The sequence below is a fragment of the Micromonospora sp. WMMD1102 genome (genome assembly GCF_029626265.1).
Lineage (GTDB): Bacteria > Actinomycetota > Actinomycetes > Mycobacteriales > Micromonosporaceae > Plantactinospora.
Genome location: NZ_JARUBN010000001.1, coordinates 4,133,633 through 4,190,771, shown reverse-complemented (window position 1 = coordinate 4,190,771; position 57,139 = coordinate 4,133,633). Strand labels below are relative to the sequence as shown.

The 57,139-nt window shown below is 71.6% G+C and carries 54 protein-coding genes (2 of these 54 cut by a window edge); 26 read left to right on the top strand and 28 right to left on the bottom strand.

The annotated features are described in order from the left end of the window. Positions 1-399, bottom strand: partial view of a carbohydrate ABC transporter permease gene (locus O7626_RS18625; RefSeq protein ID WP_278062435.1) — the 5' portion only. Its footprint begins 444 nt before the window's first position; the window shows 399 of its 843 coding nt (coding positions 1-399); the start codon lies at positions 397-399; its stop codon lies beyond the left edge, outside the window. Positions 400-476: 77 nt separating this feature from the next. Here O7626_RS18625 and O7626_RS18620 point away from each other — a divergent pair, with 77 nt between their 5' ends. Both O7626_RS18620 and O7626_RS18615 read left to right on the top strand, forming a co-directional pair. Continuing rightward, complete coding sequence (locus tag O7626_RS18620) at positions 477-650, top strand: hypothetical protein (protein ID WP_278062434.1); 174 nt, start codon at positions 477-479, stop codon at positions 648-650. 71 nt (positions 651-721) lie between these two features. Further along, positions 722-1,714 (top strand): hypothetical protein, encoded by a 993-nt coding sequence (locus tag O7626_RS18615; RefSeq protein ID WP_278062433.1) that lies wholly within the window; start codon positions 722-724, stop codon positions 1,712-1,714. 70 nt (positions 1,715-1,784) lie between these two features. Here the strand turns inward: O7626_RS18615 and O7626_RS18610 are convergent, their stop codons facing one another. Further along, positions 1,785-2,513 (bottom strand): class I SAM-dependent methyltransferase, encoded by a 729-nt coding sequence (locus O7626_RS18610; protein ID WP_278062432.1) that lies wholly within the window; start codon positions 2,511-2,513, stop codon positions 1,785-1,787. 118 nt (positions 2,514-2,631) lie between these two features. After that, a complete protein-coding gene (locus O7626_RS18605; RefSeq protein WP_278062431.1) occupies positions 2,632-3,213 on the bottom strand; it encodes a GNAT family N-acetyltransferase in 582 nt (193 codons plus the stop codon). A gap of 222 nt (positions 3,214-3,435) precedes the next feature. Between O7626_RS18605 and O7626_RS18600 the strand changes: the two genes are divergently transcribed. After that, entirely contained in the window at positions 3,436-4,197 is a 762-nt protein-coding gene (locus tag O7626_RS18600) for a TOPRIM nucleotidyl transferase/hydrolase domain-containing protein (protein ID WP_278062430.1), read from the top strand. Positions 4,198-4,210: 13 nt separating this feature from the next. Here the strand turns inward: O7626_RS18600 and O7626_RS18595 are convergent, their stop codons facing one another. Then, positions 4,211-4,663, bottom strand: a complete 453-nt coding sequence (locus O7626_RS18595) for a GNAT family N-acetyltransferase (RefSeq protein WP_278062429.1) — start codon at positions 4,661-4,663, stop codon at positions 4,211-4,213. A 264-nt stretch (positions 4,664-4,927) separates the two neighbouring features. Here O7626_RS18595 and O7626_RS18590 point away from each other — a divergent pair, with 264 nt between their 5' ends. Beyond that, positions 4,928-5,185: a hypothetical protein gene (locus tag O7626_RS18590; protein ID WP_278062428.1), complete on the top strand. Its 258-nt coding sequence runs from the start codon at positions 4,928-4,930 to the stop codon at positions 5,183-5,185. A 63-nt stretch (positions 5,186-5,248) separates the two neighbouring features. Here the strand turns inward: O7626_RS18590 and O7626_RS18585 are convergent, their stop codons facing one another. Further along, entirely contained in the window at positions 5,249-5,623 is a 375-nt protein-coding gene (locus O7626_RS18585; RefSeq protein WP_278062427.1) for a nuclear transport factor 2 family protein, read from the bottom strand. Between the two features lie 70 nt (positions 5,624-5,693). On the opposite strand from O7626_RS18585, the gene O7626_RS18580 reads away from it, so the two are divergent. Further along, positions 5,694-6,290, top strand: coding sequence for a TetR/AcrR family transcriptional regulator (locus tag O7626_RS18580; RefSeq protein ID WP_278062426.1), 597 nt, complete (start codon positions 5,694-5,696; stop codon positions 6,288-6,290). 91 nt (positions 6,291-6,381) lie between these two features. After that, positions 6,382-6,735 carry a DoxX family protein gene (locus O7626_RS18575; protein WP_278062425.1) on the top strand — a complete coding sequence of 118 codons (354 nt, stop codon included), beginning with the start codon at positions 6,382-6,384 and terminating at the stop codon, positions 6,733-6,735. Between the two features lie 12 nt (positions 6,736-6,747). On the opposite strand, the gene O7626_RS18570 is transcribed toward O7626_RS18575, so the two are convergent. Then, positions 6,748-6,945 (bottom strand): hypothetical protein, encoded by a 198-nt coding sequence (locus O7626_RS18570; protein ID WP_278062424.1) that lies wholly within the window; start codon positions 6,943-6,945, stop codon positions 6,748-6,750. Beyond that, complete coding sequence (locus O7626_RS18565) at positions 6,939-7,439, bottom strand: NAD(P)H-binding protein (protein ID WP_278062423.1); 501 nt, start codon at positions 7,437-7,439, stop codon at positions 6,939-6,941. The genes O7626_RS18570 and O7626_RS18565 overlap by 7 nt, the downstream gene beginning before the upstream one ends. 100 nt (positions 7,440-7,539) lie before the next feature. Between O7626_RS18565 and O7626_RS18560 the strand changes: the two genes are divergently transcribed. Further along, positions 7,540-7,986: a helix-turn-helix domain-containing protein gene (locus tag O7626_RS18560; RefSeq protein WP_278062422.1), complete on the top strand. Its 447-nt coding sequence runs from the start codon at positions 7,540-7,542 to the stop codon at positions 7,984-7,986. A gap of 21 nt (positions 7,987-8,007) precedes the next feature. On the opposite strand, the gene O7626_RS18555 is transcribed toward O7626_RS18560, so the two are convergent. The 7 genes from O7626_RS18555 to O7626_RS18525 form a co-directional block, all read right to left on the bottom strand. After that, on the bottom strand, positions 8,008-9,006 hold the full coding sequence (locus O7626_RS18555) for a mechanosensitive ion channel domain-containing protein (protein WP_278062421.1): 999 nt from the start codon (positions 9,004-9,006) through the stop codon (positions 8,008-8,010). 78 nt (positions 9,007-9,084) lie between these two features. Next, positions 9,085-9,816 carry a DUF1345 domain-containing protein gene (locus O7626_RS18550; protein WP_278062420.1) on the bottom strand — a complete coding sequence of 244 codons (732 nt, stop codon included), beginning with the start codon at positions 9,814-9,816 and terminating at the stop codon, positions 9,085-9,087. Then, positions 9,783-10,958, bottom strand: a complete 1,176-nt coding sequence (locus tag O7626_RS18545) for a zinc-dependent alcohol dehydrogenase (protein ID WP_278062419.1) — start codon at positions 10,956-10,958, stop codon at positions 9,783-9,785. Before O7626_RS18545 ends, O7626_RS18550 begins: the two co-directional genes overlap by 34 nt. Next, complete coding sequence (locus O7626_RS18540) at positions 10,955-11,302, bottom strand: hypothetical protein (RefSeq protein WP_278062418.1); 348 nt, start codon at positions 11,300-11,302, stop codon at positions 10,955-10,957. The genes O7626_RS18545 and O7626_RS18540 overlap by 4 nt, the downstream gene beginning before the upstream one ends. A 354-nt stretch (positions 11,303-11,656) precedes the next feature. Next, on the bottom strand, positions 11,657-11,875 hold the full coding sequence (locus O7626_RS18535) for a hypothetical protein (RefSeq protein ID WP_278062417.1): 219 nt from the start codon (positions 11,873-11,875) through the stop codon (positions 11,657-11,659). A gap of 15 nt (positions 11,876-11,890) precedes the next feature. Beyond that, entirely contained in the window at positions 11,891-13,363 is a 1,473-nt protein-coding gene (locus O7626_RS18530; RefSeq protein WP_347404847.1) for an NF041680 family putative transposase, read from the bottom strand. Positions 13,364-13,600: 237 nt separating this feature from the next. Then, on the bottom strand, positions 13,601-14,251 hold the full coding sequence (locus tag O7626_RS18525; protein WP_278062416.1) for an alcohol dehydrogenase catalytic domain-containing protein: 651 nt from the start codon (positions 14,249-14,251) through the stop codon (positions 13,601-13,603). Positions 14,252-14,462: 211 nt separating this feature from the next. Between O7626_RS18525 and O7626_RS18520 the strand changes: the two genes are divergently transcribed. Further along, positions 14,463-15,098 (top strand): TMEM175 family protein, encoded by a 636-nt coding sequence (locus O7626_RS18520; RefSeq protein ID WP_278062415.1) that lies wholly within the window; start codon positions 14,463-14,465, stop codon positions 15,096-15,098. 53 nt (positions 15,099-15,151) lie between these two features. On the opposite strand, the gene O7626_RS18515 is transcribed toward O7626_RS18520, so the two are convergent. Then, a complete protein-coding gene (locus tag O7626_RS18515; protein WP_278062414.1) occupies positions 15,152-15,418 on the bottom strand; it encodes an aldo/keto reductase in 267 nt (88 codons plus the stop codon). Positions 15,419-15,620: 202 nt separating this feature from the next. On the opposite strand from O7626_RS18515, the gene O7626_RS18510 reads away from it, so the two are divergent. Next, the gene (locus O7626_RS18510; protein ID WP_278066209.1) at positions 15,621-16,202 is read left to right on the top strand and encodes a type 1 glutamine amidotransferase domain-containing protein; all 582 of its coding nucleotides are present in this window, start codon (positions 15,621-15,623) and stop codon (positions 16,200-16,202) included. Between the two features lie 132 nt (positions 16,203-16,334). On the opposite strand, the gene O7626_RS18505 is transcribed toward O7626_RS18510, so the two are convergent. Continuing rightward, a complete protein-coding gene (locus O7626_RS18505) occupies positions 16,335-17,087 on the bottom strand; it encodes a TetR/AcrR family transcriptional regulator C-terminal domain-containing protein (protein ID WP_278062413.1) in 753 nt (250 codons plus the stop codon). A 116-nt stretch (positions 17,088-17,203) separates the two neighbouring features. Between O7626_RS18505 and O7626_RS18500 the strand changes: the two genes are divergently transcribed. Next, the gene (locus O7626_RS18500) at positions 17,204-18,190 is read left to right on the top strand and encodes an NAD(P)-dependent alcohol dehydrogenase (RefSeq protein WP_278062412.1); all 987 of its coding nucleotides are present in this window, start codon (positions 17,204-17,206) and stop codon (positions 18,188-18,190) included. A 90-nt stretch (positions 18,191-18,280) separates the two neighbouring features. On the opposite strand, the gene O7626_RS18495 is transcribed toward O7626_RS18500, so the two are convergent. Continuing rightward, entirely contained in the window at positions 18,281-20,632 is a 2,352-nt protein-coding gene (locus tag O7626_RS18495) for a glycoside hydrolase family 95 protein (protein ID WP_278062411.1), read from the bottom strand. Positions 20,633-20,884: 252 nt separating this feature from the next. On the opposite strand from O7626_RS18495, the gene O7626_RS18490 reads away from it, so the two are divergent. The 6 genes from O7626_RS18490 to O7626_RS18465 all read left to right on the top strand — a co-directional run bounded on the left by O7626_RS18490 (position 20,885) and on the right by O7626_RS18465 (position 24,770). Further along, on the top strand, positions 20,885-21,730 hold the full coding sequence (locus tag O7626_RS18490) for a fumarylacetoacetate hydrolase family protein (protein ID WP_347404798.1): 846 nt from the start codon (positions 20,885-20,887) through the stop codon (positions 21,728-21,730). After that, entirely contained in the window at positions 21,727-22,017 is a 291-nt protein-coding gene (locus tag O7626_RS41550) for a hypothetical protein (protein ID WP_347404797.1), read from the top strand. Before O7626_RS18490 ends, O7626_RS41550 begins: the two co-directional genes overlap by 4 nt. Positions 22,018-22,097: 80 nt before the next feature. Next, a complete protein-coding gene (locus O7626_RS18480) occupies positions 22,098-22,841 on the top strand; it encodes an SDR family oxidoreductase (protein WP_278066208.1) in 744 nt (247 codons plus the stop codon). Positions 22,842-23,002: 161 nt separating this feature from the next. Further along, on the top strand, positions 23,003-23,206 hold the full coding sequence (locus O7626_RS18475; RefSeq protein ID WP_278062409.1) for a hypothetical protein: 204 nt from the start codon (positions 23,003-23,005) through the stop codon (positions 23,204-23,206). Continuing rightward, positions 23,203-24,054, top strand: a complete 852-nt coding sequence (locus O7626_RS18470; protein WP_278062408.1) for an amidohydrolase family protein — start codon at positions 23,203-23,205, stop codon at positions 24,052-24,054. Before O7626_RS18475 ends, O7626_RS18470 begins: the two co-directional genes overlap by 4 nt. A gap of 44 nt (positions 24,055-24,098) precedes the next feature. Further along, a complete protein-coding gene (locus tag O7626_RS18465; protein WP_278062407.1) occupies positions 24,099-24,770 on the top strand; it encodes a FadR/GntR family transcriptional regulator in 672 nt (223 codons plus the stop codon). 61 nt (positions 24,771-24,831) lie between these two features. Here O7626_RS18465 and O7626_RS18460 read toward each other — a convergent pair whose 3' ends face one another. After that, a complete protein-coding gene (locus tag O7626_RS18460; RefSeq protein WP_278062406.1) occupies positions 24,832-25,725 on the bottom strand; it encodes a sulfotransferase domain-containing protein in 894 nt (297 codons plus the stop codon). Positions 25,726-25,851: 126 nt separating this feature from the next. Next, positions 25,852-26,874, bottom strand: a complete 1,023-nt coding sequence (locus O7626_RS18455) for an alcohol dehydrogenase catalytic domain-containing protein (RefSeq protein ID WP_278062405.1) — start codon at positions 26,872-26,874, stop codon at positions 25,852-25,854. 104 nt (positions 26,875-26,978) lie between these two features. Here O7626_RS18455 and O7626_RS18450 point away from each other — a divergent pair, with 104 nt between their 5' ends. Together O7626_RS18450 and O7626_RS18445 are read left to right on the top strand one after the other, a co-directional pair. Beyond that, a complete protein-coding gene (locus O7626_RS18450; protein WP_278062404.1) occupies positions 26,979-28,694 on the top strand; it encodes a dihydroxy-acid dehydratase in 1,716 nt (571 codons plus the stop codon). 300 nt (positions 28,695-28,994) lie between these two features. Continuing rightward, positions 28,995-31,793, top strand: a complete 2,799-nt coding sequence (locus O7626_RS18445) for an immune inhibitor A domain-containing protein (RefSeq protein ID WP_278062403.1) — start codon at positions 28,995-28,997, stop codon at positions 31,791-31,793. Positions 31,794-31,953: 160 nt separating this feature from the next. Here the strand turns inward: O7626_RS18445 and O7626_RS18440 are convergent, their stop codons facing one another. Then, positions 31,954-33,333, bottom strand: coding sequence for a condensation domain-containing protein (locus tag O7626_RS18440; protein ID WP_278062402.1), 1,380 nt, complete (start codon positions 33,331-33,333; stop codon positions 31,954-31,956). 267 nt (positions 33,334-33,600) lie between these two features. Here O7626_RS18440 and O7626_RS18435 point away from each other — a divergent pair, with 267 nt between their 5' ends. Further along, positions 33,601-35,766: a glycogen debranching N-terminal domain-containing protein gene (locus tag O7626_RS18435; RefSeq protein WP_278062401.1), complete on the top strand. Its 2,166-nt coding sequence runs from the start codon at positions 33,601-33,603 to the stop codon at positions 35,764-35,766. A gap of 116 nt (positions 35,767-35,882) precedes the next feature. Next, positions 35,883-37,088, top strand: coding sequence for an FUSC family protein (locus O7626_RS18430; protein WP_278062400.1), 1,206 nt, complete (start codon positions 35,883-35,885; stop codon positions 37,086-37,088). Positions 37,089-37,124: 36 nt separating this feature from the next. On the opposite strand, the gene O7626_RS18425 is transcribed toward O7626_RS18430, so the two are convergent. Continuing rightward, positions 37,125-38,582 carry a PLP-dependent aminotransferase family protein gene (locus tag O7626_RS18425; protein WP_278062399.1) on the bottom strand — a complete coding sequence of 486 codons (1,458 nt, stop codon included), beginning with the start codon at positions 38,580-38,582 and terminating at the stop codon, positions 37,125-37,127. A 48-nt stretch (positions 38,583-38,630) separates the two neighbouring features. Between O7626_RS18425 and O7626_RS18420 the strand changes: the two genes are divergently transcribed. Then, positions 38,631-39,572, top strand: coding sequence for an aldo/keto reductase (locus O7626_RS18420; protein ID WP_278062398.1), 942 nt, complete (start codon positions 38,631-38,633; stop codon positions 39,570-39,572). Here O7626_RS18420 and O7626_RS18415 read toward each other — a convergent pair. The 4 genes from O7626_RS18415 to O7626_RS18400 all read right to left on the bottom strand — a co-directional run bounded on the left by O7626_RS18415 (position 39,565) and on the right by O7626_RS18400 (position 45,403). Continuing rightward, positions 39,565-41,859 carry an LLM class flavin-dependent oxidoreductase gene (locus O7626_RS18415; RefSeq protein ID WP_278062397.1) on the bottom strand — a complete coding sequence of 765 codons (2,295 nt, stop codon included), beginning with the start codon at positions 41,857-41,859 and terminating at the stop codon, positions 39,565-39,567. The two genes, O7626_RS18420 and O7626_RS18415, sit on opposite strands and share 8 nt — an antisense overlap. Positions 41,860-41,987: 128 nt before the next feature. Beyond that, a complete protein-coding gene (locus tag O7626_RS18410) occupies positions 41,988-43,676 on the bottom strand; it encodes a hypothetical protein (protein WP_278062396.1) in 1,689 nt (562 codons plus the stop codon). A 147-nt stretch (positions 43,677-43,823) separates the two neighbouring features. Further along, positions 43,824-44,480, bottom strand: a complete 657-nt coding sequence (locus O7626_RS18405; protein ID WP_278062395.1) for a M23 family metallopeptidase — start codon at positions 44,478-44,480, stop codon at positions 43,824-43,826. A gap of 59 nt (positions 44,481-44,539) precedes the next feature. Next, positions 44,540-45,403 (bottom strand): AraC family transcriptional regulator, encoded by an 864-nt coding sequence (locus O7626_RS18400; RefSeq protein ID WP_278062394.1) that lies wholly within the window; start codon positions 45,401-45,403, stop codon positions 44,540-44,542. A gap of 1,906 nt (positions 45,404-47,309) precedes the next feature. Between O7626_RS18400 and O7626_RS18395 the strand changes: the two genes are divergently transcribed. From O7626_RS18395 to O7626_RS18385, 3 genes are all read left to right on the top strand, one after another. Beyond that, a complete protein-coding gene (locus tag O7626_RS18395; protein ID WP_278062393.1) occupies positions 47,310-48,734 on the top strand; it encodes a pyridoxal-dependent decarboxylase in 1,425 nt (474 codons plus the stop codon). 228 nt (positions 48,735-48,962) lie between these two features. Continuing rightward, a complete protein-coding gene (locus O7626_RS18390; RefSeq protein WP_278062392.1) occupies positions 48,963-49,418 on the top strand; it encodes an NUDIX hydrolase in 456 nt (151 codons plus the stop codon). Between the two features lie 216 nt (positions 49,419-49,634). Next, positions 49,635-50,837: a fumarylacetoacetate hydrolase family protein gene (locus O7626_RS18385; protein ID WP_278062391.1), complete on the top strand. Its 1,203-nt coding sequence runs from the start codon at positions 49,635-49,637 to the stop codon at positions 50,835-50,837. 114 nt (positions 50,838-50,951) lie between these two features. On the opposite strand, the gene O7626_RS18380 is transcribed toward O7626_RS18385, so the two are convergent. From O7626_RS18380 to O7626_RS18370, 3 genes are all read right to left on the bottom strand, one after another. Further along, entirely contained in the window at positions 50,952-52,562 is a 1,611-nt protein-coding gene (locus tag O7626_RS18380) for a cellulose binding domain-containing protein (protein ID WP_278062390.1), read from the bottom strand. 433 nt (positions 52,563-52,995) lie between these two features. Then, the gene (locus O7626_RS18375; RefSeq protein ID WP_278062389.1) at positions 52,996-53,232 is read right to left on the bottom strand and encodes a preprotein translocase YidC; all 237 of its coding nucleotides are present in this window, start codon (positions 53,230-53,232) and stop codon (positions 52,996-52,998) included. A gap of 319 nt (positions 53,233-53,551) precedes the next feature. After that, positions 53,552-54,265 carry a hypothetical protein gene (locus O7626_RS18370; protein WP_278062388.1) on the bottom strand — a complete coding sequence of 238 codons (714 nt, stop codon included), beginning with the start codon at positions 54,263-54,265 and terminating at the stop codon, positions 53,552-53,554. Between the two features lie 785 nt (positions 54,266-55,050). On the opposite strand from O7626_RS18370, the gene O7626_RS18365 reads away from it, so the two are divergent. Next, positions 55,051-55,359, top strand: coding sequence for a hypothetical protein (locus tag O7626_RS18365; protein ID WP_278062387.1), 309 nt, complete (start codon positions 55,051-55,053; stop codon positions 55,357-55,359). A gap of 183 nt (positions 55,360-55,542) precedes the next feature. Then, positions 55,543-57,139, top strand: the 5' portion of a protein-coding gene (locus O7626_RS18360) for a M14 family metallopeptidase (protein WP_278062386.1). Its footprint extends 896 nt past the window's final position; only the first 1,597 of its 2,493 coding nucleotides appear in the window; the start codon lies at positions 55,543-55,545; the stop codon falls past the right edge of the window.

The window sequence follows — 57,139 nt, the reverse complement described above, 5'->3', positions numbered from 1 at the left end:
CGCGTTGAACATCCGGAAGAGCGGGACGATCGTCACCTCGCTCGGGATCAGCAGGCCGAGCAGCACCACCAGGAAGAGAGCGTTCTGCCCCCGGAAGCGGATCCGGGCGAAGGCGTACCCGGCCAGCGAGGAGACCGCCAGGGTGCCGACGGTGACCACCAGCGCGATGTACGCCGAGTTGAAATACTGCCGGGCGAAGGGCTGCGTGCCGAACGCGTCGCGGTAGCCGTCGAAGCTCACCGAGCCGGGCAGCAGGGCGGGCGGAAACGCGAAGATCTCCGCGACCGGCTTGACCGACGAGGTGACCATCCACCAGGTCGGGAAGACGAACGGGACGGCCAGCACGCAGAGCACGCCGTAGAGGAGCACCTTCGTGCGCGGCGAGAGCCTACTGCTCATGGAAGACCCACCTCTTGCGCATCTGCCACTGCACCACGGTCAGCGCCAGGACGACGAGGAACAGGAGTACGGAGACCGTGGCGCCCAACTTCGACCGCGAGGTGCACCTCGGCGTCTTCCACCGCCCGATCGCCTCCGACAACGGGCGGACCGCGTCGCCCGCGTTCGGCACCGACGGCGGCGTGCAGTACATGCTCTACGAGGCCGGCCCCCGGCTGGACGCCCGGATCTGCATAGCCCGCGCCGTCTGACCTGTCGGTTCGGGGCCCACCGTGCCGCCCCGGCCGGGTGCGCTGTCGGTGGCAACCGCTACCCTGCGCAAATGGTTGCCGGCACGCTCGACGACTGGCTGCTCGACTCCGACCCCGCTCTGCGCTGGCAGGTCGAGCGGGATCTTCTCCACCTGCCGACGCAGGTGTGGGCCGCCACCAGGGCGCGGGTCGCGACCGACGGGTTCGGGGCGCGGCTGCTCGCGCTCCAGGATCCTGACGGGCAGTGGGCGGGCGGGGCGTTCTTTCCGGTCGGCTTCGACTTCGACGATGCCGGGGCGTGGGAACGGGACGGTCAGCCCTGGACGGCGACCACCTGGACGCTGAACACGCTACGGGAGTGGGGGCTCGACCCGGACGTTCTCGCCGGGACGGCGGAACGGCTCGCGGCGCACTGTCGTTGGGAGTACGACAACCTGCCGTACTGGGGCGGCGAGGTGGACTGCTGCATCAACTCGTGGACGCTGTCCAACGGGCTGTGGCTCGGTGCGGACGTCGACGGGCTGGTCGACTGGTTCCTCGCGCACCGGCTGCCCGACGGCGGATGGAACTGCGAGTGGGTGGACGGGGCGACCAGATCCTCGTTCCACTCCACCCTGAACACCCTGAAGGGGCTGCTCGACTACGAGCGGGTCACCGGCGACCGCGAACGGGTGCGGGCCGCCCGCCGCGCCGGAGAGGAATACCTGCTCACCCGCGGGCTGTACCGCCGGCTCTCCACCGGCGAGCCGGTCGGTCCCTGGGCGCTGCGGTTTGGGTACCCGTTCCGCTGGGGCTACAGCGTGCTGAACGCCGCGGACTACTTCCGGGCTGCGGCGATCCACGACGGCAGCGCCCCGGACGAGCGGATGGCGGACGCGATCGCGCTGATCCGGGCGGCCCGCCAGCCCGACGGCACCTGGCTACAGGCCGGGTGGCACCGCGGCCAGGTGTGGTTCGAGGTCGACGTGCCGGCGGGAGAGCCGTCGAAGTGGCTGACCTGCTATGCGACCAGGGTGCTCCGCTGGTGGGACGACCACCGGCGGGTCGGATCCGGGCCGGCCTGAGCGTCGTCCGCTCGCCCGACAGAGCCTGCTGTCGCGGCAACGTCAGCGCGAACCGGCTGCCGGCGTACCCTCAGGCCGATCGTCGGGCGACGAAGACGAATTCGCGGCCGGGCCGGTCCGGGGCCTCGCGCACGTCGATGACCTGGAAGCCGTCGGCGGCCAGACTCGACTCGACCTCCTCCCTGGTCCGGAACCGGAGAGTCGAGTCGGAGCTCAGCACGGCGCCGTCGGCCCGGAACCGGTACGTGTACCGGAACGAGACGAACGGAAGGCTGACGTCGGTGACGACGAACCGCCGTTCCACCTCGCCGCTGCCGGGGATGTCGAGGGTGACCGGCTCGGTCTCGGTGGCCCACTCCTCCCAGGCACGGCGGTCGGGGCGCCTGGTCTCGAAGACCAGATGGCCGTTCGGTCGAAGCGCGGCACGGATTCCCCGGAGAGCCCGGGCCCAGTCGTCGTCGCCGAGGAAGACCTGTGCCACGTTCCCGGTCATCGTCGCCAGGTCGGCGGCGAGCGCGGGTAACGCCGTGGCGTCACCGTGGATCCAGGTGACCAGCCGGTCGGGGTCCTTCGACCGTGCCACCTCGAGTGACGCCTCGGCGGGATCGACTCCCACCACCGTACGTCCAGCGCGGGCGAGTAGTACCGCCAGCGATCCGGTGCCGCAGCCGACGTCGAGCACCCGGGGGGCCGCCAACTCGTCGGCGATCGCCAGATAGCCGGCCAGGTCGTCGCGCTCGGCGTCGAAGGCGTCGTAGAGGCGGGCGAGGCGCGGATGAGCGAAGATCGCATCGGGCACCGTCGGACGATATCGATCCCCGGGCGCCCCGGGCGACGGAAATCGGTGGTCGACGGGTACGCCTGCCGCGTTCGTCGGGGTACACCGACCTCGCCCGGCCGGGCGTCGCCCTCCACGGTCATCCGCTCGGTCGCTGCTGCTGCATGATCCAGGTGGGCAGCGGCTCGGTCACGCTCCGCACGACCTCCCATCCAGCGCGACGGTAGACCTCGACGTTCACCGGGTTGCTGGTCTCCAACACGGCGGGCAGCCCGTCGGCGGCGGCCCGGCGCAGCCCGGCGGCCATCACGGCCCGACCCCACCCGCGTCCGGCGCTGTCCGGATGGGTGCCCAGGACGCCGAGGTACCAGAACGGGGCGGCCGGCAGCGCGGCGTGCAACGTCCGGGCGTATCCGCGGACCCGGGCGAGCGCGTCCGGGGCCAGTGCGGCCGCGAGGTCGTCGTCCGAGGAGTCGTGGTCGCCGGTGGGCGGTGGTTCCCAGAGGGCGGTCGAGGCGCCACGCTCGATCGTCCAGATCGTGCCCTTGGCGACTCGCCTGTCGAAGAGGTGCCCGAAGAAGGCGGCGGCGGATTGGGGATAGGTGTCCTCGTCGGGAAAGAGATACCGCAGGACGGAATCGCGGGAGAAGGCTGCGACCAGTGAGCTGACCACCCGGGTACGGTCGGCCGGGGTGGCGATGGTGATCTCGGGAGACGGCACGGCGTCGGACTCTATCGGGCGGCTTCCGTCGGATCGAAAGGTTTCCGGTAAATCGCTTGTCGACCGTCCGGGACCGGCCGATGATGGCGGCCATGGCCACGTCCCGACGCCACCGGCGACCGTCCTGCCTTTCCAGCCGGTCCGGCGGGTCCGGGCGGTCCGGCTGGGATCGAGCCGGCGGTGCGTGACGTCTCCGCACGGTCGACGCAGCGGTGAGCGGTCGTGGATGTCGCCCGTCGCCGTGAGCTTGCCCGCCGGGCACTCGACGGTTATGTGAGCGGCCACGGTGCCCCGGTCCGCGCGACGGCCCGGGCCCTCGCCAAGTTCGACAGCGCCCTGGCGAGGTCCGGAAGTGCTTTGTCGAGCTTCGACGGCGCCCCGGCGGATGGCGGGAGCACGGCGGTCGGGGCCGACAGCGCCCTGGCTCTGCTGCTCGTCGAGGGGATCAGTGACCAGATCGCGGTGGAGACGGCTGCGGTCTGCCGTGGCCTTGACCTCGACGCGGAGCGGGTGGTGGTCGTGCCGATCGGTGGCGCGCACGCGATCGGCCGCTTCCTGACCGGGCTCGGTCCGCCGCCGCTGCGGGTACGGCTCGCCGGTCTCTGTGACCTGGCCGAGGCGGAGATTTTCCGCCGGGGACTGCGCACCGCCGGGGTCGGCGCGCCGGACACCGAGGCCGACCTGGGGCGACTCGGCTTCCAGGTCTGCGTCGACGACCTGGAGGACGAGTTGATCCGCGCGGTGGGCGTCGAAGGAGTCCAGGCGCTCTTCGACTCGCAGGGGGACCTCGGGTCGTTCCGCTCGTTGCAGCGTCAACCCGCCTGGCGCGGCCGGGAGACCGGTGCGCAGCTGCGCCGGTTCCTGGGCAGCGGCTCGCGCCGCAAGTCCCGCTATGCCAGGTTGCTGGTCGAGGAGGCGGTTGCCCGGAACGCCCTGCCACGGCCGCTGGACGCGCTGCTCCGCACCGTCTGCCCGCCGCACTGACCGACTGGCCCGGTCAGGTGGCGGAAAGCCGGAACCGCAACCGCGGAAGGAACCTGCCCGGGATGGCGGTGGACGGCGTCTCGCCCACGCGTACCGTACCCATGGTGAGATAAAAACCCTCGGCGTTCGGGTCCGCACCGATCGAGATGCTCCGGAAGCCGTGCTCCCGGGCGGTCTGCACGGCGTGCTGCCAGAGCCTGCGGCCGACGCCGCGATGCAGCCAGGAGGGCTCGATCCAGAGGTTGCCGAGCTCGCCCTCGGGCGGTACGCCGTCGAGCGTGTAGAAGCCGACGAGCTGACCGGATGCCTCGGCGAGCACTGTGCGCCGTTCGTCGACCTCCTCCGGCCGTAGCGTCAGGTCGGCCCGGCAGGCGTCGAGGAACCGTTCGTCGTAGCCCCAGTGCGCCTTGGACCTGAGGGCGTGCTCGCTCAGCGCGCCGGCCTCCTCGGCATGGGCCAGCCTCATGGCGATCTCCACGTCCGTACCCCCTTCCAGCATCCTGCCTCCGCCACAGAAGTGCCTGTTCCATCCGAGGCCGGTCCCGTTCCGGCTGGGCGGATGCCCGTTCGACGGAGACCGTGTTGACGGATCGTCGTCGTAGCATCGCCCGTTGTCGTGAGCCGGGCCGGGCCCGCCCGTGTGAGCCTGATCCCGACGAACTTCGATGTCCCGGGCTGCGGCTCGACGGGGAGCCGCTGTGCACCGTGGACGTTATCGGGAGGAGGCTTCATGCGCGGACGCAGATGGGCGACCCGGGTGGCGGCGGTGACGCTGGCCCTGGGCGGCCTGGTCGGGGCCGCCGCCGGTCCGGCCGCTGCCGACCCGGTCGGCGGTACGCTGCGCGGCGTCTACTACGACGGCCAGTTCTGCAACAGCTACGGCAGCGAGGGTGTGCAGACCGGCCAGTGGAGCTGGTACTACTGCGAGTACCGGGTGTACAACCCCAACAACCCCGGCTTCTACTTCCTCTGGACCTTCACCTACTAGGCAGGTCGTCCGACAGGGTGCGCCGACCGGACGGCGGGCCGGGCGTTCGGCGTACCCGTGGAACTATCTGGCCGGGATCGTCCGGGTGGCCTGCACGGCGCGGCGCAGCCGGCCGTCGATGGACAGCTCGCCGAACATGTAGATCTCGGTGGTGATCGTGCCGCCCTTGCGCAGTTCGGCGATGAGCCGGTAACGGGCGGCGACCTGGTCGCCGTCCACGAGCGCCTGCTCGACCTCGACCCGGAGCGCGGTGGCCCGTCGTCGGGCCGGGGCGATGTGCGCCAGCAGCCGTGCCCGGTCCAGCGGAACGCCGTCGTTGACCAGCTCGTAGTCCGGGGTGTGGTAGCGGTCCAGCACGACCGCCGGGTCCTCGTCGCCGAGCCCCGCCTCCTGTGGATAGCGGACCAGATAGCCGGCGAGATCGGCGCGGGGTGTCATCGGACCTCCTGGGTCGGCATTATCTTTGACGGCTGTGTCCAATTTACTGCTGCCGGATAGGTTGGACAACGTGTCAGAGCCGACCGGTGCCCGGTCCCGCCGACGGCGGTCCGACGCCGACCGCAGCGCCGCCGCCGTCCTCGCCGCCGCCGTCGAGGTGCTGGGCCGGAATCCGGGCGCGAAGGTGGAACAGGTCGCGGTCGCGGCCGGGGTCACCCGGCAGACCGTGTACGCCCACTACCCGTCCCGGCCACTGCTGCTCGGAGCGGTCGTCGCGCGCATCACCGACGAGGCCGTCGCCGCGCTCGACGCCGCCGACGTGGACAGCGGCACCGCCACCGAAGCCCTGCTGCGCTGGCTGGACGCCACCTGGCGGCTGCTCGACCGGTACCCGCTGCTGCTGGACCCGGCGGTGACCGTTGCCGACCCGGCGGAGGACGACCGCCGGCACGCCCCGGTCGTGGCGCGGCTGGCGCGGCTGGTCAGGCGTGGCCAAGCCAGCGGCGAGTTCGACCGCACCACGAGCCCGGCCTGGCTGGTCTCGGCGACCGTCGCGCTCGGACACGCCGCTGGCGGCGAGGTCGCCGCCGGGCGCGCGACCACGGCCGAGGCGGCGGCCGCGCTTTGCCGGAGCATCCTCCGGGTGTACGGCGTCCGTCAGCCCTGACCGGCGACCCGCCGGGCATCGCACGCCGTCCTCCGGTCACATCACGGCGGGTCGCCCCGTCCTCGAGGCAAACACTGTCTCGGGAGGGTTCGTGTTCGTCGCGTACGTTACGGTCACCATCGTCGCCTCGGTCTTCACCGGCATCGCCGCCGTCACCTATCTGATCGGCCACGAGTATCCGAAGGCGCAGGCGGACATGAAGCGGATACCACGGTCCTGGGTGCCGGTGCTCGGCCTGCTGCTGGCGGCCGGCTCGCTGGGGCTGCTGGCCGGATTCGCCGTACCGGTCCTGGGCACGCTCGCCGCCGCCGGCCTCGTGCTGTACTTCCTCGGCGCGCTCGTCGCGCACCTGCGGGTGGGCTCCCGGCAGCTCGTGGGCTGGGCTGTCTTCTTCTCCACGGTGCTCGCCGCGCTGGCCGTCAACCTCGGCCACCACCACCTGTGACCGCTACGGCCGTTACCTGTGACCGTCACGGCCGTCCGCCCTCGTCGCGGCGAAGACGGCGACCCGGCGGCGATGGTGCCGGGGCGCCTCGATCTCGTCGACCGTCGCCACGGCCAGGTCGGCGTAGGACAGCTGGGATAGTTCCGGGGCCGGGGCACGGTCGCCGCCGATCCGGTACCGGCCGGTGCGCGGGCCGTCCACCGTCAGCACGGCGGGCGGGTGAGCACCAGCCAGTCCACAGTGGTCCGTGCGGCCCGGAGCCGGTCCAGGCCGGCCGTGTGCGCGACGGCGAAGGGCCGCAACTCGCGGGGGAGTACGGCGGGATCGTCGAGCAGGAGCCCGCCGTTCGCGTCCGTCAGGTTGGCGAACAGCCCGATCACCACCAGCCGGGGTACGCCGGTCCGGGCGAGGCCGTGCAGCAGCGCGTCGGCGGCCCGGCCGAAGAACTCCGGATCGAGGTCGAGGGCGGCCAGCGCTTCCGGACCGGACGCCGGACTGACCGCGTGCACGACGGCGTCGTGCCCGCACACGATCGAGGCGACCGCGTGCGGGTCGGTGACGTCACCGGCTACCGCGCCGGCGAGGTCGGGATACCTGTCCGGGTCCCGGACCACCGCCGTGACGAGGTGACCACGGCGGCCCGCCTCGGCGCTCACCGCCCGACCCGCCCGGCCGCCGGCCCCGAAGATCGCAATGCTGCTCATGGCGCGACGCTAGCGGCGCGGGTGCCGGTTACCGCAACGGTACCGGGCCCGACGACCGTGATGATGTCGCCGGGCCCGGTACCGTTGGTAACTTCGGGCGATGACGTCGCGACTTGCCGCGGACTTGTTCGACCCGGCCTGCCCGTCGAGCACCCTGCCGTTCCGGATCGGTGACAGGTGGACCGGGATGCTGCTGCTCTGCCTGGAGCACGGGCCGCGCCGCTTCGGCGAGCTGCGGGTACCACTGCGCACCGTCACACCGAAGGTGCTGGCCGACACGTTGCGGGCGATGCGGCGCGACGGCCTGGTCACCCGCACCCGCTACGACGAGAACCCGCCGCGCGTCGAGTACGCGTTGACCTCGCTGGGCCGGAGCCTGCTGCCGTTGATCGCGGCGGCGCGGGCCTGGAGTCGGGAACACCTGCCGGAACTGCTGGCCGCCCGCGCGTTTCACCTGCCGGACCCGCCCCGAGCCGCGGCCCGGCTGCCGGAGCACGGACGGCCGCGTTGGCGAGCCGGTCCGGGTGCCGTTCGTCGATACCGCTAGCGGGCCGCTACCGGACGGGTCTCAGGGGTGGTACTCGCCACGGGTGCGCGGCAGCCATTGCGGATGGGTGTTCCGCACGTAATGGATGAGTCCCTCGCGCAGGTCGCAGCGGAGGTCCCAGGCGCTGGGCCCGTCTGCGGCGGAGGCGTGGACCTGGATGACGACGGTCTGCGGGGTGGTCTCGACCATCTGCAACACCCACTGGTGCCGATCCCACAGCGGTGACGATTCGACGAGCCGTCTGGTCTCCTGCCGGAGGTCGTCCAGGTCGGCGGTGTGATCCAGGTGGATGCGGATCTCGCCGACCACCCGGGTCTCGTGCCGCGTCCAGTTCTGGAAGGCGTGTTCGGTGAAGTAGGTGGTGGGCAGGACGAGCATCCGGTCGTCCCAGAGCCGGATCACGACGTTGGTCAGCTTCACCTCCTCGACCCGGCCCCATTCGCCGTCTATCACCAGCACGTCGTCGACGTGCAGGCTGTCGGCGAAGGCGACCTGGATGCCGGCGAAGGCGTTGCCGAGCGCGGTCCGGGCGGACAGGCCGATCAGCGCCCCGATCACGCCGGCCGAGGTCAGGAAGGTGATCCCGAAGGTGCGTACGGGCCGGAAGGTGACCAGGATCAGGCCGATCGCCACCACCACGACGACAGCCGAGGTCAGTCGGCGTACCGGGCGGATCTGGGTCCGCGCGCGGCGGATTCTGCGGTCGGTGACCGTCTCGCCCGGCAGTCGGCTGAACGCGACGCCTTCAGCGACGTGCAGCGCCTTGACCACCAGCCATCCGGCGCTGGCGATCAACAGCAGCAGGATGACATGCCGGACCCCGCGGACCCAGCCGTCCCCGTCCGACGGCAGCGCGACGTACAACGCCGCGAGCAGCAGCACCACCGTGCTCGGGCGGCGACAGGCGTGGCGCAGGGGGGTCAGCAGCCACTGGTAGCGGCCACGGGCGAACCGGCGGACCAGCACGCCGGTCAACAGGTCCACCAGCACGGCCGCACCGACCGCGGTCAGTACGATCAACGCCGGACGCACGAGGTCCCGTCCACTGCGGTTCTGGTCCCCATCCTTCGCGGCTCCTCATCCCGTGGTACCGCTTGATCAGGCCCCGCCCAGGCCGGTCACCAGGTTGACGGCCACGGCGAGGATGACCGTGCCGAACAGGTAGGACAGCAGTGCGTGGCCGAGGGCGGTCTTACGGATCCGCGTACTGGCCGGCTCGCTCTCCGACACGGCGAAAGACATGCCGACGGTGAAGGCCAGATAGGCGAAGTCACTGTAGGTCGGTGGTTCGCTCTGCTTGAAGTCGATCCCGCCGTCCTCAAGATAGAACATGCGTGCGTATTTGAATGCGAACACGGTGTTCAGCAATCCCCAGGACAGGATCGCCGTGAGCACACTCACGATGGCCAGGGTGACCGCGAGTGCGTCCTGGTTCTGCGACGAGTGGACGAGGGCCCAGGCAACGGCGCCGAGACTGGCCACTGCGGCGATCAGCACCGCGCTGTCAGTAGAGCGTGAACGGCTTTCCTCCTCGGCGAGCCGCTCGGTGCCCTCCGGTCCCTGATGCCAACTGATCCGCCAGACCCAGACCAGCACGACGGCGGCGGCCACGTTCCGACCAACCAGCGGAAACAGTTCGGGGAACCCGAGCACCGCGACAGCCACTGCGACGACGACGCCGGCGGCCAGCGAGATCGACAGGCGCCGGACGGAGAGAATCCGGTCCGGTGGTCGCATTTTGACCTGGCCCATGGACTTTGTGAGGGCAGAGGTGACGGCGGCGTCGGCGGTATCGGTCAGCTGGTGGGCTGAAAGACAGCCCGTACGCATCCGTCGAGTTTCTTCTTGAAGATCTCGTAGCCGCGCGGCGCCTCGTCCAACGGCATGGTGTGTGTCGCGAGGTGCTCCGTGACCAGCTCGCCGCGGGCCATCCGTTCCAGCAGCATGGGAATGTAGCGCTGTCCGTGCTGCTGCGCGCCGCGCAGCGTCAGGCCCTTGTTCATCACCGCTCCGAGCGGGAACTTGTCCACCAGGCCGGCGAACACGCCCAGGACGAACACGCTGCCGCCCTTGCGGCAGTTGTAGATCGCATCCCGGGCGGCGATCGGACGGTCGGACTCGATCCGCAGCTGCTGCTTGACCTGGTCGTACCAGAATTGCGGACCGCTGCTGTGCGACTCCATTCCCACCGCCTCGATGCAGACGTCCGGACCTCGACCGCCGCTGCGCTCCAGCAACTCGGCGCCGATGTCCTGCTGCTCGTAGTTCAGCGTCTCGACGCCGAGATGCGTCTGGGCCATCTGGAGTCGGTTGTCGAGTCGGTCGATCACGATCACCCGGTCGGCGCCGAGGAGCACGGACGCCCGAGCCGCCATCTGCCCTACCGCCCCAGCACCCCAGACCGCCACGACATCGCCGGGTTTGACCCCGGCAAGGTCGGCGCCCATCCAGCCGGTCGGCGCGGAGTCGGAGGCGAACAGCGCGCGCTCGTCGCTCACCGCGTCCGGGACGGCGAAGGCGCCCTGGTCGGCGTAGGGGACGCGGATGTACTCGGCGTGGCTGCCGGCGAAACCCCCGAGTGCGTGCGAATAGCCGTAGCAGCCGCCGGGCGCGGAACCCCAGACGTTCTCGGTGATCATCGGGTTGGTGTTGCCGTTGTCGCAGAGCGAGAACTGCTGTTGTCGGCAGTACCAGCACTTGCCGCAGGAGACGAACGAGCAGACGACGACCCGGTCGCCCACCTTGTGGTTGCGCACCTGGGGGCCGATCTCGACGATCTCGCCGAGGAACTCGTGCCCGAGTACGTCGCCGCGCTCCATGAACGGGATGTACCCGCCGAGCAGGTGCAGGTCCGAGCCGCAGGTCACGGTCCGACGGACTCGGACGATGGCGTCCTGCTCGTTGCGGATCTGCGGATCCGGAACCTGCCGTACCGCGAGTTCGTTGGCTCCCTCCCAGACCAGTGCCTTCACAGCCGTCCCTCCCGCCGACCCTGTCGGGTGGCGATCTGCAGTGGTTTGTTCAACGCGGTCGGCTCGGTGGTGGGCGGGTAGTCCGGGTGCAGGACCTCACTGGTCTCGACCAGCTGCTTCGACTCCCGCAGCGCGGCCCGGATCGCCTGTTCGGGATCGCGGCCGGCGGCCCGCCGGGCGGCGGCGGCAACGGGAAGTCGGGCACCGTCGCGCAGCCGTACGGCGATCTCGGTGCCCCGGTCGCCGGGGGCAGGCCGGAGCTGGACCTCGACGGCGTCGCCGAGCCCGGCCAGCGGCTCGGGGAGATGTCCGCCGGGAGCGACGTCACCGGCCGGTCGGTTCACCGTCGCGACATGCCAACGCGGCCTGCTCCGCCGTGCCGAGGCCCCTTGCCGGTGGTCGTTGTCTCGACCAGCCCCGCCGATCAGCCGCCGGGCGACCATTCCGCCGGCCAACGCGACCGCTCCGCCGATCAGCCACCTCATGTCCACCCCTGTCGCTCGGTCTGCTCGTACGGGCGCCGTCGATAAACGGCATCCTTAGGCGCAAACCATTTCATAGTGCCGAGCCTCGCATGCGTGATTCTGGCGCTTTGGTGGTATGTAGCTTCCCCGGGTAACAACCCTACGGAGGCGGCACCCCACTGAGTGCCGCCGCTGCGCCTCATGGGGCAGGCCGCCTCATGGGGCGAGCCGTCGTCAGCGTCCGCCGTCCGGGTGCAGCAGCACCTTGGTCCAGCCATCAGCGCGGACATCGAAGTTCCGATACCCCTCCGGCGCCTGATCCAGCTTCAACTCGTGCGACACCAGGAAAGAGGGTTCGGCCTTGTGGTTCGCGATGAGGTTCATCAGCTGACGGTTGTAATTCTTCACGTTGCACTTGCCGGTGCCCATGCTCTGCCCCTTGAACCAGAACATGCCATAGCTTGATCTTTAACCTGTGCGACGTGGCCTCGGGTTATTCGAAGTCTTCGTTTTCTTCGTGCAGCCTTTCGGTTTTGTGCTGGTGGCGGCGGTGACGATGTGGACGTCGTGGCGGGTTGCCGGGTGGCGGTTGCGTAGTCCGGGTGGTCGGCCGGGTCCTGGTCGGGACGGTTTCGGCGCGCGGGCGGGGTTGCCGGCTTTGCCGCGCAGGTGCCGAAACCCTCGCCGGACGCGGGCGGGCGTGAGTCGCTCGGGCGACGCTGGGCGTTCCCAGGGCCGGCGCAGGTCGCCGACGGCGCCTCGGGCGAGGCGCAGCTGGGTGTAGGCGGCCAGCACGAGCCAGGTCCAACGGTCGGCGGCGTGCGGATCGCGCAATTTCGGGCTGGTCCAGCCAAGGGTTTGCTTGAGCATGCGGAAGGTGTGCTCGATGTCGAAGCGGCGCAGGAACGCCTGCCAGAGCAGGTCGACCTCGGCGTCAGTGGCGGCCGGTTGGGACCACCAGAGCCAGACCGGTTTCGCGTTGGCACCTGATGGCAGCCGGTCGACGGTCAGCAGGATCACGGTGCCCTCGATGATCGGCAGCGGGCCGTGCTGGGCGGTCCATGCGGTGCGGTGGGTCAGCCTGGGGTGCAGCCGGTGCCAGGCCCGGGCGGTCGCGGTGCCGTAGAGACGGGTGTCGGTGGTCGTGGCGACGTCCGGGTCGCCCCAGCTGGCCGGGTCACCGAAGATGAACTCGCCGCCATGCCTGCGTGGGCGGCCGGTGGTGCCCGGCAGTCGGGGTGGCGTGGGGCGGCGTAGCACCCGGTCGGAACGCATCCGCACCAGAACCTGCACCGGCAGGTCGGCCAGCAGGAACGCCAGCCGGGGTCCGTCGTATCCGGCGTCCGCGACGATCCACACGTCCGGATCACCGGGCTGCCACTGCCCGGCAGTGATCAGCCGTCGCACCACGTCCCGCAACTGGCCGGCGGTGACCGTGGCAGCGTCGTCGCCGGGTGCCAGCCTGCGGGCGTCCAACGGGGCGGTCCACGAGGTGCGCCCCGCCTCCAGGGCGGTGACGAACGAGTACGGCCAGCCCGGCACCCCGATGTGGGTGTCCTTGCCGCGCCCGTAGGTGTGGCACAGCACCCGCTCCGGGCAGGTGTGCGCCTCCGGCCGCAGCCAGCAGGTCACGTCCACCGCCAGAACGATCCGCCCGTCCGCGGCCCGCGGCAGCGGCACCGCCGCCACCGCGGTCCGCAGCCGCTCGATGTCGATCCGGCCGCGGTTCAACGCCGCGTACAGCGAGCCGTGACCGCGGCGGTGCTCACCCACCAGCGACAACTCGACCAGAGACCGCACCGGCGCGCCTGCGCACAACAGCGCGTCGGCCAGCTCGAACAACGCATCCCGGCGAGCGGTCAGACAGGCGTGGAACTCGCGCCGGAACGCCGCCAGCCGTCCGACCTCATCCTTCGTCCCGGCATCGTGCACACTGACCACCAGACAGCCCTTGGTTGCGATCTTCTTCCCTAGACAAGAGGAATGATCGATCAAGGGCTGTCACCATGATCAGCCGGGGTCGATGCCGCCGCCCCACAGGTTAAAGATCAAGATAGTCGAACGGCGCCTTCCCCTGCTTCTGCAACGGGTCTGGCGATCCGGGGTCCTTCGGGAAGAACACGCCGACCACACCGATCGTGCCGCCGAACCGCACGGAGTGCACGAGGTGGTTCAAGGTCAGCGCCGACTTCTCCTGTCGACCACCATCACCTTGTTGGCACCCTTGATGATCGCGGAATACGCGGCCAGCAACCCGACCGGCCCGGCACCATAGACAGCCACGCTGTCGCCCGGCCGCACGCAGGCGAGCTCGGTCGCGTGCCAGCCGGTGGGGAAGATGTCCGAGAGCCTCACGTAGTCCTCTTGCCTGCTCATGTCCCGGGCGTCCGGCGGCAGGACGAGGCAGTTGAAGTCGGCCCACGGCACCCGCAGCAACTCGGCCTGACCGCCCGCGTACGGACCCATGTCGGCGTAGCCGTAGGCGGCACCGGCCATGCCGGGCGCCGGGTTGACCACCAGGCAGTACGCGGTCAGGCCCTGGTTGCAGTTGGCGCAGGCGCCGCAGGAGACGTTGAACGGCAGGCAGACCATGTCGCCCACCTTGACCAGGTCGACCCCGTCGCCGACCTCGATCACCTCCCCCATGTTCTCGTGCCCGAGCACCGAGCCTGGCTGCGTGTCGGTGCGCCCGTCGTACATGTGCAGGTCGGACCCGCAGATGTTCGTCGTCGTGATGCGTACCAAGGCGTCGGTCGGTCGCTCGATCCTGGCGTCCGGCACCTCCTTGACGCTGACCGTCCGTGGCCCGTCGTACACGACTGCCTTCATTCGCTACCCCCGTGGTGAAGATTCCGCCCCTGCGGCGGCTCCGAGACCGCCTGGCAGTCGAATTCTCGCAATTCGCTTCGGCCCCCACCTGATGATTCGCGCTATTCGTTCGGTTGCGCGGAGCCGGTTAGCGTGGACGTCGGTGGGTAGCCACCGGCCGTGAGCAGTCCAACCGACGACATGGGGCACCCGGTCGGACACCAGCCGTGCAGTGGCGTTCAGCGACGCCGTCTTCGCCATCATCATCACGCTGCTCGTGCTGGATCTCCGGGTGCCGGACGTGCCGCCCGGTCGCCTGCTGTCGGGGCTGCTCGAGCAGTGGCCGGGTTACGTCGCCTATCTCGCCTCGTACGCCTATGTGGCCATTGTCTGGCTGAACCACAAGGGGTCGTTCAATCGCGTCAAGGAAAGTGACCGGGGCCTGCACTGGGTGAACCTCTTCGTGCTGTTCAGCACCGCCCTGCTGCCGTTCCCGACCGCCGTCGTCTCGCACGCGCTCCAGGAGCACGACCAGCAGGACCAACGCGTGGCCGTCGCCTTCTACGCGCTGGTCGGCGCGCTGCTCTGCGGCAGCTGGCTGGCGTTCTTCCACTACCTGGCCCGCCGCAAGGACCTGCTCAAGGAGGAGGTGAGTGAGCGGCACTTCCCCGCCGAGCGGCTGCGGGCACTCGTCGGGGTCATCCTCTATGTTGTTGCAGGGCTCATCGGGTATCTGGTCGCACCGCTCGCCGGCCTGGTGATCTTCGTCGTACTGCCGGTGTTCTACGCCGTCACCAGCGCCGGTCTGTACCAGGTACCTCTCACCCGCCGGATCGCGCATCGTCGTCCCCCGACGTCGGGGAGCTGACCGGCAGGCCACCGGCTCGAGAACGGGGCCGGCCGCCAGAACGGTCGGTGACGCTACAACATCTCCAGCGGTTGCGGGCCGGTCGGCGGCGGGTCGCCGCCCGGCATGGGGCCGCGCCCGCTCAGGAGGAGGTCGTACTCGGGACCGCGGCGGGTGAGGTTGTACAGGATCTGATTGGTCGCGCAGGCATTTCCGCCCGCGTCGAGCAGCTCCGTCATGTCCGAAATATCGAGGTTGCTCACGCCCCACTGTCCGATGTCACCGGCGTCGACGAGTTCGGCGAAGGATTGGAGCCTGGGTACCGGTGGATTGCCCGGCATTACCCGTTACGACAGGCAGCACACCCTCGTAGCACGCGCCCCGGCCCAACGCAGGCGCTCACCGGGGCAGCTGACAGGTGGCCGGTTCGCCTGCCTCGAACGGCGTACGCCGGCCGGTTTGCCGGTGCCGGCACCGGGAAGGCGACCGCGAGCGAGCGATGCGCCGCCGACGGGGCGGCGTCGCGAATGGAGGGCCGCCAAAATGGCGCAGAGCCAGCAGCCACTGACCGGCAAGCGAGTCGCTTGCCTCGCTGCCGACGGGGTGGAGGACGTGGAATACACCCAGTCCCGGGCCGCCGCGGAGCAGGCAGGAGCCGAGGTCCACCTGATCTCGTTGCAGTCCGGCGAGATCCAGTCGATGAACCAGGACATCAATCCGGCCAACCGCTATCGGGTGGACCGGAATGTGAACGAGGCCGATGCGGCCGACTACGACGCCCTGTTGCTGCCGGGCGGAACGGTCAACCCCGACCGGCTCCGGATGAACCCACAGGCGATGGACTTCGTCCGGGCGTTCTTTGCCCAACAGAAGCCGGTGGCGGCGATCTGCCACGGCCCCTGGTCGTTGGTCGAGACCGGGATGGTCGACGGCCGTACCGTCACCTCCTTTCCCAGCCTGCGCACCGACATCCGCAACGCGGGCGGGAAATGGGTGGACGAACAGGTGCAGGTCGACAACGGCCTGGTCACCAGCCGCAGCCCCAGCGACCTTCCGGCCTTCTGCGCCAGGATGGTCGAGGAGTTCGCCGAGGGTAAACACGTCCGCCAGATGGCGAAAGCCTGACCCGGTGGGGCTCCGGGCCGGGAGGAACAGCCCTCCGCTGTGCACGACCGGCGAGGTCGAGGCCGCTTCTTACCTGCGCTCGCCATGATGCTGGACATCCTCCCGAGGCCCCACTGCCACTGATCCCGGGACTCAGCGGTGGGACGCTGACGTCCACCCCTGCTGACGCAGCCGTTCGATGCCGTCCAGCAGCAGGTCCAACGCGAACTCGAACTCGAACTGGTCGTCGCAGCCCTGCCCGACGACCGACGCGTCGTCGTGCGAGGCCGCTGTGGCGATCGCCGCGAGGTGCGGGAACCGGGCCGCGGCCTCCGGCGGGAACGCCGCGGCCGGCGGCTCGGGTTCGGCCGTTCCGGACCGCCCGGCGCGCCGGGACGTGTCGAACAACTCCTGGCTGAAGCCGAGAACCCGGCTGCCCATCGCGTGCATCACGTGGTGGGCGAGGTCGGTGGTGAACCCGCCGGCCCGGAGCGTACCGACGATCGAGTCGAGATAGCCGAGGACGGCCGGCGTCGCCGTGTTCCGGGACTCGATCGCCAGCGGTGCCCAGGGGTGCCGGCGCAGCACCTGCCGGGCCGCGAGGATCCGGGACCGGACCGCGTCCTGCCAGCCGGCGTCGGGCGCGGGCGGGCCGATCTCGCCGACCACCACGTCGATCATGCCGTCGAGCAGTTCGTCCTTGTTGGCCACGTGCTTGTAGAGCGCCATCGGCACGACGCCCAGCTCCTGGGCCAGGTTGCGCATGCTGAGGGACTCGATCCCGGCCTCGTCGGCGAGCGCGACGGCGGCCCGCAGGACCCGTTCTCGGCTCAGCGGCGTCCGGCGCACCGTCCCGGCCCGCTCCACCGTCCCGGCCTGCTCCGCGGTCTCGGCCTGCTCCACCATCTCGGTCCTCGTCTTCCGGCGACGGTTGGAACCCTATCCGTCTTGACGAGTGTACGCCGTACACCTACCCTGGTGGCAGTGGGTGTACGCCGTACACTCGGGGGAGGGAGTGGGAGATGAAGGCGATAGTTCAGGACCGGTACGGGCCGCCGGAGGCACTCCGGCTCGACGACGTCGACGTGCCGGTGCCGGGCGCCGACGAGGTGCTGGTGCGGGTCGAGGCTGCCGCGCTGAACGCGTACGACTGGCACATCGTGCGGGGCGATCCCCGGATGGCACGGCTGGCGTGGGGCCGGCCCGCGCCCCGGGCGCGGATCCGGGGCCGGGACTTCGCCGGCCAGGTCACGGCGGTCGGGGCCGACGTCCGGCGGCTACGCCCCGGCGACGCCGTCTTCGGCGACCTCGGCGACGCCAACGGCGCCTTCGCCGAGTACGTCTGCGTGCCCGAGGCCCTGGTCGCGGCCAAGCCGGCGAACCTCACGGCGAAGCAGGCCGCCGCCCTGCCGCTGGCCGGGGTCACCGCCCTGATGGGACTCCGCGACGCCGGTCGGCTCCAGCCCGGTCACCGCGTCCTCGTCAACGGCGCCTCCGGCGGTGTCGGCACCCTCGCCGTCCAACTGGCCAAGGTGCTCGGTGCGACCGTCACCGGGGTGTGCAGCACCCGCAACGTCGACCTGGTCCGCTCGCTCGGCGCCGACCAGGTCGTCGACTACACCCGCGACGACTTCACCCGGATCGCCGGCCCGCACGACCTCGTGCTCGACCTGGTCGGCAACCGCCCGCTCACCGCACTGCGGCGCTCGCTAACCCCGACCGGCACGCTAGTGCTCTCCGGCGGCGGCGTGTTCAGCGGCGGCAACCTGCTCGGACCGGTCCGGCTTCTCACCAGTGGCCGCCTGCTGGCACCCTTCGTCCGGCACCGCATCGTCGTTCTCGACGCCGAGCCCGGCCGACAACACCTCGACACGCTCCGCGAGCACGCCGAGGCCGGCCGGCTCACCCCGGTCATCGACCGGACCTACCCGCTGCACCAGGTGCCCGACGCCATCCGCTACCTCGAAGCCGAACACGCCCGCGCCAAAGTCGTGATCACCGTCCCCTGACCCCGCCCGTGCCGGGGAGAATCGCGCTCTATCGGGGAAAGAGTGGCCGTCCGACGGTCGGGAGGCCACCCTTTCCGCGATGTAGTGCCATCACCGGGCTGGGGCGGCGAGGTAGCGGTGGTGGGCGCGGGGGGTGAAGGTGAGGCGCTCGCCGTGGAGGGTCGCGGTGACAGGCGCGCCGGTGGTCGTGTCGCGCAGGGTGTGTGGGGTGGCGAAGAGCGGGTTGCGCAGCGTCACCTCGACGGTGCGGTCGGCGGTCAGGGCGATCTCGGTGGCTGCTCCCGCCGACCACGCCACGTCGACGGTCAGCCCGCCCCGGGCCCGCAGGCCACGGACCGACCCGGTCGGCCAGGCCCCGGGCAGCGCCGGCAGCACGTGCACCTCGGCGCGCTGGCTCTGCACCAGCATCTCGGCGATCCCCGCGGTGGCGCCGAAGTTGCCGTCGATCTGGAACGGCGGGTGGGTGCCCCAGAGGTTCGGCAATGTGCTCTGCCGCAGTTGCCCGGCGAGCATCCGGTGCGCGTGGTCCCCGTCCAGCAGCCGGGCCCAGAAGCTGATCTTCCACGCCCTGCTCCAGCCCGTACCGCCGTCGCCGCGTGCGGTGAGCGAGACCCGGGCGGCGGCGGCCAGCTCCGGATCGTCGAGCGCGCTGACCTGCGCGCCCGGGTGCAGGGCGAACAGTTGCGAGACGTGCCGGTGCCGGTCGGCCGGGTCGTCCAGGTCCGCCTTCCACTCCTGCAACTGCCCCCACGAGCCGACCCGCAGCCCCGGGTCGAGCCGGGCCAGCGCGTCCCGCAGCTCGCGACGGAACGCGTCGTCGTCGCCGACGATCCCGGCCGCCTCGACGGTGTTGCCGAGGAGTTCCCGGACGATCTGCTGCGACATCGCGGCACCGGCGGTGAAGTCGCCGTGCTCCGGCGAGTAGCTCGGCGAGACCACCAGGCTGCCGTCGCGCGGGTCGACCACCAGCTCGTCCAGCCAGAAGAGTGCCAACTCCCGCATCAGCGGGTACGCCCGCTGCCGGAGGAACGTCTCGTCACCGGTGAACCGGTAGTGCTCGTAGTAGTGCTGGGCCAGCCAGGCACCGGCCTCCGGAAACCAGAACGCCTGCGGATAGTTGTGCAGGCCGGTGAAGCCGAAGACGTTCGTCTCGTTGTGCACCACCCAGCCCCGGCTGCCGTGCACCTGCCGGGCGGTGACTCTGCCCGGTGGCACCAGCGCGTCGACGTAGTCGAAGAGCGGGGCGGTGGTCTCGGAGAGATTCGTCGTCTCGGCCGGCCAGTAGTTCATCTGGAGGTTGATGTTCACGTGGTAGTCGGCGTCCCACGGCGGGTCGGTGACGTTGTTCCAGACACCCTGGAGGTTCGCCGGCAGCGAGCCGGCCCGGGAGGAGGCGATCAGCAGGTAGCGGCCGTAGGCGAAGAAGAGCGCCTCCAGCGCGCGGTCCGCCGCCGACGCCCCGCCCCGGTAGCGCCGCAGCAGCTCGTCGGTGGGGACAGCCGGCATCTGCTGGCCGATGTCCAGGCGTACCCGGTCGAAGAGCAGGCGATGGTCGGCGGTGTGCGCGGCGAGCAGGTCGGGGTAGGACTTCCCGGCCGCCGCGTCGACAGTCGCGGTGACCCGGGCGTGCGGGTCGGCGCCCCGGTACGTCGGAGCGCCGCCCGCGTAGTCCGTGCCGGCGCCCAGCAGCAGCGTGGCGGCATCCGCCCCGGCCACCGTGACCGTGCCGTCGGTGCCGTCGGTGACCGTGCCGCCGCCGGCGAGGACCTGGATCTGCGCCTCGTACCTGAGCCCGTTGTCGGTGAGCGCACCGGCGAAGGTGATCCGGCCGCCGCTGGCGATGACCTTCTTCGAGCGGTTGTCCGGCGCGGTCACCCCGGCGGTGAAGCCGATCCTCCCTGGCCGGTCGGCGACCAGCCGCAGCACCAGTACCCCGTCGGGGTGGCTGGCGAAGTACTCGCGGGTGTGGCGCACCCCGTCGGCGGTGTAGCGGACCGTGGCGACGGCCCGGCCGAGATCCAGCTCACGACGGTAGTCGCCGACCGGGCCGGGGTGCCGGGTGAGCCGCAGCGACAACTCCCCGAAGGTGTCGTACGCCCCGCAGCCGCGCTTCGGCTGGCCGAGCCGCTCCGCCACCTCCGCCGGGCCGAGCCGGCCCCGCTCGTCGACCATGCGTCGCACCTCGTCGATCGCGCCGGGGCGCGGCGAGGTCCAGTTGCCGAAGTCGTAGCCGTCGGCCGAGCCGGGGCCACCGGTCCAGAGCGTCTTCTCGTTGAGCTGGACTGTCTCGGTGCCGACCCGGCCGAAGACCATCCCGCCGAGGGCGCCGTTGCCGATCGGCAGGGCCCGGGTCTCCCAGTCGGCGGCCGGCTCGTCGTACCAGAGGGCGAGCGGATCCCCGGCGGAGGCGGCGGCACCCGACCCGCGTTCGGGGTTGTGCACGGCTGGAGGGCTCCTCGGGCACGCATCCGATGTTTGGCGACGAGATTACAAAGGACAGGCTGGGCAGACAAGGGCTGATCCTGGATTGTCGTCGTCGACACCGGCGACTCCACCGAGAAGGTCCGGCGTCTTGACGGGATGCGGGCAGGTCAGCGCGGCGGCGATCGGCTTCCGGCCCTTGTGTGCCGGTGAGCCCACCTGATAGACATCGGACCTATTGCTGACGGGTTACGCGGAAGGTGGGGGCAACGGGTGAGGCTTTTGCGGGTGGGTGCACCGGGACAGGAGTCCCCGGCGCTGCTGGACGAGGCCGGGCGGTTACGCGACCTCGGCGGGGTCGTCGCTGACCTGGACGGGTCGTTCCTGGCCGGCGGCGGCGTCGAGCGGCTGGCCGGACTCGACGTCGAGAGCCTGCCGGTGCTGCCCGAGGGACTGCGGACCGGGCCACCGCTGCGGCCCGGGAAAATCGTCTGCGTCGGGCTGAACTACCGGGACCACGCCGCCGAGATCGACGCCCCGCTCCCCACCGAGCCGGTGGTCTTCATGAAGGCCGCCGACACGGTGGTCGGCCCGGACGACGAGGTGCTGCTGCCGCGCGGCAGCACCAAGACCGACTGGGAGGTCGAACTGGCCGTGGTGATCGGGCGGACGGCACGATACCTGGCCGGTCCGGAGGAGGCGCTCGACCACGTCGCCGGGTACGCCGTCTCGCACGACGTCTCCGAGCGGGAGTACCAGCTCGAACGCGGCGGGCAGTGGGACAAGGGCAAGAACTGCGAGACGTTCAACCCGCTCGGCCCCTGGCTGGTCACCGCCGACGAGGTGCCCGACCCGCAGCAGCTCGGGCTGCGGCTCTGGGTCAACGGCACGCCCAGGCAGGACGGCAACACGGGCAACATGGTCTTTCCGGTGGCCGAGATCGTGCACTACCTGAGCCAGTTCATGGTGCTCTATCCGGGAGACGTGATAAACACCGGCACCCCGGCCGGGGTGGCGCTCGGCCAACCCGAGCCGAAGCCGTACCTGGTCGCCGGTGACGTCGTCGAGCTGGAGATCGACGGGCTGGGGCGGCAGCGGCAGACGGTGGGCCAGGCATGATCTTCACCATCGGCCGGGGCAACGAGTACGTCGACCACCTGCACGAGCACTTCGTCGACCCGGTGGTGGTCCGCCAGGGCCGTTACGTGGCACCCGGCGCGCCCGGGTTCAGCTCCACGATGCGCCCGGAGACGCTCACCGGGTATGCCTATCCGGACGGTCCGGTCTGGGCCGCGGCCGCCACGACGGCGGCCGGCGGGGCGGTCCAGGTCCCGGCGCCCGGGGCGGCGACCTCGGTGCCGGGCGCCGCGGCCCCGGTCCCGGCGCCCGGGGTCGTGCTGCCGTGACCTCCGGCAACGGTCCGGACCGAGCGGGCGGTCCCGGCGGGACGGCCGGCGGAGGCGGCGGGCGGGGCGAGTTCGCCGGGTTGAGCGCTGTGGTGACCGGTGGCGCCTCGGGCATCGGACTGGCCACTGCCATGCTGCTGGCCGACCGTGGCGCCCGGGTCGCCTGCCTGGACCTGAACCCGGCGGCGGTGCCCGAACCGCTGCTCGGGATCGCCGCCGACGTCTCCGACGACGCCTCGGTACGCGCCGGGATCGCCGCCGTGGTCGCGGCGCACGGCGGCCTCGACGTACTCGTCAACAACGCCGGGATCGGCGCCCTGGGCACCGTGGAGACCAACCCGGACGACGAGTGGCACCGGGTACTCGACGTGAACGTGGTCGGGATGGTCCGGGTGACCCGGGCCGCCCTGCCGCACCTGCGCCGGTCGTCGTCCGCCGCGATCGTCAACACCTGCTCGATCGCGGCCTGGGCCGGGCTGCCCGACCGGGCGCTCTACAGCGCCAGCAAGGGTGCGGTGCAGTCGCTGACCCTGGCGATGGCGGCCGACCACGTCCGGGAGGGGATCCGGGTCAACTGCGTCAACCCCGGCACCGTGGACACCCCCTGGGTACGCCGGCTGCTGAACTCCGCCGACGACCCGGCGGCGGAACTCGCCGCGCTCCAGGCCCGCCAGCCGACCGGCCGGCTGGTCGGCGCGGACGAGGTGGCGGCGGCGATCGCCTACCTCGCCAGCCCGTACTCCGGGGCGACCACCGGCGTGGTGTTGGGAGTGGACGGTGGCATGTACGGGCTGCGTCTCCGGTCGGCTCCGCCGCCCGACTGACCGGAGGCTGGTCATCCGACCTAACGATTCCGTGCCTCAAGAACTCTCGGCAATTTGGGACCTCCGACTCTTGTGAGGCCGGGAACAGCCTGATAGACATCCGATCTATTGTCAGTCCTGGCCAACCTGTCGAAGCGGTAGCGGAAGGAGTTTCTCCGGCCATGCAGCGGATCGCCCCGCACACCCGGCTCAAGCCGGGCCGGCAGCCCGAATACGACAGCGTCCACCAGGTGATCCCCGCCGAGTTGGACGCCGCGAGACCCGCCGCCGACCCGCCGCCCGGGGTGTTCTGGTCGGAGCTGGTCGCCGCAGGACTGCTCCGCCCCGACGCACCGGTACCCACGTCCCGGGTGGGTGCGCGATGATCGTCGACGCGCACCACCACCTGTGGCGGATCTCCGACGGATACTCCTGGCTCGACGCGCCGGAACTGGCCCCGATCCGCCGCTCGTTCCTCCCCGCCGACCTGCTCGCCGAGCTGGCCGCGGCCGGAGTCGACCGGACCGTACTCGTCGAGGGCGGGCGGTGCGACACCGGCGAGGCGGAGATCCTGCTCGGCTACGCCGCCGGTACCCCGGCGATCGCCGGCGTGGTGGCCTGGGCCGACCCGGCCGATCCGGAGCTGGCCGCGACGATCGCCGGCTACCGGGCGCTGCCCGGCGGTGAGCTGCTGGTCGGGGTCCGGCCGCAGTTGCAGGCCGAGACCGATCCGGGCTACCTGGACCGGCCGGCGGTGCGGCGCGGGCTGCGTACCGTCGCGGAAGCCGGACTGGCCTTCGACGTGGTGTGCCGGGCGGACCAGTTGCCGGCGGTGGCCCGGGTCGCCCGCGAGGTGCCGCAGCTGCGCTTCGTGCTGGACCACCTGGGCAAGCCGGGGGTCCGGGACGGTGCGGCCGGGCTGGCCGGCTGGGCCGGTCCGCTCGCCGAGCTGGCGGCCTCGCCGAACGTCACCGCGAAGCTCTCCGGCCTGGTGACCGAGGCGGACTGGCGGCGGTGGCTCCCTGCCGACCTGCGGCCGTTCGTCGCCGAGGCGGTCCGGCTGTTCGGACCGGAGCGGCTGATGTTCGGTTCGGACTGGCCGGTCTGCCGGCTCGCCGCCGGCTACGGCGACGTGCTGACGGCGTTGACCGAGGTGCTGCCGCCGCTGTCGACGGCCGAGCGGTCGGCGGTCTTCGGCGCGACGGCGGTGCGCACCTACCGGCTCCGGGACTGACCGGCGACCGGTCTGCGGGGTACGCGAGGACGTGGGAGGAACGCGTGGCGGTCACGGACGAGGCGATCGACAAGATCAAGCAGATGATCGTCGCCGGTGAGCTGCGCCCCGGTGACCGGCTGCCCCGGGAACCCGACCTGGCCGAGCGGCTCGGCCTGTCCCGCAACTCGCTGCGGGAGGCGGTCAGGGCGCTCTCGCTGATCCGGGTCCTCGACGTCCGGCAGGGCGACGGGACGTACGTGACCAGCCTCGACCCGGCGTTGCTGCTGGACGCGCTGAGCTTCGTCGTCGACTTGCACCGCGACGACACCGTGCTGGAGTTCCTGGAGGTACGCCGGATCCTGGAGCCGGGCGCGACGGCACTGGCGGCGCAGCGGATGACCGAGGCGCGGCTGGTCGGGCTGCGGGCGGTGCTGGACGGGCTCGCCGACGACCCGAGCATCGACGAGCTGGTCGCGAACGACCTGGAGTTCCACCGGCAGATCGCGGCGTGTGCCAGCAACAACGTGCTGACGTCGCTGCTGGACAGCCTCTCCGGGCCGACCACCCGGGCCCGGGTGTGGCGCGGGCTGACCCAGGAGGGAGCGGTCGACAAGACCCGGGAGCAGCACGCGGCGATCCTGGACGCGGTCGCCTCGGGAGAGCCGGAGCTGGCCCGGGCCTGGGCGACGGTGCACATCGCCGGGGTGGAGGAGTGGCTGCGCCGGGTGCTGTGACGACGCCCTCGCCCAACCGCGGTCGACCGGCGTGGCCCGCCCCCGCCGGGGCGGCGCCCGGTCAGGACTGCTGCGCGCCGTGCTCCTGGAAGACCTGGTCGGACTCGGGATAGCCGAGCACCTTGACGAGGTCGCCGGTGGCCGCGACGAACGCCTCGTGGATGTCGTCGTCGAAGTGGTTGACCCAGTCGCCGTGTGCGCCCCGGCGGTAGTGCGAGAGCGGGCCCGCGCTCGCCCGGGTGCTCCGCATCCTGGAGAAGCTGTACCGGGACAGCAGGGCCGTCAACTCGTCCGGCGGGATCGGGAACCCGCAGTGCCGCATCAGCCGCGCCACCTCGTCCGCCTGCCGCTCGCCGGTCAGGTCCTCGTACTTGAACAGGCCGACGGTCCCGTCCTCCGGCGCCTTCGCCCAGGCCCGCAACGACCGGAACGTGCCCTTGCCGGCCAGATGGTCGATCAGATAGAGCATGCCCTCCTTCTTCGGCTTCTCCTGGAGGACCTTCCGCACCTCCAGCACGTCACCCATCGCAGTGTGCGAGCTGCGGTAGGAGAAGTAGCTGGAGACCACGATGTCGCGCGGGTCGCGGATCACGAAGAACACCCGGTACGGGTCCGGCTTCGGGATGTTCATGAAGCCGTTGTAGGAGACGAAGAGCGTGGAGACCACCCGGCCGCGCGGGCAGGGCTGCGGGTAACGCCACTTGTGCGGGCGCGGGTCGTAGGGCAGCAGGCCGGAGTAGCGGTAGACGACCGGGTCGCTGAGCAGGGCCTTGATCCATTGGCTGGCCGTCTTGCGGATCGTGCAGTGGTAGACGTTGCCGAACTCGCTGCGTGACTCCACCGGCACGGACAGTCGCAGCTTCGCGTTGTATGCCTCACCCATCACCCGCCGTGCCACCACACGCACCGAGTTGGGCGTGTTGTGCTTGGTGAACCGAACGGCACGCTTCATCATCGCCTAAACCCTCTCCATGCCTATCCGGCCAGGGCTACGCCGCAGGACAGTCGAGACAATGCCTACAAGCTACAAGAACCGGTCGGCGGACGTAACATCGGCAACAACCGAGCCTCGCCCTGCCGATCACCGTCGCGGGTCGACGTGGATCTTCGGGGCGGCACCCCAGCCGGGATCGCGATCGCCGCGCAGTACCGCCGCCACCCCGTCCAGCCCCACCGTCGCCGCCACCAGCGGACGCGGGTCGACGGCGCCCGAGGCGTACAGCGCGACGGTGCCGGCGAGCCCGCCGGAGGCGCTGAGCACGCCGACCGCGGTGAGGTCCCTGAGCACCAGTTCCCGGGTGTCGAGCAGGCTGGGCCGCTCGGCGAGTCCGACGTAGACGACCCGGCCGCCGGGCTCCACCCGCCGCACCGCGTACGCCGGCAGGTGCTCGTCGTTGGCGGCGTCGGCGACCGCGTCGAAGGTCAGCGCGGCCTCCTCCGGCAGGGTCCGCGCCGTCCAGGCGTACCCGAAGCCGAGCCGGCGGGCGAAGTCGAGCGAGGCGTCGTCCCGGCCCAGCAGGTGCACCTCGGCGCCCCGGGCCGCCGCGATCTGCGCCACCAGCAGCCCGATGGTGCCCGGACCGAGCACCAGCAGCCGCCGGCCGGGACCGACCCGGGCCGCCTCGACCACCCGCAGCGCGTTGCCGCCCGGCTCCACGAGCGCGCCGAGCGTGGCGTCGACCTGGTCGGGCAGCGGGTGCAGGGCGCGGACCGGCACCGGAAGCCGCTCGGCGAGCGCACCCGGCCAGCCGCCCCGGATGCCGATCTCGTAGCGGTCCGCGCAGAGGTGCTGCCGGCCGCCCCGGCAACGGGGGCACCGGCCGCAGCCGAGCATCGTGTCACCGGTGACCCGCCGGCCCAGCCAGTTCTCCGGCACCCCGGGACCGACCGCCGAGACGACCCCGCACCACTCGTGCCCGATCCGCAGCGGATAGCGGGCGTCGCCGCTGTGCAGGTACGCCATGTGTCCGGAGAAGAACTCCGCGTCGGTGCCGCAGACACCCGCCCGCAGCACGTCCACGACCACCTCGCCCGGCCCGGCGACCGGCGACTCGACCTCGCGCACCTCGGCGGTGCCCGGACCGGTCAGCACGAGGGCACGCACGACTTCAGCCCACCGTACCGGCGGTGGTCACCGGCTGCGACGACGGCCCGGAACGGCGGGGCCGGCGGAGGACGTACCCGAAGTTGTTCTTGATAATGGAGAGTATGCCTGCACTCCGGAGCGACCAGTGGTACGCCGGCTCGGACCGCAACGCCTACCTGCACCGTGCCTGGATGCGGCGCGGCCTGCCGGACTCGGCGTTCGAGGGACGGCCGCAGATCGCCATCGCCAACACCGCGTCCGACCTCACCCCCTGCAACCGGCACCTGGACGAAGTGGCGGCGAGCGTCGCCAACGGCGTCTGGGAGGCCGGTGGCGTGCCACTCAACCTGCCGGTGGTCTCGCTCGGCGAGACGCAGGTCAGACCGACCGCGATGCTCTGGCGCAACATGGCCGCGATGGCGATCGAGGAGATGATCCGGGCCAACCCGGTCGACGGGGTGGTGCTGCTCGGCGGTTGCGACAAGACCATCCCGGCACTGCTGATGGGTGCCGCCTCGGTCGACCTGCCGGCGGTTGTGGTGCCGGGCGGCCCGATGCTCACCGGCACCTTCCGGGGCGTGCCGCTGGGCTGCGGCACCGACGTGTGGCGGCTCTCCGAGGAGGTACGCGCCGGCACCCTCTCGCCGGCCGGCTTCCTCGACTCCGAGTCCTCGATGATCCGCAGCCGGGGCCACTGCAACACCATGGGCACCGCCTCCACGATGGGCCTGCTCGCCGAGGTGCTCGGGATGACCCTGCCCGGCACGGCCGGACTGCCCGCCTCCGACAGCCGGCTGCTGGCCCGCTCGCACGCCACCGGCAAGCTGGTCGTCGAGATGGTCGCGGCGCAGCGCAGGCCCAGCGAGGTGCTGACCGAGGCGTCGTTCCGGAACGCGGTCGTCGCGCTGGCCGCGCTGGGCGGTTCGACGAACGCGGTCGTGCACCTGCTGGCCATCGCCGGCCGGGTCGGGGTGCCGATCACCCTGGACGACGTCGACCGGCTCGGCAGCGGCGTACCGCTGCTCGTCGACCTGCAACCGGCCGGCCGGTTCCTGATGGAGGACTTCCACCGGGCCGGTGGCCTGCCGGCGGTGCTGAACCAGGTCGCCGACCTGCTGGACGCGGCGGCACCGACGGTGACCGGCCGGCCGATCGGCGACTACCTGGCCGGGCACGAGATCGGTGACCCGGAGGTGATCCGACCCCGCAGCGCGCCGCTGATGCCGGAGGCGGGCATCGCGGTGCTGCGCGGCAGCCTCGCCCCGGCCGGCGCGATCATCAAGCCCGCCGCCGCGTCGGCGCACCTGCTCCGGCACCGGGGCCGGGCGCTGGTCTTCGACTCGGTCGAGGAGCTGCACGCCCGGCTCGACGACCCGGATCTCGACGTCGACGCCGACTCGGTGCTGGTGCTGCGCGGCTGCGGGCCGAAGGGTTATCCGGGGATGCCGGAGGTGGCCAACCTGCCGCTGCCGGAGAAGCTGCTCCGCCAGGGCGTTCGCGACATGGTGCGGATCTGCGACGGCCGGATGAGCGGCACGGCGTACGGGACGGTGGTGCTGCACGTCGCGCCGGAGGCCGCCGCGGGTGGGCCGCTGGGCCGGGTACGCACCGGGGACCCGATCGTGCTCGACGTGCCGGCGCGGCGGCTGGACGTGGACATCCCGGCCGAAGAGCTGGCGGCCCGGCCGCCCGCCCCGGCGATGGTGGCCGCGCTGGCCCAGCCGGCCCGGGGCTGGGAACGGCTCTACGTGGACACCGTGCTCGGCGCCGACACCGGAGCCGACCTGGACTTCCTGGTCGGCGGCAGCGGCGACCAGGTGGCCCGCGAATCGCACTGACCACCGCCGACGCCCCCGGATCGGTGACCGGGAAGGTACCTGATGGACGGAGAAGCGCGGACTGCCCGGCGTTGCACGGGTGTGTGCTCCGGAAAGGACAGCGGTGGTTGTCCATGACCGTGCCGTCGCATAGCGTCCCTGTCGTTGCCCGCGTGTCCGCACGGATGCGCGGGGTGATTCTTCGCTCAGGGCAGCTCGGAAGGGCTCAGGGCAGCGCGGAAGGGGAGGGACGTGCAACGAGGGACAGCCAGCGGGGGGAGAAGATGGGCCGGCGGCCGAAGGCGCCTGCTCGCGGCTTCGGTGCCCGTGCTGCTGGTCGCGGCGGCCGGGGTGGCGGTCGGCGGCGCCGGGCCGGCGAGTGCCGACCGGGCCGCCCGGTTCACGCCGACCGAGCGGGACTACTACATCAACTACGTCGACCCGAAGGTCGAGCGGCCCACCGACGGGACCGAGGTGGTGGTCCGGGACGGTAAGCGCAAGATCAAGCGGGCCAAGCCCGACCCGGTGAGCGCGTACGGCCGGAAGTTCGTCGAGGGCAACCCGGTAGCGGCCCGGGGGCTGGCCAAGACCGAGGCAGAGGCGATCCGGACCGGCAGGAACCCCCGGCACATCCGCTACAAGCAGGCCGACGAGACGCAGGTCGCGAAGCTGCTGACCATCCTGGTCGAGTTCAACCCGGACGCGGACGACGACTTCACCGGCGTGATGGTGCCGAGGGCGACGTTCGACGACGCGACCACCCCGCAGAACGAGCGGGAGTGCGTGCCCGGCAGCGTGCAGAACGGGCCGCTGCACAACAACATCCCGAACCCGGCGAAGGCGTCGCACCCGGACAACAACTCGATGTGGGTGCCGGACTTCTCCACCGAGTTCTACAACAAGATGCTCTACACCAAGGAGGGCATCACCGAACGGGTCCGCACCGACCTGCGCGGCCCCGACGGGCGGCGCGGCATCGACCTGCGCGGCTACACGATGCGCAACATGTACCTGGAGATGTCCAAGGGCGCCTACACGGTGGACGGCCAGGCGACCCCCTGGGTGACCGTGCCGCACTCCGAGGCGTGGTACGGCGCCGACACCTGCACCCAGGTCGACGGCACCTGGGAGGCCGGGGCCAGCCAGGACATGAACGGGCACCCGGACAACCCGGCCGGGCCGAGCGCGCTCGGGGTCGACGCGGTGAACGTGCTGGCCGCGCAGAACCCGGACTTCCCGTGGGCCGACTACGACATCGAGGACACCGCGGACGCCGACGGCGACGGCAACTTCAACGAGCCGGACGGCGTCGTCGACCACCTGGTACTCGTGCACGCCGGTGAGGACAAGTCCGGCGGCGGCGGCGCCGAGGGCCCGTACGCGATCTGGGCGCACTCGTCGGCGATCGTGCCCGGCTACACCATCCCGGGCACCGACAAGATGATCAGCAACTACATCGTCCAGCCGGAGGACTCCGGCGTCGGCGTCTTCGCCCACGAGTACGGCCACGACCTCGGCCTGCCGGACCTCTACGACATCGGCTCCGGCGGCGACTCGGACGTCGACTTCTGGGACCTGATGTCGTCCGGCTCGCACACCGGCCCGATCTTCCAGGGCATCCCCACCCACATGGGCCTCTGGGACAAGTTCGTGCTCGGCTGGGCCGACCCGGTGATCCTGAACCCCGGCGACGACCCGGCCCGGGTCAAGGTCGGGCAGACCTCGCGGACCCCGGTCGGCACCGAGGACGGCGTCCGGGTGAACCTGCCGGCAAAGCAGATCAGCCTCTCCACCCCGCACAGCGGCGAGGGCCAGTGGTGGACGAACAACGACCAGTCCTGGGCCGACGTCCGGCTGACCCGCAGCCTGGCGGTGCCGGCCGGCGGCGACGTGCGGTTCTGGCTCTGGAACAACTACTCCATCGAGGAGGACTGGGACTTCGGCTTCGTCGAGGTCTCCACGGACGGCGGCGGCACCTGGACCGAGCAGAAGGTCTTCGACGCCGAGGGCAACCTCGTCTCCACCGACGACGGCTACCCGGACCCGAACGGCCGGATGCACGACTACGGCGACAAGAAGTACGGCCTGACCGGCAGCACCGGCGGGCAGTGGCGGCACGACTACGTCAGCCTGACGCCGTACGCCGGGCAGACCGTCCAGCTCCGGCTGCGGTACGCCACCGACGCCGCGTTCGAGGACACCGGCTGGTTCACCGACGACCTCTCGGTGACCGCGGACGGTGCCACCACCTGGTCCGACGACGTGGAGAGCGGCGCCGACGGCTGGACCGCCACGGTGGGCAGCTTCACCACCACCACGGGTACGGGCTGGAGCATCTCGCCCGGCGAGTTCTCCTACGCGCACTACTACCTCGCCGAGTGGCGTAACCACGACGGCTTCGACGAGGGTCTGAAGTACGCCTACCAGACGAACTACAACCGGGACGGTGCCTGGAAGGTGGACCGGGTGCCGTACAACGCCCCGGGCATGCTCGTCTGGTACCGGGACACCAGCTACGGCAACCTCAACCTGGTCCTGAACAACGTCTACGACCCGCCGAGCATCGGGGCCAAGGGCGGTCTGCTGATCGTGGACTCGCACTTCGACCCGTACCGCCGGACGGGTACGGCGGCGGCCAAGGACCCGTCGCTGCTGGACAACCTGCCGTCCCGGCCACAGTCGTCGAACGCGGCGTTCGGCTTCGGCAGGACGTACCCGTTCACCGAGTGTTACGAGGCGCCGAACGAGCCGTTCAGCGCGTACTGCACCAAGTTCAAGGCGCAGCCCGGGGTCAAGTCGTTCACCGACAGCAAGGGCTGGTACCCGGGCATCGAGTACCGGCCGGACCTCGACGCCGAGAGCCCGCTCTTCTTCCGGGACGCCGACGCCTCGGTCGTGGTGCCCTCGAAGGACAACGCGCCGTACTCGGTGCGGATCGTGGACCGCAACGGCAAGCCGGCGCGCAGCCAGTACGGCATCGACCTGGGCGGCGGGGTGCAGACCGGCACCGGCAACCCGGGCGAGGTCGGGCTGAACTTCGGCGTCCGGTTCGACCTGCTCCAGCCCGGCCACCACAACCAGTGGGCGGTCGTGAAGGTCGTTCCGCCCGCCGCACCGTAACGACAGACACGACCGGAACAGATCCGTAGTTCGACGAGGGGCCACCGCCAGCAACCCGCTGGCGGCGGCCCCGCCGTCGTCCCCCACCCGGAACCGACCGGAGCGGCAGATGTCCGCCGGTCCGCTCGGCGGTGGGCGGGAGGCCGAGGTGGCGGACGCGTCAGCGCGGCAGCGGCGGCAGCTCGGCCACGGCCGTGCCGGGCGCACCGGTGGCGGCGTCGAGCAGCACCGGGTACGCCCGCAGCAGCTCCCCGACGAACGACGCGGTGAACCGGTCGGCGTCGTACTCGGCCGACACCGCGCCGTCCGCGGTGGACTCGTCGACCGACAGCGTCAGCTCGAACGCGCCGCCACCGATGTCGAGCGGGATCTCGGTCACCGTGCAGGACGGCAGAGTGAGTGTCCCGGCCGGCGCGTCCGCGGCCCGGTGGCTGAAACACACCTGCACCAGCGGCGGCCGGTCACCGTCCCGGGCCGGGGCGAGGTCGGCGACGAGCTGCTCGAACGGGAGGTCCTGGTGTTCGAGCACCCCGACCGTGGCCCGTCGGGTCCGGCGGACCAGTTCGGCGAAGGTGGGTGTCCCGGTCAGGTCGACCGGTACCGGCAGGGTGTCGACGAAGCGCCCGACGACCTCGGCGGTCCTCGAGTACTCCCGGTTCGCCACCGGGATGCCGACCAGCAGCCGCGGCACTCCCGCGTACCGGGCGAGCAGTGCGGCGTAGCCGGCGAGCAGTACGGCCGACGGTGTGGCGCGCTCCCGGCGGGCGAGGGCGTGCACCGCGTACCGGGTCGCCGGTGGGAGTGGCACGCCGAGCCGGCCGCCACGGCCGCGCGGCCCGGTCCGGACCGGGTCCGCAGCGTCACCCATGTCCGCCGGGTGCGGTCGCGGGTCGGCCAGGTCGAGGATCCGGGGTACGTCGGCGAGCGCCGACCGCCACCAGGCGCGCAGGTCGGCCCGACGGATGCCGCAGAGCTGGTGGCGCTGCCAGATCACCCAGTCGTGGTATCCGATCGCCGGTTCCGGCAGCCTGGTCGGGCCGTCCGCCAGCGCGCGGAGGTAGCCGAGCCCGAGGTCCCGCAGGATGATCTCGATCGACCGGCCGTCCCCGACGAGCGGATGGACCGCGACGGCGAAGAGGTGGCGGCGGGGCGCGAGTCGCAGCACCAGGAAGCGGACCGGTGTCCCGCCGACCAGGTCGAAGGGGGCCAGCACCGCCCGCTGCGCCTCGGCCAGCGCCCCGGCGAGCGGGGCCGGCCGGTCGCTGTGGTCGACGATCCGCAGCGGTACCGGGCCGGCGGGTTCGACCCGCTGCACCGGCCCGTCCGGGGCCGGCCGGAAGACGGTCCGCAGCGCCCCGTGCCGGCGTACCACCGCGGCCAGCGCGTGTCGCAGCGCGGCGAGCCGCAGGTCGCCGTCGACGTCGTAGCACCTGCCGAGCACGTGGCCGCGCCCGGTCGGGAGCCCGTCGGAGCCGGTCCGGAGCCCGTCGACGCGCAACAGCCCCAGCTGGGCGAAGGAGAGCGGGAAGGTCGGTGTCATCGCATCGACCATCACAAGATCGATTGGACGGAAACTGAAGGCGGACTGGACAGCCCAGCGTCCAGCCCGCCGCTGAGGTGCAAGGAAGGGCCCCCCGTTATCGCTTTTTGTTGTAGCGGGGGCCCTTCCTTGCACCTCACTGACCGACGTGGTCGGGAGTGTGGTGGTCGTCTGCCGGAGATCCGGTCGTTCGGGCCTGCGGCCGGAAGGCGGCCGGTACATTACGGGCTGTACGCCCGCAATCCGCGTCCCCGTTCGGAGGTGCGCGTGACGACGACCGGTAAGCGCCGACCGACTCCTGCGGACCCGAGCCCGGAACCGGTGCCGGCCGGCCGGACGCCGAGCGGGACGGACCGCGACCTGCCGCCCGAGCTGGGCCCGGACGCGATAGGCGTACTCGACGGATTGTCGTTCATGCTCTCCGACGCGCTCGGGGACGTGCCGCCCGGCTCGATCGGCGGGCTGGTCCACGAGGACACCCGGTTCCTGAGCCGCTGGCAGCTGCTGCTGGGCGGCGCCCGGCCGCTGCTGCTCGGGTCCAGCGCGGTCGACCCGTACTCGGCGGCCTTCTTCCTGGCCAACGCGGAACTGCCCGGCCTGCCCGCCAACCGGATCGGGATCCGCCGGCAGCGGTTCGTCGGCGAGGGAATGTTCGAACGGATCGCGGTGCAGTGCTTCGCCGACGAGGAGGTGTCGATCGAGCTACGGCTGGCGGTCGACGTCGACTTCGCCGACCTGTTCGAGATCAAGGAGCGGCTCCGGGACCGGTCCGGGCAGATCGTCCGGGACCACCTGGCCGACGGCTCCCGGCTCTGGTTCGGCTACCAGAACGGGGAGTTCGCCGTCCGTACCCAGGTGGTGGCGCTCCCGCCGGCCGACCGGGTGCACGGCGACGACCTGGTCTGGGACCTGGTGCTGCCCCCGGGGCAGGGCTGGCAGGTCGAGCTGCACGTCCCGCTGCGGTACGTCAACGTCGACGTGGTGCCGACCCGCCGCGAGTTCGGCGAGGTCTTCGCCGTCGACGGGAGGGACGACTCGACGAGCCGGTGGCGGGCCAGCCGGCCCGGCCTGCACGCCGACTCCGACCTGCTCTGCGACGTCTACCAGCAGTCCGTGGCCGACCTGGTCTCGATGCGGGTCGAGAAGGAGGTCTCCGGGCAGCGGGTGGTGATCACCGCCGCCGGGCTGCCCTGGTTCCTCACCCTCTTCGGGCGCGACTCGGTGATCACCGCGTACCAGGCGATGCTCGGTGGACACGAACTCGCCCGGGGCACCCTGCTCACCCTCGCCGAGCACCAGGCCACCGACCGGGACGACTTCACCGACCGGGAACCGGGAAAGATGCCGCACGAGTACCGCAGCGGCGAGTTGACCCGGCTCGGCGTGATGCCGCACAACCCGTACTACGGGGCCGCCGACACCACCCAGCTCTGGCTGGTGCTGCTCTCCGAGTACTGGCGCTGGACCGGGGACGACGAACTGCTGCACGAGCTGCGCGACAACGCGTACGCGGCGCTGCGCTGGATCGACGAGTACGGCGACGCCGACGGCGACGGCTACGTCGAGTACGCCACCCGGTCCAGTCAGGGACTCGGCAACCAGTGCTGGCGCGACTCCTGGAACGGGGTGCAGTCCGCCGACGGGACGATTCCGGTGCTGCCAATCGCCACCTGCGAGATCCAGGGCTACACCTACGACGCGAAGCTGCGGATGGCCGAACTCGCCGACGGCCCGTACGCGGACCCGGAGCTGGCCCGGCGACTCCGTGCCGAGGCCGCCGCGCTCGCCGAGCGGTTCGACCGGGACTTCTGGCTGGACGCGCGCGGCGGCTACTACGCCCTCGGCCTGGACGGCGACAAGCGACCCATCGACGCGATGACCTCGAACATGGGCCACCTGCTGTGGAGCGGCATCGTGCCGGCGGAACGGGCCGGGATCGTGGCCCGGCAGCTGATGTCCGACGAACTCTTCTCCGGCTGGGGTGTGCGTACGTTGTCGACCGCCGACCGTGGCTACAACCCGATCGGCTACCACCTCGGCACCGTCTGGCCGCACGACAACTCGCTCATCGCACACGGGCTGGCCCGGTACGGCTTCCGGGCGGAGGCGAACCGGATCGTCGTGGCGATGCTGGAGGCGGCCCGCTACTCCGACAACCGGCTGCCGGAGGCGTTCTCCGGCTACGACCGCTCGTTCGGCCGGGTGCCGGTGCCGTACCCGACCGCCTGCAACCCGCAGGCCTGGGCCAGCGCCGCCCCGCTGCTCTTCCTGCGGACCATGTTCGGCCTCCAGGCCGGGGACGGACGGTTCGTCCTGGACCCCGACGTGCCCGAGCGGCTCGGCCGGATCCAGCTCGACCGGGTGCAGGGCTTCGGTCGGTGCTGGGAGGTCGAGGCGAACGGCCGGCAGGGCCACCTGCGACTGGTGCCCTGAACCTGCACCCGGTGCCCCGAAGCCGCGACCGGTGCCCTCGAAGCCCGCGACCGGTGCCCTCGAAGCCCGTCGCTGGCGCTCGTGGTTGAAGGTGGCGATCCCGGGTAAGCCGGGCCATGCGTTCCGCCCGGCGCACTGTCGACCGCTTCGATCTCGACCAGGCCCGTATCGCCGAAGCTCTCGGTCAGTTACGCGACCGGGGTGAGGCTACCGTCCGGGACCGCTGGCACACCACCCGGTTCAACCTGGCGCTCGCCGTCCAGGCCGGGTTGGCCGCCGCGCTGGCCTGGATCGTCTCGCGTCATTTCCTCGGCAACCCCGATCCGGTCTTCGCGCCGATCGCCGCGATCGGCACCGTCGCCTCCTCGGTCGGCCAGCGGCTGCGGCGCAGCGTCGAACTGATCATCGGAGTGGCGGTGGGGATCGGCGTCGGCGACCTGCTGATCTTCGTCATCGGCAGCGGCGCCTGGCAGCTCGGGATCGTCGTGACCCTCGGCATCGTGCTGACCATCTTCCTCGGCGGCGGGCCGGCGGTGGTGAACCAGGCGGCGGCGACCGCGGTACTCATCGTCGCCCTCACCCCGGCGTCGCCGGACATCGAGTCGCTGCGGGTCATCGACGCGCTGGTCGGCGGCTTCATCGCCCTCGCGGTGATCGCGCTGCTGCTGCCGGTCAACCCGCTGCGGCTGGTCGACCGGGCGGCCCGGCCGGCACTGAACCGGCTCGCCGACCAGTTGTCGGAGACGGCCGAGGCGCTGGCTACCGACGACGCCACACGGGCCCAGCGGGCGCTGGAGCGGATGACCGAGATCGAGGAGTACATGGACGGTCTGGAGGAGGCGCTGCACGGCGGCCGGGAGACCACCATCCTCTCGCCGGCCCGTTGGCACCGCCGGGGTGCCCTCACCCAGTACTTCGAGGGCGCCGAGTTCATCAACCACGCCGTGCAGAACAGCGGCACCCTGGTACGCCGGGCGGTGACCGCACTGGAGGACGGCGAGCCCCGGCCGTCCTCGCTGCCGGAGGCGATCTCGGCCCTCGCCGACGCGGTCCGGATGCTCCGGCAGGACCTCGGCGTCGGTACCCTGCCCAAGTCCGCCCGGCAGTGCGCGCTCTCCGCCGTCAGCGCAGCCGGCCGGGCGTACGACGAGGGGGTCGGCTTCTCCGGCAGTGTGGTCGTGGCCCAGGTGCGCACCACCGCCAGCGACATTCTGCGGGCCACCGGGATCGAACGGGCCGAGGCCAACCGGCTGGTCCGGTGGGCGGTGGGCCGGGACGCGGCCCGGGAGGCACCGGTCGACGCGGAGTCCCTGCCCGAGTAGCGGCCATCGTCCCCCGAGGCGTTGCCGGACATCGCACTAGCGGGTCGGGCGACCGCGACGCCCGGCGGTTCGGGGGGCTGGCGGCGACCGGTCCAGCGCGGCCCGCAGCAGGGCGACCGCCGGTGGGATCTCGGCGTCGGTGATGTTGCCGTACCCGAGGACCAGCGCGGGTGACCCGGCCCGCTCCGCGCGGTAGGCGTCGAGGTCCACCAGACGAAGTCCGGCGACCGCCGCCCGGCCGACCACCGTCGCGGTGTCGGTACCGGCCGGCAGGTGCAACAGGATGTGCAGGCCGGCGGCGGTGCCGGCCACCTCGCCGTCCGGCACCCGGGCGGCGAGTTCCCGCACGAGTACGTCCCGGCGGGTGCGGAAGCGGCGGCGGGCGGCGCGCAGGTGCGTGTCGTACCAGCCGCGGTCGACGAAGGTGGCCAGGGCGAGCTGGTCCAGCACCGGCGGGGGTGCCGCGACGGCGTTCGCCGCCCCGAGCACCGACAGTAGGGCCGGCGGTGCGACGGTCCAGCCCAGGCCGAGGGCGGGCGACAGGGTCTTGCTGACCGAGCCGACCAGGAACACCCGGCGCGGATCGAGGCCCTGCATCACCGCGATCGGCCGGCGGTCGTAGCGGAACTCGGCGTCGTAGTCGTCCTCGACGACGTACCCGTCGACCGTCCGGGCCCAGCGGACCAGTTCGGCCCGCCGGTCGGGGCTGAGCACCGCCCCGGTCGGGAACTGGTGTGCCGCGCCGACCACCACGGCCCGGGTCCCGCCGGTCCGGTCCAGCTCGGCCACCCGTACCCCGTCCCGGTCCACCCCGACCGGCTGGATCCGCAGGCCGGCGCTGGTCGCCGCGTCCCGCAGCCGGCCCCAGCCCGGATCCTCCACCGCGATCCCGGTGACACCCTCGGCCCGCAGTGCCCGGCAGATCCGGAAAAGCCCGTCGGTGATGCCGGCGCAGACCAGCACCGACCCGGGCTGCGTGTCGGCCCCGCGCGAGCGCCGCAGGTACTCCGCCAGCGTGCCGCGCAGTCGCGGATGACCGGCCGGGTCGGGCGGGCCGAGGTCGTACCGCGCGGCCGAGCCGGTGACCGAGTGCACCGCCTCGGTCCACCGGCGGCGCGGGAAGGCCCGCAGGTCGGGCAGGCCGGGGGCCAGGTCGTAGCGGACCGGTTGCTGCGCCGGCCCCGGCACCGCGCGGCGGCGGGCCGGAGCGGTCTGCGGCGACCACGAGACCCGGGTGGCCGAACCGACCCGGGCCAGCAGGTATCCCTCGGCGACCAGCTGCGCGTACGCCTCGGTCACCACCCACCGCGAGCAGCCGAGATCCTCGGCGAGCGCCCGGCTGGGCGGTACGGCGGCACCGGTCGCCAGCCGGCCGTCCCGGATCGCTGCCCGCAGCGCCCGGGTCAGCCGGTCGTGCAGCGGTCGCCGGCCCCGGTCAGCGGAGTCGATCTCCAGCAGCGTCGCCCACGCCGAATTGGTCTGGGAATCTGGCACGGGATTGGAGCGTACCGCCCGTCCGATCGAGGTCTACCGTTTCCAGGCATGACCTACGACATCGTGCTCGGTGCCATGCTCTTCGGCACGGTCCAGGACGAGCGGACCTCCTTCGAGATCCTGGACCACTTCGTCGAGGCCGGCGGCACCTGGATCGATACCGCGAACTGCTACGCCTTCTGGGAGGACCCCAGCGGCTTCGGCGGGCAGAGCGAGGAACTGCTCGGGCGCTGGCTGGCCCGGCGCCCCGGGGTCCGGGACCGGATCAGGATCAGCACCAAGGTGGGCTGCGAACCGACCGAGGCGGGCCGGTTCCCGGAGACCGCCGAGGGGCTGTCGGCGTCGGTGGTCAAGAACGGCATCGAGGGCAGCCTCCGCCGGCTCGGCGTCGAGTACGTCGACCTGTACTGGGCGCACATGGAGGACCGCCGTACGCCGCTGGCGGAGACGGTCGTCGCCTTCGACGAACTCGTCTCCGCCGGTACCGTCGGCGCCCTCGGCTGCTCGAACTACGCGATCTGGCAGGTGGAGCGGGCCCGGGAGATCGCCCGGGTGAACGGGATGACCGGGTTCACGGCGGTGCAGCAGCACGTCACCTACCTCAGGCCCCGCCCCGGGACCCGGCCGACCGTGGCGCACCGGTTCGGCGCGGTGAGCGACGAGGTGGTCGACTATCTGGAGTGCGACCCGGAGATGTCGCTCTGGGCGTACACGCCGCTGCTCAGTGGCAGGTACACCCGGGCGGAGAAGCCGCTGCCGCCGGAGTACGAGCACCCGGGGACCGAGCGCCGGCTGGCGGTACTCGACGAGGTCGCCGCCGAGACCGGCACCACCCGCAACCACGTGGTGCTCTCCTGGCTGGCCGGTGGCAGCCCCGCCGCCGTCCCGATCGTCGGGGTGAGCAGCGTCGCCCAGCTGCGGGAGGCCCTCGACGGCGTGGCGCTGGTGCTCACCGCCGAGCAGCGGGCCCGGCTCGACGCCGCTACCTGACGCGGTCGCCGTCGCCCTGGGTGGCCGGCGGGATGGGGAAGTTGCGGTCGAAGACGTTGTCGGGATCGTAGGTCGCCTTGACCGCACGCAGCCGGCCGAGGGTGGGCTCGGGAAACGCGTCCAGCAGGCGCTCCGGGGCGGTGTCGGACTCGAAGCTGAGGTACATGCCGTCCAGGTGCGGACGGAGTTCGGCCCAGAGCCGGTCGAGCCGGGCCCGGCGCTCCGGGACGATGGCGGCGAGCACCGAGAAGTTCTGGCTCCGGTGCGGATAGGCGGTCTCGTCCCGGGCGACGTCGTTGACGGCTCCGCCGACCGAGCGGAACTGCACCACGAGTACGTCACCGGAGCGGATCATCTTCGCCAGCGCCGCCGCGGCCGGCTCGGTGAGGTGGTGCAGCAGGCCGCTGTGGCTGTCCGCCAGGCCCTGACCGTGGTGCTGGTTGCCGGGCGGGGCGACGATCGCCGGGTACCCGACGAGCTGCGCCTGCTGGTCGACGACCGGCCCGATCTCCAGGAACGGGCGGAGTGCCGCCTCGGCCGCCTCGACGTCGTCACCGGCGTAGACCAGGGTCACCTGCGCCATCGGTGGGTTGCCGCGCCGGCCGGGGAAGAGCGAGAGGAAGCTGGTGATCTCCCGGGGGGATTCCTCGACCAGCGCGCCCCAGCGCCGCAGCAGCTCGGCCGGTTCCGAGGCGTCCACGACGAGCTGGGCGTAGACGACGTCGCCGACCTCGTACGCCTCCAGTTCCAGGGCGGTGACGACGCCGAAGTTGCCGCCGGCACCGCGTACCGCCCAGAACAGGTCGGGGTGGTGGTCCCGGTCGACCCGGAGCAGCCGCCCGTCCGCGGTGACGAGTTCGGCGGCGACGACGTGGTCGACGGTCAGGCCGTGCTTCCGGGCCAGGTATCCGATCCCGCCGGTGGTGGCCAGGCCGCCGACGCCGACGTCGCCGTAGTCGCCGGAGCTCATCGCCAGGCCGTACGGGGCGAGGGCTTGGGCGACCTGCCCCCACCGGGCACCCGGTTCCAGCCGGATCCGCCGGGTGGCCCGGTCGAGCACCTCGATCCGGTTCAGCTTCGACAGGTCCAGCAGGATGCCGCCGTCGTTGGTGGACCGGCCGCTTATGCCGTGCCCGCCGCTGCGTACCGAGATCGTCGTCCGCTGGGCGCGGGCGTAGGCCAGCGCCTCGGCCACCTCGGCGGCGTTGCCCGGCCGGAGTACCAGGGCGGGGGAGCCCTGGTGGCTGTAGCTGTGCCGGACGCGCTCGTACCCGGCGTCGCCCGGCTCCACCGCGCGGTCGGCCAGCGACGACGGCAACGCCTCGTAGTCGACGCCCGGGTGCCGCCTGGCCAGCGCGACGGCCGGTCGGACCGGCCCGGTCGGGGTTCCGCTCTTGCGGCGTTCGGTGGCGACCGCCTCGCGCAGCGCCGGCGCCACCTCCTGGCCGAACAACTGGAGCAGCCGGGGGTCGTCCTGGCCGATCAGGAAGGCGCTGAATCCCTCGTCCAGGACGAGCGGCAGGAGCTGGTCGACCCACTGCTCCGGTGGCCCCTGGAGGAAGCCGTCCCCGGCGGGGGAGGAGCCGACCCGCATGACGTTGAGCAGCCGGCGGATCTGGCGCGGGTCACGCCCGGCACCGACGGCCGCCTCGTCGATCATCCGGTTCGCGGTGACCCGGTCGGGGGTGTCGAGGTATTCCCGTGTCGGCAGCCAGCCGTCGCCCTTGCGCCCGGTCAGCGCCAGCATCCTGGGCTTGTACGCGCCCAGCCAGATCCCGATCTCGTGGGCCGGCGCGGGTCCACGGCGCATCCCGGGTACCGGATAGTGCTCGCCGGGCAGCCGCAGCGGTCCGGCCGTGCCGGTGTCCCACACCCCCCGCAGCAGGTCGATCGCCTCGCTCAGGGCCGCCACCCCCGGGCCGGGGCCGAGCCGGCGGCCACCCATGCCCTCGATCGCGTCCCAGAACGCCCCGGCACCGAGGCCGAGTTCGAACCGCCCGCCGGAGAGCAGGTCGAGGCTGGCGGCGGCCCGGGCCAGCACGGCCGGCGGGCGCAGTGGCAGGTTCAACACGTTGGCCGAGACCCGGATCCGCTCGGTGCGGGCGGCGACCCAGCTCAGCAGGGTCCAGGTGTCCAGGAAGCCTGGGTTGTAGGGATGGTCCTGGAAGGTGACCAGGTCTAGCCCGGCCGACTCGGCCAGCTCGGCGAGCCGCACCGCCCGGTCAGGTGTCTGCGCGCTGGGTGTGACGAATGCCCCGAACAGCAGTTCGTGCCCGTAGTCAGGCATCAGGTGTACCTCCGTGCCCCGTCGGTTGCCGACCGGAAGTCTAGGCGGGATATCTTCTGTTGCCCAACTGTTATGGCAGGCAACATATTACGTGGCGGATGGAATCCCGCCCGCTCTCCGGCAGGTCGTCAGCCGAGCGCGAGCACGCCGTAGTGGTCGAGGCGGTCGACGGTGACCGACAGCCGGCCGTGCCGGCAGGACCAGGCCGGCGCCCGCGACCCCGCGAAGTCCGGCGAGACCAGCGTGATCCGCCGGGGGCAGGACGGCAGGTCGACCCGTACGCCGACACCGGTCTGCGGCACGATCCCCCGGTCGTAGTTGTGGTTGACCAGGTGCAGCGTCCGGTTGCCGGTGCCGCGCTGCACGAGCAGGCTCACCGCGACGCCGGCCACCCCGACCCGCACGCCCTGCGGCCCGTGGTCGTTGTCCCGGAACAGCGCCCGGTGTGCCCGGTAGAACCCGGCGTACGCCCTGAAGAAGTCCAGCATCCCGGCCTGCTCCGCCGTCGGGCCGCCCACGGTGTCCTTGAGGTGGAAGGACGGGAAGAGCCCGTTCGCGTACGCCTCGGCGCCGAAGATCTGCCAGTAGTCCCGCTTCTCGGCCACCGGCAGGTTCTGGTAGTCGGTCATCATGTCGGACGGCCAGTCGATGAAGACCGCCACCGGCACGTCACCGGCGATCTCGCGGTTCTTCTCCTTCAGGTAGCGGTAGTTGGCCTGCAACGACCTGGCCCCGTCGAGGTGGCCGTCGACCACCGGGACGTAGTCGGCGCCCCGGAAGTCGGGAGTCTGCTCGTCCGGGTTCCACGGGTACATCCCGACACTGTTGAAGTCCACGTACGGCAGCAGCCCGTTGGAGCTGACCAGCAGGTGCCGCCGGCCCGTCCGCCGGGCGTACCCGCGCAGCTCGTCCACCATCTCCTTCCAGTACCGGCGCAGGTAGCTGGCGGTGAAGGAGTGGTCGTCGGCGTACATCCGGTTCGCGGTCACCCGCCCCCACTCGGCGGCCATCGGGTTGCCGCTGTTCAACGGGTCGAGGTGCCAGCCGTTGCTCCGCAGGTAGTCGCGGTAGTTGAAGTTGCGACCCAGGTCGTCGGCGGGTACGTCGGCACGGGGCAGGTTGTCGTCGGTCATCCCGAACCGGGACCTCCAGTCGGCGGCCGTGTGCGCCGGGTACTTCGCCAGCAGGTACCGGTTGAAGTCGGCGAGGGCGTGGTCGTCGAAGCCCTCGTTGCCGTTGAAGCCGTACTTCTGCCCGCCGCTGAACCCGGCGTTCACCTCGTCGAGGTTGATCCCGTCCACCCCGCCGTCGATCTGGATCTTCGCCCAGCCGAGCAGGTAGTCCCGGTATCTCGGGTTGAAGATGTTGCCCCGCCGGGCCGGTGTCGGGAAGCCGAATTCGTCGTGCGGCACCGGGTTGTTCTCGGCGTCCCGGGTCGACATGTCGTCGAAGATCTCCGGGCTGGCGAAGTCGTGCGGGAAGATGACGCTGGCCGCCCCGCTGCCCATGAAGGCGATGCCCCTGGCGTGGTAGCGCCGGATCTGCGTGAAGTCGTAGTCGGCCGCCTCGTCACCGCTGGTGGACCACTTCCCGATCGCCCGGATGGTGACGTCCGGGACGAGTTCGTAGACCTGCGGGTCCTCCTCGTCCACCTCGGACTGGCTGAAGCCGAAGACGGCGAAGTCGGCCGCCTGGAGCCGGCCGGCGGGCTCTCCGGACCCGGCCGCTGCGGCGGTGGGCTGCACCGGCGGCAGCAGCGCCAGCGCGAGTACGGCGGCGCAGGGTGCCCAGCGCCCTGTTCCGGATCGCCGTGACATCGGGTACCTCCTCCGGCCCGCATCCGAGGCGCCGGCCGCCGGCCCGGCGTCGTACTCCGGACGGCGGGGCATCGCGAGCATATGCGGGTACCGTCGAGATTGAAAGTCGTCGATCGGTGGCCTGGCCGTAGGTGCGGGCCGGTCCGGCTAACGCGGTTCGGTGCCGCAGTTGTTGCTGGTCCGGGTGACCGTGTACTCGCGGTCGTCGTGGGTGATGCCGGACGGCTCACCGTCGAAGTACGCCTCCACCTTCTGCCAGCCCTGATGCTGCTCGTAGTGCAGGTGCGGGGCGCCGGAGTTGCCGGTGCTGCCGACCAGCCCGATCTGCTCGCCCTGCTCCACCCGCTGACCGACCCGGACCAGCGGCGGTTCGAGCAGGTGCAGGTACTGCGTCTCCCACTTGCCGCCGTGGTCGATCTTCACCCAGTAGCCGCCGCCCCGGCCGCGCGGACCGTCCGGGCTCTCCGGGGTACGCCCGCCGAGCGAACCGTTGATCCCGGCCACCGTGACCCGGCCGCCGTACGACGCCAGCACCGGCCGCCCCCACGCCTCGCCCCGGACGGGGAAGAGGTCGACGTCGAAGTCGTCGTGCCCGGGATAGGTGCCGAGCTCCCACTGTTCGCCACAGGCGACCGGCAGTTGGAAGAGCGGGCGCGGACCGGGCGGTCGCAGCAGCACCACCGCGACCACGGCCGCCGCGAGCAGGGCCACCACCGAGGCGACCGCGGCGAGGACCAGCAGGATCCGGGTGCTGCGGCTGCGGGGCCGGCGGTCGCGGCGTCTGGTGGGCTGGCCGGTCGTCACCGCCCCGAGGATGGCAGACGGCGGCAACCGGTCGGCGTCCGGGTGGTTCGGCGCACCGGTCAGCCGTCTGTGGCATCCCTGGCGTACCGGCCGGGGGAGAGCCCGAGGATGCGCTTGAAGTGCCGGTTCAGATGCGCCTGGTCGTAGAAGCCCGCCTCGGCGGCGGCCACGGTGATCGGCAGTCCCGCCCGGATCAGCGACTTGGCCCGGCGCACCCGGACCGAGGTCTGGTATGCGTGCGGCGGCATCCCCACCGCCGAACGGAACACCCGGGACAGGTGGAACGGGCTGAGCCCGGCGAACGCGGCCAGCGCCTCCAGGGTCACGTTCCGGTCCAGGTGCTCGCGCAGGTACTCCCTGCTGCGGCGTACCGCCCCGGGCTCCCGGCCGGGCGACCTGGGTGCCCGCACCGGTGCCGAGTGCCGGGCCACCAGCAGCACCAGGGCCTCGACCAGGCACTCCTCCCGCTCCAGCCGGTTCGCCTGCACCGACTCGGAGAGCAGGTGGAATCGGCGCAGCCGGTCCACCACCGCCCGGTCCCGTACGACGTCCGCGCCGAACGCCGGCATCCCGCGCCGGTCGCCGGGGAACTCCGCCACGACCTTCCCGAACAGCTCGGGACCGGGGTAGAGAGCCCGGTAGCTCCAGGACGACTCCGCCGGTGGACCTCCGGCGTGCGCCTCCTCCGGATTGAGCGCGATCACGTCACCCGGACCGATGACGTGGCGCTCGCCCCGGTAGGTCGGTCTGGCCAGCCCGTCCTCGGTCAGGGCGAGGAAGAACTCCTCGTGCGCGTGCGGTCGGAACTCGAACTCGCTGATGGTGGCCCGGAACAGTTCCAGGCCGCCCAGATCCGCCACCCGCCACATCCGGGCCGGACCGGCTCCGGTCCCGGCACCGGAGCCGCCGGAAGCGCTCACCACGACATCGAGCCTAGTACCGCACGTGATCCCAGTCGACGCGAACCTCGGCCTTCCGGCGTTCCGATTACAGGATCAACATCACGAGGAGGTGACGGGCGTCGTTCCGCTGATCCGAGCCACGTGGCGTCATTCGCAGGGCTGTACGGGGAACGAGCGTGACGTGTGGCGGATGTCAGGTGGGAGACACGGACCGAGGATGGCGTGACCAGCGTCAGTGCGCTAAGAACAGATGATGGCAGGAGTATCAGCTCGGTGGTGGCGACTCAAGGGCGCCATACGTCTGTTCTTCTACGATTTCCGCATCGCACGCGGAGGCCCGCGAAGAAGGCGTCGTCTGTGGCAGAGCTTTTCGGTTCTGCTGGGTGCGGCATTCCTCCTGGCGGCCAGTGGTGCCTACGCGTACGCAATCTTGCGCGCCCCTCGGTTGCTCGATCCGCAACAGGTTGAGCAGGCGACACCGGATGCCGTATTGAACGCGCAGCACAACGCTCGCCTACTGGTGGTGTCGATCGGCGGGGCCGTGGTCGTCTCTGTCGGCCTGCTCTATACGGCGCGGAACTATCGACTTGCCCGAAGGGGACAGGTCACGGACCGGTTCACCAAGGCACTTGAGCGGCTCGATTCCGACGAAATCCATATCCGAATCGGCGGCGTCCACGCACTGGTGCACGTCCTGCGCGACTCGGCTATCCACCACAGTGACACCGTGGAGGTGCTGATCGCATTCATCCGGAACCGGTGCCGTCAGGCCGAGACGCTGCGCGCCCGCGAACGGGACCCATCAGACAGCGTCGACCTTCCGCTGGAACTGGAAGCGGACGTAGGTGCGGGCATGGGTGCGCTGGCTTATCGCCCGGTGCGGCGGTCGAGAGAGTTCGGTGGCCTAGACCTACGGAGCTTGTGCCTCGACAATCTCGTGGTCCCCCAGGCGGACTTCCGAAACGCCGACCTGTCCGGAAGTAGCCTCCGGGAGGCGATTTTGAACGGCAGTAGACTTCAGGATTCGGATCTTAGCCGGACAACGCTGACCAGTTGCACGCTTGCCGGAAGTAGACTTGAACGCGCGAATCTGCGACATGTGGACGCCGCCAACGGAGTGCTGTTCGGAGCGGCTCTCAGCGGAGTGGACCTATATCGGTCGATCCTGGTGGGCGGCGACCTCTCCTTCGCTACCTGCCTAGGTGCAAACCTGGCGGAATCCGTCTTGAGGAACGCGTACCTCTCATTCTCGGATCTCCAGTTGACGGATCTGTCAAAGGCGGACCTGAGCGGGGCCAGATTGAACCGCTGCCGCCTCCACGGCGCCAACCTCAGCTATGCGTCGCTCGCGGATGCAGAGGCACGGGATTCACATTTCGACGCAGCGAACCTGGCCTACATGCGCGCACATTCTGCCAACTTCAGCTTTTCTCGATTCAACCAGGCAGTCCTCCGCAGCGCCAGCCTGCGTGGATCGCGCTTCTTCGGCTGCAAGATGCGTGGCGTCGACCTGGGTGAAGCCGACCTGACCGGATCGGCCCTGGTTGGTGTCGACCTTGCTGGTGCGGACCTCTCGGGTGCGTCACTGAAGAATGCGGATCTGCGCCATGCGAGACTGTGCGATGCGGGGGGCAGGAATACTGCCCGCGGGGTGACATTTCGCAGCTCGCGGAGGCTCGAATCGACGCGACCACCCGACTGCCGCCCTCCCTGTCCGCAGCTCGCCAGAACCGTATGTCGAATTTCGTGGCCTCAGCCAAGAACCTCGACGGGGAACGCCTTGTGGTCGATCCGTAGCCAACGCGGGGCCTGTCGCAGACGGCGTGGATTGCCCGCGCCGGTGCAGCAATCCCGTCCAAGACCCGCACACCGGCTCCGCCCTAGCGTCCTTCGGGTGCACGTCCGCAGTGGATCGGAGGACCAGCAGGTGACGACAGAACCGAATACCAGAACCCGGCCGCCGGGCCGGAGCCCCGACGAACTGCTCGACCGTACGGCGCGGATCGCGGCCGACTGGCTCCGGTCGCTGGACCGGCGGCCGGTGGCCGGACCGGCCACCGTGGACGAGCTGCGCTCCCGGTTCGCCGCCCCACTTCCGGACAACCCCGCCGACCCTCTGCTGGTGCTGGAGGAGCTGGCCAGGGATGCCGGGCCGGGACTGCTGGGCATCCCGTCCGGGCGCTACTTCGGCTTCGTCATCGGCGGGGGACTTCCGGCCGCCGTCGCCGCCGACTGGCTCACCTCGGTCTGGGACCAGTGCCCCGGCTTCTACGCCTGCGGTCCGGCGGCCTCGGTGGTGGAGGAGGTGACCGGGGCCTGGCTGGCGGATCTGCTCGGACTGCCGGCGTACGCCTCGTTCGCCTTCGTGACCGGCTGCCAGGCGGCCCACCTCACCGGCCTGGCTGCGGCCCGGCACCACGTGCTGAGCGCCGTGGGCTGGGACGTCGAGGAACACGGCCTGGCCGGCGCCCCGCCGATCCGGGTCGTCGCCGGGGCCCGACGCCACGTCAGTGTCGACCGGGTCCTGCGGTTCCTGGGCATCGGCCGGGCGGCCCTGCGGATCGTCCCGGCCGACCGCGCCGGCCGGCTGGACGTCACCGAGCTGGCGGCGGCGCTCGGCACAGCCACTGGGCCGACGATCGTCTGTGCCCAGGCCGGCGAGGTGAACACCGGGGCGGTGGACGACTTCGACCGGATCGCCGACCTCACGGCCGGACGGGGCGCCTGGCTGCACGTCGACGGCGCCTTCGGGATGTGGGCCGCGGCCAGCCCCGAACTGCGGCACCTGGTCCGGGGAATCGAGCGGGCCGACTCCTGGGCGTTCGACGCGCACAAGTGGCTGAACGTGCCGTACGACAGCGGCCTGGCCTTCTGCGCCCACCCCGACGCCCACCGGGCCGCGATGTCCGCCACCGCCGACTACCTGGTGCAGGGCGGGCCGGGGCAGCCCCGGGACGCGGTGGACTGGACGCCGGCCTTCTCCCGGCGGGCCCGCGGGTTCGCCGTCTATGCCGCGCTGCGGTCGCTCGGCCGGCGTGGCGTGGCGGAGCTGGTCGAGCGGTGCTGTGCGCACGCCCGCCACTTCGCCGCCGAGGTGGCCACGCTGCCGGGCTGCACGGTGCTGAACGAGGTCGTACTCAACCAGGTGCTCTTCCGGTTCGACGACGACCGGACGACGGACCGCGTGCTGCACCGGGTCAACGAGAGCGGCGAGGCGTGGCTCAGCGGCACCAGGATCGAGGGGCGGCGGGCGATCCGGCTGTCGGTCAGCAACTGGCAGACCGGCGACAGCGACATCGCGCGGGCGCTCGCGGCGTTCCGCGCCGCCGCCGACGTGCCCGTCCGCCGCTGACCCGGCCGCTCCGGCTCCCCCCGTGGTGTTGCGTCGGCCTGGCCGTGCCGCGCGGGCCACCGCCGCGCCGTGGGCCGGCCGTGCCGCCTTTGCTCTCCGGGCCGGAATGTCCTATGGTCCTATTTGATGTAGCCGACTCCTTCCCCCGTGGGAGCCGGCTACATCCTTTACAGGGGTCGTCACCCGGCGCGGTCGGCCGGATCGTCACGTCTGGACGGAAGCCTGAGCATGCCGGACAACCCGCCCGCCCGGCCCCGGGTCTCGTCCGGAGCGCTGTTCGTGGACGACGACGGCCGGATACTGCTGGTGGATCCGACCTACAAGGCGTTCTGGAACGTGCCGGGTGGTGCCGTCGACGTCGGCGAGTCACCCCGGGCGGCCTGCCGCCGGGAGGTACGCGAGGAACTCGGGCTCGACGTCGCCGTCGGTGCCCTGCTGGTGGTCGCCTGGACGGCGGAAAGTCCGGACGGGCGAGTCTTCTTCGTCTTCGACGGCGGCACACTTCCGCCGCAGCGGCGGGCGGCGATCGTACCGGCCCCCGGAGAACTCGCCGGGTACGCCTTCGTGTCACCGGCCCGGGCCCGGTCCCTGCTCGCCGAGCCGCGCCGGGCCCTGCTGGCCGAGGTGCTGCGGGCCCGCGCCGAGGGCCTGACCCGGTATGTCGAGCTGCCGCAGACCACCTGAGCCCGACCGACCGCCCTGCCCGCGATCCACCGTCCACATCAGCCTGAGTCCGACGCTCCGGCTCGGCCGGCGGCCGCACGGCGTGGTCGTGGAACTCGATCTCTACGGTGATCCGCCGGTATCGTGGCAGGCCCCCGTCCATGCCGTGTTCCGGGCCGCCGTCGACGACAGCCACCGCCGCGACCTCTGTCGCTTGCCACCCCTGGGAGCCGCCCCGTGACCCTGCCATCGCCTGACGCGACCCCGGAATGGTTCGGCACCGCCGCCGAGGTGCTGCCGGACGACGCCGAGCAGAGTGTCCTGGTCGGCCGGATCTGGGATCCCTCCGTCGGTGGGCCGTCGCCGGTGGTCGTCCGCGACGGGGACGTCTTCGACGTCAGCGCCGAGTTCGCCACCGTCCGCGACATCTGCGAGCTGCCCGAACCCGCCGACGCGGTCGCCGGGCTCACCGGCCGGCGGGTCGGCGATCTCGCGGAACTGCTGGCCAACACCGGCCGGGCCGACCGGGAAGCCGACCGGCCGTGGCTGCTCGCACCGGTCGACCTCCAGGCGTTGAAGGCTGCCGGGGTGACCTTCGCGGTGTCGTTGGTGGAGCGGGTGATCGAGGAGCGGGCTCGGGGTGACCTGGGGCGTGCCGCGGAGATCCGGCAGCGGCTGCTTGCCGAGGTCGGCGCGGATCTGGCGGAGTTGGTGCCGGGTTCGGCGGAGGCGGTGCGGTTGAAGGAGCTGCTGGTCGCGGAGGGGATGTGGAGTCAGTACCTGGAGGTGGGGATCGGGCCGGATGCCGAGATTTTCACCAAGGGGCAGGTTCTTTCGGCGGTGGGTACGGCGGTGCCGGTGGGGGTGCTGGCCAGGTCGACCTGGAACAATCCGGAGCCTGAGGTGGCGCTGCTGGTCTCGTCTGCCGGGCGGGTCGTCGGGGCGACGCTGGCCAACGACGTGAATCTGCGGGACGTGGAGGGCCGGTCGGCGCTGTTGTTGCCGATGGCGAAGGACAACAACGCCTCGGGTGCGGTCGGTCCACTGATTCGGTTGTTCGACGATCGGTTCGACCTGGCTCGGGTGCGTGCTGCGACCGTGGTGTTGGAGATCGAGGGCGCGGACGGGTTCCGGCTGGACGGTGTTTCGGAGATGTCGTCGATGTCGCGTGATCCGGAGGCGTTGGTGGAACAGCTGGTTGGTCCGCACCATCAGTATCCGGACGGTGTGGTGCTGATGTTGGGCACGATGTTCGCGCCGATCCAGGATCGGGATCGTCTGGGGGAGGGGTTCACGCACAAGGTCGACGACGTCGTACGGATCAGCTCGCCCCAGCTCGGCACCCTGGTCAACCGGGTCCGGCACAGCGAGGACTGCGAGCCGTGGGACTTCGGGGTCCGCGACCTGATGGGCAACCTGGCCCGCCGGGGACTGCTCTGAACGTCCGCCCTCGCGGCGGTGGCAGCCCGCCGGAACGACTCCGGAACGCCCGGGGCCCGGTGCGGAGGCCGGCCGCCTCGACACCGGGCCCCGGGAGTACGTCCGGGAGCGGGACTACCTGGCAGAGCAGGTGGGACTCATGCCCGTTCCGGAGCCGGAGCCCTGGAAGCCGAACTCCGTCGACTGGCCGGCCCCGATCGAGCCGTTGAAACTCACGTTCGTGAACTGGACGGCACCCGTACTGCCGCTGCGGTTGGCGTTCCACACGTTCGTGATGCTGGCACCCGAGGGCAGGGTCATCGCGACCGTCCAGCCGTTGACCGGCGCGGAGCCGGCGGTGACCCGTACCGTGGCGACGAATCCGCCCGTCCACTGGTTGAGCGACACCGTGGCCGAACAGGCACCGGTGGCCGGCGGCGTGGTCGCCGGAGGGGTGGTGGCCGGTGGCGTGGTGGCCGGCGGTGTCCCGGGCGGGGTGGTGGGCGGAGGTGTGGTCGGACCGCCGGTCGGCGGCGTCGTGGGCGGGTTGGTCGGCCCGTCGGCCAGGGTCGGGGTCTGCCAGTCCCGCCACTCGGCCAGGTTGCCGGCCTTCCGGCTGGAGATCCGCATCGTGCCGGCGGCGTTGCCGGTCTTCAGCAGGAACTTCTGCAGGTTCTGCTGCAACGGGGTACGCCACTCGTTCCGGACCGCGCAGTGCGTGCCGTCCTGCACGTCCGACCAGTACGTGATGTTGTCGCCCGCGCCGAGTGCCTTGTAGACCTCGGCTCCGCCGAGCGCCGCCACGCTGCCGGACCGGGCACCCAGCCAGTCGACGTGCGGGTTGTCCATGATGAACAGGCCGCGCGGCGCCACCATGCCCACCATCTGGTGGGTGTCGACCGGCAGGCCCGCCGGGTTGCCGGTGAAGGAGCTGAACGCGTCGCCGAGCCACGGCTGCTCACCGTAGGCGCTGCTCAGCGGCTGTGCCCCGCTCTCCGTGGCGATCGAGCGGAAGGCACCGACACCGGCGCTGCCGGATTCGATCGGCATGGTCAGCGCGATGCGCTGGTCGAAGACGCCGATCGTGAAGGCGCCCTTGCCGTACCGGGAGCAGCCGGTGACGCCCATCGCGTCGGCCCGGAGGATGTTGCCGCCGGATGACTCGATGACGTCGATGATCCGGCTCACGCCCCAGGCCCAGGCCATCAGGATGCCGGTGCTGCTGGACGCGCCGTAGATGCTGTAGAAGGCACCCTGCTTGTTGTTGCGGGGGGTGCCCTCCCGGCCGACCGCGAGGGGATCGTAGCTGATGACGGCGACCCCGGCGGACCGGATGGTGGCGGTGTCGGCGCCGAAACCGCCCACCACGACGACGGCCGGGAACGGGCCGCTGCCGCTCGGCAGTTGGACACTGGCCGAGAAGCTGGCGCTCCGGCCCTGGTCCGACACGTTCACCGTGATGCTGGTGCTCGACACCGTTCCCGTGACGCTGGCCGGCTTCGCCGGCTTCTGGCCGTAGACGTGCCGCTCGGCCAGTTCCCTGGTCTCCGCCCGCCGGCAACGCCAGTCGGCCTTGCTGGTGATCCGGGTGCCGTCCATCTTCCGGAACGGGTCGGGGAGCCGGGAGTTGGACGTCGAACCCGAGCTGGGTACCGGGCAGTCGGCGCCCTCGTCCTCGACGGCCGAGGCGGCCACGACGAGGTCTGCGGCAGCCTCGGCGGTGGTGGTTTTCGTTACTACGCTCACCGTTCCGACGATCGTGAGCGCCGCTACTGCGAGCGTGACGACCGTCGAACGGATTTTAGAGCAGCCCGAGTCGATGGCCACTGGGCTCTCCTTCCGGGTGGGTGACGGATTGGAGGAGGGGCAATCGACGATCACCGGTGTCTATTGATAAGTTTCAATCAACCTGGTGGAAGATGTCAATGCTGGCCGGACGTGTGCCGATCTTGTCGCTGTCGCTGTCGCTGTCGCTGTCGCTGTCGCTGTCGCTGTCGCTGTCGCTGTCGCTGTCGCTGCGTGCAGCGTGCTGATCGCCGGCAGGTGGCCGTGGCCGCTCGGTCGAGGTGCCGGCAGCACTACCGACAACCGGCCGGCGCCGGCTGGGGGAGACTCTGGAACGCGCGAGCCCACCGTCGCGCTGGGGTGAGCCGCTGACGGGACTGTTGGCGGGGTCGGCTCAGTGCACGGAGTCGGGGTGCCCGGTCGTCGCCGCGCCGCCGCCGCTGCCGCCGGACGCGCCGCCGGCCATCCCGGAACCGTCGTCCTCGGTGACGATGTCCGGGCGCTGGTCCGTACCCGACGGGGCCGGGACGTCGGTCTCGGCCTCCACCTGGGTCAACCTGGCCTGGCCGTCCTCGTCCTCGGCGCGGTCCGGATCCACCGGCTGCTCGCCCTGACGCGCCCGGTAACCCATGGCCACCCTCCCGATCCGCTTCCGGACGCGGCAGTCGGCCGCCGTCGCCCCACCAGGGGCCGTCCGTCCGGCCTGCTTACCCACCGTCGGGCCCGAGTCACCCGGAAGGTGACGCTCGGTCGTGCTGCCTCCGGCAGGCCGATCGGAGCGCGGGAACTGGACAGCGACCCACCAACCGGACTTACCGCTTGGCGGCCGCCCGCCCCGCTCCAACCTGGCCCGGCCGGCCCGCCCCGGCACGCCACGCCACGCCCCGGGCTGCCTCGGCCCTGGCAGGACCGCTGGGGCGGTCGACGGCTGCGCGTGCCGCGGGAGCGGCTCAGGCCAGCAGGGCCGGTCGCATCTCCGCGCCCAGGTTGATCGCGCTGACCACCCGGTGACCGGACGGGTCGTAGACGTCGATGTTGGTGTTGCGGCGCATCAGCTCGCGGGCCGGTGGCGGCAGCCGGGGCGGATCGTCCATCGCCGCACGGACCTGCCGGGCGGTCGAGATCAGCCGGTTCGCCAGGGACGCCGCGTCCACGTCCGCCCGGACGCGGCCGTACTCCCAGCCGGCGGCGGTGAGGTCGAGTACCTCGAAGACGTGCCGCAGCAGCGGGCTCGGATCGGTCACCCGCGCCAGCCTGGGCGCCCGGGCACCCACCACGGCAACCGCCCCGGCCACCTGGACGTACGGATGGAAGTCGCACGGCAGCGCCAGCAGCGGCCACCGCAGCTGGTGCCCGGCCTCCCGCCACAGCGGCCGGTAGTTGCGCCGGTCGACCACCAGCCGGCGACCGGTATGCCGGTAGACCTCGGCGGCCTGGCCGAGCAGGTCCGCGTGGGCCGCGTCGGCGAACTCCCCGAGCACCCTGGCCGCCACGAACAGGCCGTCGTCATTGTCCAGCAGCCGGCTGACCGCCTCGGCCTGGTCGGCGTACCGCAGCTGTGTGCCGGGGCCGAACCGGTGCCGAAGGTCCGACAGGAGCGCCTCCTGCCGGGCCGGATCGTGCTGGACCTGCCTCCTACCCAGCAGACGCCGGAACCACCGCATGTCGTCTCGATTCAGCTGCCGACTGAAGAACGCGGCAATGTTACAAGGTCCGGCCGCCGGGGCGGGACACCGACGCGGGACCGGGCCGGCCCGGCGGTCCTGCCGGCGAGCTGTGACCGGTCTGGCCGGGGTGTGGCGGTCCGACCGGGGTGTGGCCGGGCGGCGGGGGCGAGGAGGCGGTTCCTGCGTCAGCCCCGCTGTCCCTTGTGGGAACGGCGGGGCCTCCTTGGCGCTGGATTCCAGACGCACCACGGCAGTCCGGCCAAGCCTACCGACAGCCGCGTCCAGACGATCTTCGCGGTCGCCCCGTGCGGAGGCGCCAAGGTCGTCCCGTCCGGACGATCTGCCAGGTTGTCCCGTCCGGATCTTCCGGCGGCTCGGGCGGGCCGGACCGGAGTGCCCGGTGCCGGTCGTGCGGGAGAACGGCGGCTGTGTACCGTCCCCGTCGTGCTGGACGAACTCGACAGGGTGCCGTGGGCGGAGCTGCGGCACGCGTACGGCCCTGCCGGTGACGTACCCGACCTGATCCGCAGGGTCGCCGGTCCGGACGAGGAGGACGCGTTCCATGCGCTCTACGAGCTGCGCGCCCGCATCCTGCACCAGGGCAACGTCTGCCCGGCGACCGAACCGGCGGTACCGTTCCTCGGCGCCATCCTCGACAGTCCGGCCAGCACGGATCCGGGCGCTGTCGCGCACCTGCTCGGCGACATGGCCGACATCGTCGACCCGGACGAGCCGGTGCTGGCCGGGCGGCGGCCCGCGCCCCGGCGCCGTGGCCCGGCGAGGTGGCGGTCGCGGCGGTACGGGCGGGCTGGGCCGACGGGGACGGCTGGCTCGACCGGGACGCGGACGAGGACGGCGTCGTGCTCGGCCCGTACCTGTGGCACTGGGACCCCATCGACGACCTGCTCGACCGGCTCGCCCCCGCCGACCGGCCGGCCGTGGTCGGCGCACTGCTCGCCTCGACCCATCCGGGGGTACGGGCGAAGGCGCTGGACTCCGGGGTTGCCCCGGCCGCCCCGGCTGCCCCGGTCCAGATCGGCGATCCCCGGCGCGCCGGGGAGCCAGCGGAGGGCGTGCAGCAGCCCGAGTGATGCTCAAGTAATGCTCAAGATCCGGTTCGGGTGGTTCGTCGGAGTGACAGATGTGCATACGCTCATCGCATCCGGTCCGATCACCGGCCGCACCGCACCGCGCCTCCTGCCGACGGCGGGTCCCGGCCAGCGGGAGCGGGCGAGCCGGTCGCGGCTCGCCGGCCGCAGACGGAAGGAGTGAGCATGCGACGCAGCCGGCTGCGCAGCACGCTTCTCGCACTGCCCGCCCTGGTGGGAACGCTCGTCATGGCCACGGCACCGGCGGGCGCAAATCCCGCCACCGCCACCGCCACCGCCACCGCCACGGCCGGCGCCGGACGGTCCCAGCTGGAGCACCAGGAGGCGGTACGCCTGGTGCGGGTCCAGCTGACCGGCGCCGACATGCTGGACAGGGTGGCCGCCGCCGGCTTCGACCTCGAGCACGGTGCCCGGCGTGTGCCGGCCGGCGTCGAGGCCGAGGCGGTGGTGACCGCCGGGCAGCTCGCCGAACTGACCGCGATGGGAGCCCGGGTGCTCGGCGAGGACGAGCGGTTCACCTGGAGCGACGAGGCCGACGGCGGGCTCCGGACGCCCGGCGCGCGTACCGTCGGGCCGGCCGGCCACGACCGGACGGTACGGATCGTCCGCGCGGACTGGTTCACCACCAAGGGCCAGGGCTTCCTCTACGTCGAGGCACGGACCACCGAGGGGCAGCAGGCAGACCCGGTCGTGGAGATGCAGCTGGAGAACGACTCCGGCCGGGGCACGCCGTTCGGCTTCGCCCGGACGATGAGCCGGTTCGTCGACTCCGGGCAGTACATGTTCCACCGGAACCTGTTCAAGCTCGACGCGCGCCCGAAGCAGATCCGGGTGACGAGTTCCACCGGCGGTGCCGTCACCGGTGCAGTCTCCGACTGGCTGGAGGACGCTCCGCCACCGCTGACGGCGAACCCCCGCTACCAGTGGGACTTCGTCGACGGCTACCGGCACCCGCAGCAGCTCTACGCGCGGGCCAGGGAGATCGCCCGGCAGCACCCGGAGATCGCCGAGATCGTCCACCTGCCGAACCGGACGAACGGCTACCAGCGAAAGGCACAGGCCACGATCGGCGGCACCGGGCCGGAGGCGGTCGTGGTCAGCTCGGCCGCCTGGGGGCACGAGGGCGGCAACGACGTCACAGTCGAGTTCGTGGACCGGCCGGGCGCGGACCTCCCGCTCGACGTCGAGGTGGCCGGCACCGCGGTCCGGGTACTCCTCGGCAAGGACGCCTCGGGCGCTCCGGCGAGTACCGTCACCGAGGTGGCCACGGCGCTGGAGACCCGCTCCGCGGGCCTGGTCGACCGGGCGCATCCCTACCGGTCCAACACCGGCACCGGCATCGTCGCCCCGACGCCCGGCCCGGTCGCGCTGACCGACTTCCTCGACCAGTTGCGGGCCGGCGCCCCCGAGGGTGCGGTGCCGCGCGGCCCGGCCACGATTCCGGTGCTGCGGATCGGCAAACACCGCGACGGCCGGAATCCCGGCGTGCTGATCCAGGCGCAGGACCACGCCCGCGAGTGGGTGCCCGCGACGACGACGCTGGAGACCGCCGAGCGGCTGGTGCACAACTACCGGACCGACCGGGAGACGAAGAAGATCGTCGACGACACCGACATCTTCCTCATCCTCTCCAACAACCCGGACGGGGCGAACTACAGCTTCTACAACTTCGCCTCGCAGCGCCGGAACCTGACCAACCACTGCCCGGACGAGAACGCCGATCCGGCCCGGCGCAACTCCTGGGGTGTCGACCTGAACCGCA

Coding starts and splice junctions, on each gene's coding strand:
- O7626_RS18615 (WP_278062433.1), top strand. CDS start 722: ATGGTTGCCGGCACGCTCGACGACTGGCTGCTCGACTCCGACCCCGCT.
- O7626_RS18595 (WP_278062429.1), bottom strand. CDS start 4,663: ATGAGGCTGGCCCATGCCGAGGAGGCCGGCGCGCTGAGCGAGCACGCC.
- O7626_RS18590 (WP_278062428.1), top strand. CDS start 4,928: ATGCGCGGACGCAGATGGGCGACCCGGGTGGCGGCGGTGACGCTGGCC.
- O7626_RS18585 (WP_278062427.1), bottom strand. CDS start 5,623: ATGACACCCCGCGCCGATCTCGCCGGCTATCTGGTCCGCTATCCACAG.
- O7626_RS18565 (WP_278062423.1), bottom strand. CDS start 7,439: ATGAGCAGCATTGCGATCTTCGGGGCCGGCGGCCGGGCGGGTCGGGCG.
- O7626_RS18560 (WP_278062422.1), top strand. CDS start 7,540: ATGACGTCGCGACTTGCCGCGGACTTGTTCGACCCGGCCTGCCCGTCG.
- O7626_RS18550 (WP_278062420.1), bottom strand. CDS start 9,816: ATGCGTACGGGCTGTCTTTCAGCCCACCAGCTGACCGATACCGCCGAC.
- O7626_RS18535 (WP_278062417.1), bottom strand. CDS start 11,875: ATGTTCTGGTTCAAGGGGCAGAGCATGGGCACCGGCAAGTGCAACGTG.
- O7626_RS18525 (WP_278062416.1), bottom strand. CDS start 14,251: ATGAAGGCAGTCGTGTACGACGGGCCACGGACGGTCAGCGTCAAGGAG.
- O7626_RS18515 (WP_278062414.1), bottom strand. CDS start 15,418: ATGCCGGGCAATCCACCGGTACCCAGGCTCCAATCCTTCGCCGAACTC.
- O7626_RS18510 (WP_278066209.1), top strand. CDS start 15,621: ATGGCGCAGAGCCAGCAGCCACTGACCGGCAAGCGAGTCGCTTGCCTC.
- O7626_RS18505 (WP_278062413.1), bottom strand. CDS start 17,087: ATGGTGGAGCAGGCCGAGACCGCGGAGCAGGCCGGGACGGTGGAGCGG.
- O7626_RS18500 (WP_278062412.1), top strand. CDS start 17,204: ATGAAGGCGATAGTTCAGGACCGGTACGGGCCGCCGGAGGCACTCCGG.
- O7626_RS41550 (WP_347404797.1), top strand. CDS start 21,727: ATGATCTTCACCATCGGCCGGGGCAACGAGTACGTCGACCACCTGCAC.
- O7626_RS18475 (WP_278062409.1), top strand. CDS start 23,003: ATGCAGCGGATCGCCCCGCACACCCGGCTCAAGCCGGGCCGGCAGCCC.
- O7626_RS18470 (WP_278062408.1), top strand. CDS start 23,203: ATGATCGTCGACGCGCACCACCACCTGTGGCGGATCTCCGACGGATAC.
- O7626_RS18460 (WP_278062406.1), bottom strand. CDS start 25,725: ATGATGAAGCGTGCCGTTCGGTTCACCAAGCACAACACGCCCAACTCG.
- O7626_RS18450 (WP_278062404.1), top strand. CDS start 26,979: ATGCCTGCACTCCGGAGCGACCAGTGGTACGCCGGCTCGGACCGCAAC.
- O7626_RS18440 (WP_278062402.1), bottom strand. CDS start 33,333: ATGACACCGACCTTCCCGCTCTCCTTCGCCCAGCTGGGGCTGTTGCGC.
- O7626_RS18430 (WP_278062400.1), top strand. CDS start 35,883: ATGCGTTCCGCCCGGCGCACTGTCGACCGCTTCGATCTCGACCAGGCC.
- O7626_RS18420 (WP_278062398.1), top strand. CDS start 38,631: ATGACCTACGACATCGTGCTCGGTGCCATGCTCTTCGGCACGGTCCAG.
- O7626_RS18415 (WP_278062397.1), bottom strand. CDS start 41,859: ATGCCTGACTACGGGCACGAACTGCTGTTCGGGGCATTCGTCACACCC.
- O7626_RS18410 (WP_278062396.1), bottom strand. CDS start 43,676: ATGTCACGGCGATCCGGAACAGGGCGCTGGGCACCCTGCGCCGCCGTA.
- O7626_RS18390 (WP_278062392.1), top strand. CDS start 48,963: ATGCCGGACAACCCGCCCGCCCGGCCCCGGGTCTCGTCCGGAGCGCTG.
- O7626_RS18375 (WP_278062389.1), bottom strand. CDS start 53,232: ATGGGTTACCGGGCGCGTCAGGGCGAGCAGCCGGTGGATCCGGACCGC.
- O7626_RS18370 (WP_278062388.1), bottom strand. CDS start 54,265: ATGCGGTGGTTCCGGCGTCTGCTGGGTAGGAGGCAGGTCCAGCACGAT.